Below are 57,404 nucleotides of genomic sequence, written 5' to 3' on the forward strand. Positions count from 1 at the left end.
GCAACCACGCGTCCACCTGCGACAGCAATCGGACGGAACATGCCGTTCTTCGCCGCGCAGATCAAAGCCTCGCCCGCCTCGTCCGTCAGACAGGAACGGTCCTTATAACCGCCATGCAGCTCATCAAATGAGGGCAGCGCGAGCATCGCCTCCGCCTCAGCACGGAAGTCTTCCACGAGATCTGTGAGATCCGCACGAGCCAGACCGCCTCCACATTCTGCAAGAGGAAGGCCCACGTTCTCCCCCGCCACGCGCGCTCCAGCCAACGCTCGACGCGCTTCGGTGAGAGTCAACCCGGTCCACCTAGCCAGGTCGGCCTCGTCGACGGGACCGTGCCCCCAGGCGTAACGCGCTGCCAGGACCGCGAGGGCTTCTTCGTGCCCGGGCTCTCCTTTCGCGACCCCGGGGGCGGCCGGAAGTGAGCGCGCGTCAACGATCAGGTGTTCACCCGCGCGCACGGGCCCCGCGGTGAGCACACCATCCACATGGAGGCGCATGATGAGGTGGCGGCGCCGTAGCCCGCCCTGTGAGGAAGAAGCCGTCACTGTATCGATCCCACTACTGCCCCACGCCTCGACAAGCTCGGCGCGGCTCACTCCCAGGGGTGAGGTCTCCAGCAGGTCACACGCAACCTGCGCCGCACGCTCGACGAGAGCAGCAGTGAGGCCCAGAGCAAGCGCCTGGCGTTCCCACGACGCACGGCGGTGACGCAGCAGTCGGCGCAGCCAATGGTGGTCGCGGGCGCTCGTCGCGTGAATGGTGCCGCGCATTGGCCAAGATCGAACCAGCTCACCGCGCGCGAACGACTCCTCGACGCGAGCGCGCGACACACCCGCGCAGCGCACGCCAATCGCCCAGGGGATCGCGCTCGCCTGCTGACCTTGCAGTGCCGCCAGATTCTCAACGGCGTCCAGCGGGGAACGCGCCGCGGTCGCAGGGACGAGTCCTTGGGCGATGATTCTCCCCAGGCTCACCCGACGGGATGCCTCCATCAGAAAAGTCGAGACTCGGGGTCATCCACCCCGCGCATCGCGTCGTAGTCCAGCACCACGCAGCGGATACCGCGATCCTCGGCGAGGGTGCGCGCCTGCTTGGTGATCTCCTGGGCCGCGAAAATACCGGTCACGTCGCCCAGAAGCGCATCGCGCCCCAGCAGCGACAGGTAGCGCGTCAGCTGCTCGACGCCGTCGATGCCGCCCCGGCGCTTCACCTCGATCGCCACGTGATTGCCGTCGGCGTCGCGCACCATGAGGTCCACCGGGCCCACGGGTGTGGGGAACTCGCGGCGCACCAGCTCCCAGCCCTCGCCAAGGATCTGGGGCACCTGCTCCGCGAGAAGCTCCTGCAGGTGCCCCTCGACGCCATCCTTCACGAGGCCGGGGTCGACACCCAGGTCCTCGGTGACATCGGCGATGATCTCGTGTATGCGGATGATCAGCTTGTCGTCAGTCTTGTCAGCCTGAACCGTCCAGACCTGCTCGACACCCTCCTCGTCCTCGCCGGGATCCCCCATGGAGACCGTGCAGGGAGCCGTCATCCAGTTGAGCGGCTTGTAGGAACCGCCCTCGGAATGGATGAGGACCGAGCCGTCACCTTTGAGCATGATGACGCGCTTAGCGGGATCCAGGTGAGCGCTCAGACGACCGGAATAATCAACGGTACAGGTAGCAATAACAATACGCACCCCGCGAGCTTACCAAGCCTGCTCACACGAGGCGCGGAGGACCGGACTCCACCCAGGAGACCAGTCCGTTATATGTCAAGCGTTCCACGGCCACCTCGTAACGATGGTCACCATACGCCAGGCGCACTTCGACGACGGAACCGTCCACAGAGTGCGCGATCGGGGCCGAAACCTCCATGCCCCGACGCGGGATCGAATACACCGGCTTGAAGGTCAGCCCCACCAGCCGATACCAGGACAGCTCCTCAACGCCATACACGCCGATGCCGGCCGTCCATCCCGAATGAACGTCCGGGCGCGACCAACAGCGGAACGCCCCCAAACGCGAAACGATCCTGCGGGCGCGCACATTCATGTACGCCCACAGGATCGCCCCCACGCACGCGAGGAGAACCGCACACCAGATCACAATCGTCATCAGGCTCATGAGGTCCTCCTCGCGTTGCGTCGAATTACTGTTCTGCCACTGTAGCGTGGTCGGCCACGACCGTAACGAAATCCGAGTCGACTGAGGCGAATCCCCCCGTGACCTGGAAGGACACGACCTCGTCCGCCCGCGACACCGTCACGGTTCCCTCGCTCAGCTGAGCGAGAAGGGGCTGACGACCCGGCAGCACGCCGAGACTTCCGTCGACCGTCGGAAACTGGACGGACGCAGCCGCGCCGTGCCACAGGCGTCCCTCGTGGGAGACGACCTCGACCTGCAAGGACTTGCCCGATGCCATCAGGCTTCCTTGGCCAGCTCGTGAGCGTTGCGCTCCAGGTCGTCGATACCACCGCAGTTGTAGAACGCCTGCTCCGGAACATCGTCGTAGTAGCCCTCGGCGATGCGCTTGAACGCCTCAATGGTCTCCGACAGCGGCACGGTCGAGCCGGGCACGCCCGTGAACTTCTCGGCCATGTACATGTTCTGCGACAGGAACTGCTCGATGCGACGAGCACGCGCGACGGTCACCTTGTCGTCCTCGCTCAGCTCGTCGACGCCGAGGATGGCGATGATGTCCTGCAGTTCCTTGTTCTTCTGCAGGATGGCCTTGACGTGCGTGGCGACGTCGTAGTGCTCGCGGCCGACGAGGGCCGGGTCGAGGATACGCGAGGTCGAAGCCAGCGGATCCACGGCGGGGTAAATACCCTTGGCCGCGATCTCACGGGAGAGCTCCGTCGTCGCATCCAGGTGGGCGAAGGTCGTCGCCGGAGCCGGGTCGGTGTAGTCGTCAGCGGGAACGTAGATCGCCTGCAGCGAGGTGATCGAGTGGCCGCCGGCCGACGTAATGCGCTCCTGGAGCAGACCCATCTCGTCAGCCAGGTTGGGCTGGTAGCCCACGGCCGAGGGCATGCGGCCGAGCAGCGTGGAGACCTCGGAGCCCGCCTGGGTGAAGCGGAAGATGTTGTCGATGAACAGGAGGACGTCCTGGTGCTGAACATCGCGGAAGTACTCCGCCATGGTCAGGCCCGTCAGGGCGATGCGCAGACGCGTGCCCGGCGGCTCGTCCATCTGCCCGAAGACGAGGGCGGTCTTGTCGAAGACGCCCGCCTCTTCCATTTCGCCAATGAGATCGTTGCCCTCACGGGTACGCTCGCCGACGCCGGCGAACACGGAGACGCCGCCGTGGTCCTGGGCCACGCGCTGGATCATCTCCTGGATGAGGACGGTCTTGCCGACGCCCGCACCGCCGAAGAGACCGATCTTGCCACCCTGCACGTAGGGGGTCAGCAGGTCGATGACCTTAATGCCGGTCTCGAACATCTTGGTGCGCGCCTCGAGCTGATCGAAGGCCGGGGGCTGCCGGTGGATCGGCCAGCGCTCGGTGACCTCGAGGGTCTCGCCCTCTTCGAGGTTCAGCACGTCACCGGTCACGTTGAAAACGTGGCCCTTGGTGACGTCGCCGACAGGCACGGTGATCGGGGCGCCGGTGTCGGTGACGGGGGCGCCACGCACGAGGCCGTCGGTCGGCTTCAGCGCGATGGTACGCACGAGGTTGTCACCGAGGTGCTGGGCGACCTCGAGGGTCATCGTGAAGGTCGACTCGCCCTCACCCTGGCCCGCGAGGTTCACCTCGACGGTCAGCGCGTTGTAGAGCGGCGGGATGCGGTCCGGGGGAAACTCGACATCGACGACAGGGCCGACGACGCGTGCGACGCGTCCCTCGGCAATTGCATGTGTATCAGTCATGGTGTTACTCCGTGTCTCGAAGGGCTTAGCTCGCGTTAAGAGCGTCGGCCCCGCCCACGATTTCGGTGATTTCCTGGGTAATTTCCGCCTGGCGGGCCGAGTTCGCCAGACGCGTGTACTTGGTGATGAGCTCGTTCGCGTTGTCCGTCGCGGTGTGCATGGCGCGCTGGCGCGATGCAAGCTCGGACGCTGCCGACTGAAGGAGCACGTTGTGGATACGCGCCTCCACGTACAGGGGAAGAAGCGTGTCCAGAACAGCTTCCGCAGACGGAATGAACTCGTACTCCGGCTGGGCCGAGGACAGATCGTCCGCGAAGCCGCGTTCGGTGGCACGCTCCTCGTCCGATTCGGGGGCATCCACAACCGTCAGCGGCAGCATCTGGCGCACCTCGGGAACCTGGCTCATGACGGTCTTGAAGCGCGTGTACACGAGGTGCAGGGCACCGACACCCGTATCGGGGTCCTTGTCCAAGAAACGTTCGAGCAAGACGTTCGCCATCTCGCGCGCGGTCCCGGGAGACGGAGAATCCGACTCCCCTTCCCACTCGCGTTCGATGTCAACGCCGCGGAAGCGGAAGTACGCCGAGGCCCTGCGACCGAAGGTGTAGAGAACGGGCTCGTAGCCGTCCTCCCGCAGGTCCGCGATGAGCTTCTCCGATTCGCGCAGGATGGTCGCCGAGTAGGCTCCGGCCATACCGCGATCCGATGCCACGACCAGGATGGCCACGCGATTGGTGTCTTCGCGTTCCTCGGTCAGCGGGTGGTCGAGGTCCGTGTGGACCGCGACCGCCGCGACCGCCTGGGTCAGGGCCTTTTCGTAAGGCCCCGCCTCGGTGGCAGCGCGCCGCGCCGCACCAATGCGAGACGCAGCGATCATCTCCATGGCGCGGAAGACCTTCGCGAGCGTCGTCGTCGAGGCGATACGCTGCTTGTAGATCCTCTGCTGTCCACCCATCGCTTAGGCCTTCTCGCTCGTGCGACCGCGCGAGATTTCCTCGCGGGTACGCTCAGCCACGACCTCGCCGTCCTCGAGTCCGGCGGCACCACGTCCGGCACTGATCCACTGGTGGTGGAACTCCTCGACGGCGTTCTTGAGCGCCTCCTCCGTCTCGGAGGTCAGGTCGCCGGTCGCCGCGATCGTGTCGAGCACGGTCGAGTTCGCGTGGAGGTAGTCGAGCAGGCCGCGCTCGAAGCGCAGAACGTCCTCGACCTCGATGTCATCGAGGTAGCCCTTGGTGCCCATCCAGATCGAGGCGACCTGGTCTTCCATCGCGTAAGGTGTGGACTGAGGCTGCTTGAGCAGCTCCATGAGGCGCTCACCGCGGGTCAGCTGACGACGAGTCGCCGCATCCAGGTCGGAAGCGAACATCGCGAAGGCAGCCATCGAGCGGTACTGCGCGAGCGTCAGCTTGAGCGTACCGGCGACCTTCTTCATGGCCTTGGGCTGGGCCGCGCCACCAACACGGGACACGGAGATACCCACGTCGACGGCGGGACGCTGGTTCGAGTTGAACAGATCGGACTGCAGGAAGATCTGGCCGTCGGTGATCGAAATGACGTTGGTCGGAATGTAGGCCGACACGTCGTTCGCCTTGGTCTCGATGATCGGCAGGCCGGTCATCGAACCGCCACCCAGCGCATCCGAGAGCTTCGCGCAACGCTCCAGCAGGCGGGAGTGCAAGTAGAAGACGTCGCCAGGGTAGGCTTCGCGGCCCGGCGGGCGACGCAGCAGCAGCGACACCGCACGGTAGGCCTCGGCCTGCTTGGAAAGGTCGTCGAAGACGATGAGGACGTGCTTGCCCTGGTACATCCAGTGCTGGCCGATGGCCGAACCCGTGTAGGGGGCCATGTACTTGTAGCCGGCGGGGTCCGAGGCCGGGGAAGCCACGATGGTCGTGTACTCCATGGCGCCAGCATCCTCGAGCGTGGAGCGCACCGATGCGATGGTCGAACCCTTCTGGCCGATCGCCACGTAGATGCAACGCACCTGCTTGTTCGGGTCGCCGCTCTTCCAGTTCTCACGCTGGTTGAGGATCGTGTCGAGGGCAATCGCGGTCTTACCGGTCTTGCGGTCGCCGATGATGAGCTGACGCTGGCCACGGCCAACCGGGATCATCGAGTCGATGGCCTTCAGGCCGGTCGCGAGGGGCTCGTGAACGCTCTTACGCGCCATAACGCCGGGGGCCTGCAGCTCGAGCGCGCGGCGCCCGTCCAGGTCCGTAATCTCGCCGAGGCCGTCGATCGGGCGGCCGAGCGGGTCGACCGTGCGACCCAGGTAGCCGTCACCAACGGGAACCGAGAGAACCTCGCCCGTGCGGTGCACGACCTGACCCTCTTCGATGCCGCCGAAGTCACCGAGGACAACGGCGCCGATCTCGCGCTGGTCGAGGTTCATGGCCAGGCCCAGCGTCCCGTCCTCGAAACGCAGCAGCTCGTTCGCCATGGTGCCGGGCAGGCCCTCGACGTGCGCGATACCATCGGCCGTTTCGATGACGTGACCCACCTCTTCGGTGGCCACGTCCGCCGGACGGTAGGACTCCATAAAGGAGTCCAGTGCTCCGCGGATTTCCTCCGGGGAGATGCTGAGGTCAGCCATGAGGATTCCTAACTAGGTAAAAGAAATTAATGTGTGTACGAAAAGTGCTAGCTGGCGATCGCGTCGCGCGCTGCACTGATGCGGCTGGCCAACGAGGCGTCGATCGCGGTCATGCCCGCGCGCAGGCGGAAGCCGCCCACGACCTCGGGATCAATCGAAATCGCCAGGTCAACGTCCGTACCGTAGCGCTTCGAGAGGATGGAGCGCAGACGCTCGACCTGTGCCTCGCTCATCGGGGTGGCCGTGGCCACCGTGACGAAGAGGCGGTCCTGCATGGTCGCTGCCCACTGGGCGTAGCGGCGCAGGTTGTGCAGCAGACGACCGTGGTTGGAGCGTCCGACCGCCCGACGCACGAGACGCATCGTCCAGGTGCTGACGCGCTCGGCGAAGAGCTTCGACGCGACATCGCCGCGCTCGTGTGCGTCACCCTTGGACTTATCCGACAGGCGCACGCGGACCTCGCGGTGGTGTGCCAGGAAGTAGCGCACCTGGAACAGCTCCTCACGGACCTGCTCGAGAGCTCCCTGGGCACCTGCAGCATTGAGCACGCCGAGGATGCCGAGCACCTCGAGCGTGTCTGCTACATCCGCCGGATGACGCCAGTGGTCGGCGACGACCGCTTTCACGACGGACAGCGTCGCAGCCGTCACGTGCGAAGCGAACGCGTTTGAGGCGAGCCCTTGCTTATCTGCGACCGACCGCGCCGGGTCGGTCGCTGCACGCGCGAGACGAGTGTTCTCCTTGAACAGGTCGGCCAGGCCGAAAAAATCCTCGGCAACCCGCATTGGGTCGGTGCCGGGCGTGGCCAGGGCCGCCGCCAGCTCCTTCGCAAAGGGGACGGACTCGATCGTGCGCATCTGTGTCATCGCTTCTCCTCGACCCGGGCGCTGTCGGCCTCGAGCTCGTCAAGGAAGCGATCGACCACGCGAGAAGTCAGCGCCGTATCGGTGAGGTGCTCACCGATGATCTTCTCTGCCAGCTCGGAGGCGAGAAGACCCACCTCGGAGCGCAGGGAAATCTGCGCAGCCTGTTTCTCGGCGAGGATCTGACGCTCGGAGGCCTCGAGAATACGGTTGGCCTCGCTGGTTGCCTCGTGACGGGCGGCGGCCACGATGGCCTTGGCTTCGTCGTTGGCGCGCTCACGGATGGTGTGCGCTTCAGCGTGCGCCTCGCGAATGATCTCCTCGCGCTTGAGCGCAGCGGCAGCCTGATCGGCCTTCGCTTGCTCGGCGGCGCCGAGGCCCTCCTCGATCTTCGCAGCGCGCTCGTCCATCGTCTTGTAGATGCGAGGCAGCGCGTAGCGTCCGACGAGGAGCAGGACGATAAGCAGAACGAGAGCCGACCAGAAAATCTCGTACAGCGGCGGCAGGATGACGGCGAGGCCGCCGACCTCCTGGTCCGACGCGGCGACAATCTGGTGCATGGCGATCACTTAACGATGAGTGGCAGAACGAAGCCGATGAGGCCGAGGGCCTCAACCATGCCGGCACCGATGATCATGTTGGTGAAGAGACGGCCGGCAACCTCGGGCTGACGGGCGGTCGCTTCCTGGGTCTTGCCGACCATGAGGCCGATGCCGAGGCCGGGGCCCAGGGTGGCGAGGCCGTAGCCGATGTAGGCGAATGCTGCGGTTCCCATAGTGGTTTCCTTCTGTTAGTAACGCCGGGTGGCGTTGGGGGTCAGTGATGTTCGACGGAAAGCTTGATGTAGACGGTCGACAGGATCGTGAAAATGTACGCCTGCAGGAAGGCAACGAAGACCTCGAAGCCCGTCATGACGAACATGGCGGCACCGGTCAGCGCGGACGCGGCAGACAGGACGGAGAGTTCGTGGAGCAGAATCGCCGTTCCAAAGTAGGTCATACCCAGCAGGAGGTGGCCCGAGATCATGTTGCACAGAAGACGCAGGGTCAGCGTGACGGGGCGAACGATAAAGTTCGAGAGGAACTCGATGGGCGTGATGAGCAGGTACATGGGGACGGGCAGTCCCGGCGGGAAAAGCTGCGAGGAAAAGAAACCGCCGACGCCCTGCTTGGAGATACCCGCGCCGATGAAGGTCACGTAGGTGATGAGAGCGAAGACCATCGGGACGGCGACGACCGACGAGGCTGCGATGTTGATGCCGGGAATGATGCCCGCAATGTTCATGGACAGGACGCCGAAGAACAGGAAGCCAATGAAGCCGGAGAACTTGCGGCCGGTCTTGGGGCCAAGCATGTCGAGAGCAACATTGTCGCGAATGTAGCCGGCGATTGCCTCAACGGCCATCTGGCCGCGGCTCGGCACCAGCTGAGGCTTGCGCGCGACTGCGACGAGGATCAGCGAGACGAGTACGCCCATGATGACGCGGGCGAGAGTCAGTCGGTTGAACTCAAAGAACGTTCCCTCACCGAAAAACACGGTCGGGAAAAAGTCCTCGAGGGCCGGCTGGTGGGGGTGCTGCGTGAACGCAGGGTAGGCAGTGAGTGCGATGACGATGAGAAGGATCGCGAGGCTCACCCAATACCAACGCGGCTTGGACGCGGTGCGGCGAGCAGGCGCGTGATCGGACACTGAATGTGCCTCCTTCATCTCAACTCCATTGGTTTGTGTCTGCTGCCGGGGCAACTCGACCATTCTATACAGAGAAGGGGCCGCCTAGCGCGCGCAAGAGTTACTGAGTGTCGCTCGGCGCATCCACATTCATCGTGCGCTTGCGCATCATGACCATCATCTCAACCGTCGAGGACACGATAATCACAATGATCGTGGCGATTGCGGCCACCCGGACGTCCATGCCCAGGGCGCGCGGAACGTACAGTCCAATGGCGAGCAGAGCGATCTTCGCCGCGTATCCGCCGGTCACCCATCCGATGAAGTGGGAGGGCGAGCGCAGGGCGCGCGACGTGAAAAACCACTGCGCCGCGACGATGACGACAACCATGGCGAGGGCGAGCACGTAGGTCATGCGGAAACCTCCTCGGGAGTGCTCTCTTCCTTGGGGAATTCTCGGGTCGTGACGGCCACGCCGATAGCCGCAGCGCTGACTGCGACGAGAGCGACGCTCCACCACTCGAAGACGAGGAGACCGACGGCGGGGACGCAGACAATGGCGGTCCACATCCACAGGATCGCGACGACCCCGCGGTGAGAGTGCCCGGCAACGAGGAGACGGTCGTGGAAGTGGGAGCGGTCGGCAACGAAGGGGCTCTTCCCTCGGCTCATGCGGCGAATCGAGGTGACAACCAGGTCAAGGACGGGCATGAAGATGACCGACAGCGGGAGGATGAGCGGCAGCGCGGACACGATCATCTGCTGGCGTCCGAGCAACGACGGATCGATCTTGCCGGTGACGATGATGCCGGCGGCGGCCAGGACGAGGCCCATGGTCTCCGCTCCCCCGCCCATCATGATCGAGGAGGGGTGGAAGTTGAACCAGAGGAAGCCAGCGCACACTCCGAGCAGCGCGATCACGATGAGGCTGGCAGTCGTCGCGTAGGAGGCCGCGCCCATGAGCCGGGTGATGATGTAGGAGTAGACGAAGAAGGATCCGGCGCCGATCGCAATCATTCCGGATGCCAAGCCGTCGAGCCCGTCGATGAAGTTAACGGCGTTCATGATGCCGACGATGAAGAAGACGGAGACGAAGAGCCACAGTCGGGAGGACCCGAGCGTCAGGCCGAAAATCGGGAAGGAGGCCAGCTGCACGCCGCCAAAAGCCATGCCACCCGCGATGAGGACCTGCCCACCGAGCTTGGCCATCCAGTCGAGTTCGATGATGTCATCGATGATGCCGAGGATGCACATGGCACCGGCGCCGGCCATGACGGCCCACGGGACCGTCGTCGTAAAGAGTGGCGCCATATAGGGGATCCGCGAGGCAAGCAGCATGGTAACGATCAATGCGATGGTCATCGCGACGCCGCCCAGGCGCGGGATGGGCTTCTTTTGCAGGTCGCGTCCGCGCAGGGGCGGCAAGATATTGAACTGCAGGCACGCCCAGCGCACGGCCGGCGTCAGCAGGATCGTCAGGGCCATCGCGATGGCGCCCAGCAGCAGGTAGACCTTCACGAAGCGGCCCCTTCGACGGGGGCGATGGGCACGCCAGCGGCTGCACTGAGGTCATCCAGGGAGATGGTCCCAAAGCGGAGCACGCGGGGCGTCTCGTGCGCGAAGTCAACGATCGACGAGGCCGTGGAACCCTGGGTGGGACCACCGTCGAGGTAGGCGGACACTCGGGTTCCGAAGTATCCGACGGCCTGCTCAACCGAGGTCGCAGGGGGCTGACCGGTCAGGTTCGCGGAGGTGACGGCCATCGGTCCGAAGTCGTGCAAGAGGCGCAGGAGAGCCGCCTGGTTCGGCATGCGCACGCCGATGGTGCCGCCGGTTTCACCCAGGTCCCACCCGAGGTCGGGGCGGGCACGCAGGATGAGGGTGAGTCCGCCGGGCCAGAAGGCGCGTGCAAGAGCACGGGCGGCCTCGGGGATATCGACGCACAGCAAGTCGATCGCGTCAACGGACGCGACGAGCACGGGCGGCGGCATCTGCCGTCCGCGGCCCTTGGCGGCCAGGACGGCGGCGACGGCCTCGGGGTTGGCCGCGTCCGCGCCGATGCCATAGACGGTGTCCGTGGGTACGACGAGGAGATGGCCGTCGCGCAGCTCCCGCTGGGCGCGCGCCAGGTCGGCCTCGCTCAGCGAAGGAACGGCGCTCAGGATCGTCTCTGTACTCATCGTGTTCATTGTGTCACGGATGCAGTGGGCTTCGTCGATTCGGGCGCGCGGGCGCTCAGGAAACGACGCCTGCCAGTCAGGTCGGGCAGGGTTGCGATGTCCGTCATTCCGAGCTGCGCGGCAATCGCGACCATGGCTTCTTCCTGCGAGGGCGAGTGCTCCATCAGCAGGACACCACCGGGACGCAGGAGGGTGAGCGCGCGACGCGCGACGCGCGCGGGGATCTCGGTCCCATCCGGGCTACCCCCGTACAGGGCGACGTGCGGATCAGCGCTGGCCTCGGGCTGCGTGGGCATCTCGTCGGCGGGCACGTAGGGCGGATTCGTCACGACGACGTCGACCATGCCGTCCAGGTGCGCGAGCGTTGCCGGATCCGTCGCGTCGCCTCGCTCCAAGTGCAGGCAGGGAACGCCCACAGCATCGCGGTTCTGGCAGGCCAGGGCGAAGGGCTCGGCTTCCTTCTCGACGGCCCACACCTCCGTGCAGGTGGTCTCGGTAGCCACCGCCAGCCCGATCGCGCCGGAGCCGGCGCACAGGTCGACGACGCGAGCCTCACCGTGGCGCGCGACGACCGCCATCGCCTCGTCAATCGCGAGGCCGGCAAGAACCTCGGTCTCCGGGCGCACGACGAACACACCGGGGCGGGCGGCCAGGGTCAAACCACGGAAGAACATGCGACCCGTGATGTGCTGAAGAGGAATGCGCAGGGCCCTCTCCCCCACCGCCGAACGCAGTTTCTCGGCCTGGTCCTCGTTCAGCTCCGCCGGCAGGTCCCACTGGGACGAGGCGTCACACGCCCACTCAAGCAGCTCACGTACGTCCGCATCAACGGAGTCGATCCCAGCCTCCGTCAGGCGTTCACGTGCCCACGCACGCGCGTCCGTGATGGACCACGTCCCCATATCTCCTCCAATCATGACTGAGCGGCGGCAGCCAGGCGCTCAGCCTCATCAGCTTCCTGCAGCGAAGCGATCACTGCATCGAGCGCGCCGGACAGGACCGCGTCCAGGTTGTGAGCCTTGAAGCCCGTGCGGTGATCCGCGATGCGGTTCTCCGGGAAGTTATAGGTGCGGATGCGCTCCGAGCGATCCACGGTGCGCACCTGGGACAAACGCTGGGCCGAGGCCTCGGCTTCCTTCCTTGCCCTCGCCTCGGCGGCCAGGCGCGAGGCCAGCACTCGCAGCGCGGCCTCCTTGTTCTGCAGCTGCGACTTCTCATTCTGCATCGACACGACGATGCCCGAGGGAATGTGCGTGATGCGCACGGCGGAGTCGGTCGTATTGACCGACTGGCCACCGGGACCGCTGGACCGGTAGACGTCGATACGCAGATCGTTCGGGTCGATGACGATCTCCTCGTCGTCCTCGATCTCCGGCATGACGAAGACACCGGCGGCGCTCGTGTGAATACGGCCCTGCGACTCGGTGACGGGCACGCGCTGCACGCGGTGCACGCCACCCTCGTACTTCAGGTGCGCCCACACGCCCTCGTCGGGAGCGGGCGTGCCCTTCGCGCGGATCGCGAGCGTGATGTCCTTGAAACCGCCGAGCTCCGTGTGGGTCGCGCTCATCTCGGTGACGCTCCAGCCGTGCGCCTCCGCGTAACGGGCGTACATGCGGGCCAGATCGGACGCGAACAGCGCGGATTCTTCGCCGCCCTCACCCGCCTTGATCTCAAGGATGACATCCATCGCATCCTCGGGGTCGCGGGGAGCCAGAATCTTCACGAGCGCCTCGTGGGCGGCCGCTTCCTCTTCCTCGAGGGCGGGAATCTCATCGGCGAAGGAGCGATCTTCGGCGGCCAGCTCTCGGGCGGCCTCAAGGTCTCCCGAGGCGGAGGCGAGCCTATCGGCGGCGGCCTTCACGCGGCCAAGCTCGGCGTAGCGTCGGCCGACTCGGCGCATCAGCTGCGGGTCCGCCAGCGTCTGGGGATCCGCCATCTGCGCCTCGACCTGCTCGTATTCCTGCAGCAGGGGGCCCAGGGCACCGAGTTCATCCGTCGCGGCCACGATTCACCACTTCCTTCGTTCCATACAGTTGACAAAGCGGCGGCGCCGTCGGCCGTAAGGCCAACGACACCGCCGTTGAGCTAGCCGCTCACCCTCACTTGGAGGGGCGCACGCGCTTGCCGTAGCGAGCCTCGAACTTGGCGACGCGGCCGCCGGTGTCGAGGATCTTCTGCTTGCCCGTGTAGAACGGGTGGCACGCCGAGCACACGTCCACGCGCATCTCACCGGAGGTGATGGTGGAACGGGTGTGGAACGAGTTGCCGCACGTGCAGGTCACGACGGTGTCCACGTATTCGGGGTGAATACCCTGCTTCATGGAGTTTCTCCTGGATCGTTTGGTGCCCCGGGTCCGGACATGCAGCGTCCCCCGCATCTGGCGGGGACTCACCTTCCAGCGCGCCAAAAGCGCCTGGGGCATGCCGGTGAACCGGTAAGCCGACACGACATTATCGCACACGCCCCCGCCCCCTTCAACGAGGGAAGGCCCCCACGGGCGTGACATCGGCTATGGGTGGACGCGAGGCTCGCGCCCGCGCGTCCACGGAGCTAGAGGCGGGCGCGGAGCGCGGCACTCAGCGTGTGCGCCCGCCCGGACCGACGTTCGCGGCCGACGTCAGGTAGTTCGCCCGCGAGGAGCCGTACCGCGAGGTTCCGTCCCACACGAGGTAGCGATGGAGGTACGCGGGAGGCACGTAGAGCTCCGCGCCAAACGCCGTGAAGCGCGCGGTGGAATGGGCCGCGCTACCCTTGAGGTCGATACCCGCGCTGTTTGCGGTCAGGCGGATCGCCTGGGCGGGGTTGTAGGTGTACGTCACGTCGGCAATCCGGTATGCGCCGAGGTAGCGGGTCTCGTTAGTGCGTAGCTTCTCCCCCGCACCCTTCCTCCAGCGCTTGTAGCGCCTCTGCCCAATCATGGACGTGTCAGCGCCAAGAGCTGCCTCGACGAGGTGCACGAGGTGCACTCTGGCCTCGTCAGCGATCCGATCGAGCTGCGTGAGTGCCTCGGCGGAATCAATCTGCGCGCGCTCAAGGCTCGTTCCCAGGTCGTTGAGGGCCAGGCGCTGTTCATCGAGCCACAGCACGAGGGAGGCAGCCATGCTCAGGACCATCGGGGCCATGCTTCGGCTCTGGACAGTTTCCGTGATCGTCTCGATGACGGTTAGATCCTCGTACACCGGACCCAGCTCGTTCTCCCATACGGTGCGCCAGGTGGGAGTCAGTGCGAAGAGATCGCACGCGGCCATCATTGCGACGTGCGCATCCATCAGGACATGGAAATCCTCGACGATCATCTCCACTTCCCAAGCCGTTGCGCCGCTCAGCGACGCGACGAACGGAATCGAAGCCGCAGCGGCAATACGAGCACGCAGGTTCTCGCGCTCGGCCCGAGCGGCCTCGAGGCGCGCGGCCAGACCGCGGTCGTAGCGCCCGGCCACGAGGAGTGGAAGAAAGGCACGCTCGACCTCCAGGTGGCGTTTCTCGAGCGCATCCCATTCCTGGATGGCCTTGCCAACACTCTCACGGGCGAGGCCGCGCAGCATCCACCCGCGCATCCAGAGGCCAACGCCCGCGAGCGTCGCTACCCACACGTACCAGGTGGGCCACAGGACAGTATGAGTCGCATCGACGGACACGGCGATGCCGAGCCACACGGGGGCCACCAAAATGAGGGCCAGACCCACCAGGAGTCGCGCACAGCCACGCGCACTGCGCATAACCGAACGAGGATGCTGGGGTGCATGACTCATCGTTTCCGTTGCCTGAGACGTCATGCCTCCACCCTGGCACGAATAGCCCTCGGTCGCCCGGTATCCGGACGAGGGTCAGAAGGACGAGGAGGTGTCGGCGACGAGTACCTGTCCGATGAGTGTGGTGAGGCGCGCCCGGGACTCGTCCGCGATTCGATCCAGCTCATTGAGAGCCTGAACCGGAGTGATGTCCGCGTACTCCAGGCTGACTCCAAGTCCGACGATGATGTCCCGCTGCTCGTTCGTCCAGCGGTTAAAGGCCTCCACCGCGTTCTTCACTTGATGTTTCTTGACGCGGTTGCGCACCTTGACCGAGATGGAATCAGCCGCCGACAGGTCTTCGAAGACCGGTCCCACCTCGTTATCCCACAGGTCACGCCACCGTGGTGCCAGCGCATTAAAGTCGCGCGCGGCAAAGATCGCGTCATCGGCGGCCGACAGCAGCTCGATATCTTCGAGCAGTTCCTCTCGCTCGCTCGCCGCACCGGCGCTGAGAGATCCGAAGAACCCCGGGGACTTCAAAACGGCGACGCGCTCGCGCACCTTCTTGCGCTCCTGGTGAGCGCACCCGTAGCGCGCGGTCAGCCCCTTGCTGTAGTGCCCCGCATCGACGATAGAGTGGAAAGCACGTTCCACCTCCGAGCGACGCTCCTCCGTCTCTCCCCACGCCTCGGCAATACATTCGGAACTTTCTCGCACCGTCCGGCGCAGGCTATGCCCGCGCAGGAGGACGCCGATGCCCGTAAGCGAGACCAGCCATCCCGTCCAGTGGGGCCAGACGACTCTGTTCTTAATGCTGTAGCCTGCCTCGTTCGGAATATATGCGGCTGCCTTGGTGGCGGCCGCGACCATCCCCTGGCTCCAGCGGCCAGCGCGGAAGTCATCCTTCGCAGCGTCCTGGATCTCCTCTTGAACGAACAGCAACGGGGCAATGTCCTCGCCGAAGTACGTCCCCACCTTGCGGTGGGTGGGCGACAGCGACAGGATCAGGTAGCCGTCGGCCCACTTGTACCCATTGGGTGAGATCCACTCCTGGTGCCGCGCCCGCGCGTACTTTAGACCCAGCCCGAACCTGGCTGTGAAATCGCCCTGCCTGGTGCCGCGCCCGCGCGTACTTTAGCGTGGCCTCGTCAAGGTTGTCGTCCACAAGGTCATCCGTCGACAAGATGACGAGGTGGATGGGGCGGGTGAACTTGACGTCACCGAGCGCGTCTGTCAACGGACGACCATCGATCGGCTCGAAGCTTCCCGTCTCGTCGTGTACCTCGACGGAAGGGGCGACAAGGTTGTTTGTCGGCACCGTGGGCCGGGTGTAGTCAACGAGCGCGGATACCAGCCACATGGGACCAACGAGTGCCATGATGACGCCCAGCAGGATCCGTCCCATCCCCAGGGCGGAGCGCTTCACGTCTCGTGCCGTCATGTGGCCACGTCCCTCGTTAGCCGATTCGGTGCCCGCGGAAGTCATGCATCCACTGTGTGACGGTCAGTCCTCATGCGCGCGCAGGCTCAGCACTCTGACGTCCGCGGAGACGAGAATGAGATGTCACCTGATCCCTCAGGTCGACACGAAGCCGCCGCCTTCCTCGTCCACGTCGTCGCTCAGATATTGATCGAGATACATCGGCAGCAGATAGACGGACGAGCCGGTGGCCGTCAGGACACCGGTAGCTGGCGCCGGCAGTCCTTCCAGGTCGACGCCCGCGGAGTTTGCGGTCAGTCGAATCGTAGCCGCCGGGTTGTACTCGATGTCAGTGTCCGCGTCCTGGCTCCAATAGGCCGCGTCGTACTCCGCGTTCGCCGCGGTGAGCCTGATGCCCGCGCTCTTCCATCGCGCGTAGCGGTGCCGTCCCTGCGCCGAGGCATCGGTTGCGAGGGTTGCCTCGATGAGCTCCGCGGTGCGCACTCGCGCCTCGTTGGTGATCCGGTCAAGTTCTTCGAGGGCCTGAGCCGGGGCGATCTGCCCGCCCTCAAGGCGTGTCCCAAGTTCGTTCACCGAGTCCTTGTCATCCCCCACGCGCTCCCTGAAAGCCTCAATTTCCATCAGGATTCGCTGGTCCGTGTTGACACTTTCGAGGGTGTCTGCGACGTCGTCGAGTATGTCCAGATCTTCGATAATCGGGCCGACCTCCGTCTTCCACACGTCACGCCAGCCGGGCGCGAAGGCGAAGAAGTCGCGCGCAGCCATGATCGCGGCATCCGCGTCTGCCAGGCGTTCCATCCGCGCAAGGATCTCATCCCCCGCGCCCGCCGATGCCTCGCTGAGCGACGCAAAGAACCCCGGAGGCCTGTGCTCAACGATCCGAGCGCCAACCTTGACGCGTTCGGCTCGGGCACACTCGTGGCGCGCCGTCAGTCCGATCACGTAGTGACCTACGCCGACGAGCGTGGAAAACACGCGCTCAACCTCTGCCTGCTGGCTCTCCAAGGCCGCCCACTTCTCGGCGATCTCCGCCATCTTCTGACGCCCCGAGCGCCGCAGACCGGCGCCGCGCCACAGCACTCCGATTCCGCACAGCGCCATGACCCAGCTGGTCCAATTCGGCCAGCCCACAGCCTCCCCCATCCCGTGATGGGCCTGGTCATAGATGGCGATGGCCAACTGAAGGGGAGCCACCAGCAAGAGAAAGAGACCAAGAACGAGGCGCAGAAATCCGCGCACAGCACTCCAGGACCGACCCGATAACTCCCGTGTCGCCTGCGCATTGATCGAACTCGGCGCCATGTTCACCATGCCCCAAGTCTGACACAGTCCATCATCAGTTGTCCGGTACGAGGCGCGTACCGACAAGAAGCGGGGCGAGCGGCTCTCGCCACTCGCCCCGCTCTCACCCGCCAATCACTCGGAGGGCGTCGTCTTCTGGATGAGCATGAGGAACTCAGCGTTGGACTGGGTTTCCTTGAGCTTGTCGAGGACCAGCTCAAGGCCCTGCTGCTGGTCGAGGGTACCCAGGACGCGGCGGAGCCTCCACATGATGCGCAGCTCCTCGGGCTTGAAGAGCAGCTCCTCGCGACGGGTGCCCGACGCGTTGAGATCGATTGCGGGGAAGATGCGGCGCTCGGCGAGCTGACGCGACAGACGCAGCTCCATGTTGCCGGTGCCCTTGAACTCCTCGAAGATGACCTCGTCCATCTTCGAACCCGTCTCCACCAGCGCGGAGGCGATGATCGTCAGCGAGCCACCCTCGGAGATGTTGCGGGCGGCGCCGAAGAACTTCTTGGGCGGGTACAGCGCGGACGCGTCGACGCCACCGGAGAGGATACGGCCCGAGGCGGGCGCAGCCAGGTTGTAGGCGCGCGACAGACGCGTGAGCGAGTCGAGGAGGACGACGACATCCTGGCCCAGCTCGACGAGGCGCTTGGCGCGCTCGATCGCGAGCTCGGCGACGGTCGTGTGGTCCGATGCGGGACGGTCGAAGGTGGAGGCGATGACCTCACCCTTGACGATCGAGCGCATGTCGGTGACCTCTTCGGGGCGCTCGTCCACCAGGACGACCATGAGGTGCACCTCGGGGTTGTTCAGCTCAATGGCCTTGGCCATCTGCTGGATAACCATCGTCTTACCGGCCTTGGGCGGGGAGACGATGAGGCCACGCTGGCCCTTGCCGACGGGGGCGACCAGGTCGATGACGCGCGGCGTGTAGGCCTTGGGAGAGGTCTCCATGCGCAGCTGCTCGGAGGGGTAGACCGGGGTCAGCTTGCCGAACTCGCGGCGCGCCTGTGCCTGCTCGATGGTCATGCCGTTGACGGAGTCAACGCGCACGAGGGCGTTGTACTTCTGGCGCTGACGCTCGCCCTCGCGGGGCAGGCGCACGGCACCGGCGACCGCGTCACCGGCGCGCAGGCCCCAGCGGCGCACGTTGCCGAGCGTCACGTAGACGTCGTTCGGGCCGGGCAGGTAGCCGGAGGTACGCACGAATGCGTGGTTTTCCTGGATGTCGAGGATGCCGGCGATCGGCGCGAGGTTGTCCTCGCCGCCGCGCGCGGGGCGGGCTTCACGGTTCTCACGACCCTCGCCACGGTTCTCACGATTCTCACGGCCCTCGCCACGGTTCTCACGGTTCTCGCGGTCACGACGACCACGGCGGCCGCGCTCACGGCGGGGGCGACGCGCCTCGGTGTCATCGCCGTCGGGCAGCTCGATGTTCAGGACGGTCTCGACGACGGTCGTGTCGGGCTCCGGACTGGGCTCGGTGCGCTCGGCGGCCGGCAGGGGCAGGTCGAGGGTGACGTGCGCGGGCTCGACGGCGCCCTGGCTCACCGCGCGGCGGCGGCGAGAGCGCCGCGGAGCCTCGGCCGGCGTGTCGGAGGCAGAAGCCTGCTCAACCGACTTTTCGGCGGCCGGCTTCTCAGCCTTGTCAGCCTTCTTCTCAGACGAGGCAGCGGCTTCCTTGCGGGGAGCCTTTTCCTGCGGGGTCGAGGCGCCGGCGCCGTTGCTCAGCAGCTCGATCAGCTGGGACTTACGAAGCTGGGAGATGCCCTTGAGGCCGCGGGAGGCGGCCAGAGCCTTCAGCTCAGGCAGCTTCATCGCCGACAGCGACGCGGTCGTCTCGGCGGAGGTTTCGTTGCTCACGAAGTGATCCTTACTGGAATGCGCCCACAGCGGGCGAGGTGATTGCTCAAGCACATGAAAAAGCTTGATCAGGAAGATGCGCAAAAGAGGCACATCGCGAAGGCCGAAGTCGAACATTCGTCTCGACCTGAAAAAAATATAGCAAGACCGCGAGCCCGCTGTCGATCAGACAGCAGGGCTGGCGGTGCTTGCGCAGAACCTCACAGCGCGTAAACGCTCAGAATTCCACCTTCGAGAGGCTTCCGCGGGTGATCTGCGCACCCTGGGGGGCCACCCCCATCGGGACGACTCGCCACCCGGCAGCCGCGGCATCCCGGCAGATGTCGGCGCCGACGGACTCCAGGGAGAGGACCGTCGGGCCCGCGCCGGAGACGACGGCGGCAAAGCCAGCGCCGCGCAGCCAATCGACGAGGGCGAGGGAGGGCTCCATCGCGGCCCGACGCTGCTCCTGATGCAGGCGATCGCGCGTGGCCTCCATGAGGAGTGCGTGCAGGTCCGCTCCTCCGCCCGCCTGTGCGTTGCCCGAGAGCACGGCGGCCAGCAGAGCGCCGCGAGCAACGTTGAAGCTCGCGTCGCCGTGGGGCACGGTCGCGGGCAGCGCGGCACGCGCGGCGGCGGTACGCAGCTCGAAGTCGGGGATGAAGGCGACCGGGCTAATGCCCTCGGGTGGAGTCAGGCGAACGCTGCCAACCTCGGACCTCTCGTCATTCATCCACGACACGGTCGCGCCGCCGAAGACGGCGGGAGCCACGTTGTCAGGGTGCCCCTCCATCTGCGAGCCAATCTCGAGGATCTCCCGGCGGCCGAGCACGTCGGCGTCACCGATGAGGGCACGCGCCAGCGTCACGCCGGCGACGATCGCGCTCGCAGAGGAACCCAGGCCTCGGGAATGGGGGATGCGATTCGTGCAGTGCATACGCACGCCAACCTGGGGCGCGCCGACGCGGTCGAGCGCGAGGCGCAGGGCGCGCACGACGAGGTTGTCCTCGCCCTGCTCAACGTTTCCGGCTCCCTCGCCCTCAACGACGACCGAGGTCGCCCCCGTCGTCGCGTGGACCGACACCTCGTCCCACAGGTCGAGAGCCAGACCCATGGAGTCGAATCCGGGGCCGAGGTTCGCGCTGGTCGCGGGAACCTTCACCGCGACGAAGTCATCACGCAGGCGCACGTCACTCACCCTCAACGCGGATCGTGGAGGTCACTTCACGCACGGCGTCAGACACGGACAGCGCACGGGCGACGGCGCGCAGGTCGGCCTCGCGGGCGCGGTGGCTGGTCACGACGATGACGCAGGCGCCGGGCACCTCGTCGTTGCGCTGGTGCACGGACTGGATCGAGACGCCGTGGCGGGCGAAGATTCCGGCAACGTCGGACAGGACGCCGAGGCGGTCCTCGACCTGGAGGCGGATCTGGTAGCGCGTGTACGTCGAGCCGGGATCGAGGATCGGCAGGTGGGCGTAGACCGACTCACGCGGGGCATGCCCGCCGAAGGCGCGGTGGTGCGCCGCAGCGACGAGGTCCGACAGAACAGCCGAGGCCGTGGGAGCGCCGCCCGCACCCTGGCCGTAGAACATGAGACGACCCGCGGCCTCGCCCTCAACGAGGATCGCGTTGAAAGCGCCGTCGACAGAAGCGAGAGGATGATCGGAGGGGACCTGGACGGGGTGGACGCGCATGGCGACGCCCTCGCGACCATCCTCGCCGATGCGACGCTCGGCAATAGCCAGGAGCTTGATGGTGTGGCCGACACGAGCGGCCTCCTCCATGTCTTCCTTGGTGATGCTGGAGATACCCTCGACGGCGACGTCGTCAATGCCGACGCGCGTGTGGAAGGCCAGGGAGGCCAGGATGGAGCACTTGGCGGCGGCGTCGAAACCCTCGACGTCCGCGGTGGGGTCGGCTTCGGCAAAACCAAGGTCCTGCGCCTGCTTGAGAGCATCCTCGTAGCTCAGCCCCTTGGTGCTCATCGCGTCCAGGATGAAGTTCGTCGTGCCGTTGACGATGCCCATGACGGTCGTAATGCGGTCGCCGGCGAGGGACTCGCGCAGGCCGTACACGACGGGGACGGCACCCGCGACGGCCGCCTCGTAGTAGAGGTCGGCACCGTTGGACGCGGCGGCCTCGTACAGCTCGGGACCGTGCGCAGCCAGGAGCGCCTTGTTGCCGGTGACGACCGAGATGCCCTGGTTGAGGGCGCGCAGCACGAGGGTGCGCGCAGGTTCGATGCCGCCGATCAGCTCGACGACGAGATCCATGTTGTCGATCGCCTCAGCCGGGTCGTTCGTCAGCAGCTCGCGGTCGATCGGAGCGTCACGCGGGGCATCCACATTGCGGACGAGGACGCGGCGCACCTCCATCTCCGCGCCCGAGCGAGCGGCGAAATCCTCGCGACTTGACTGAAGAATGCGAACGACCTGGCTACCGACAGTTCCGGCTCCAAGAACGCCAACTCCAAGGACAGGACGGGGTGCAGACATAGGACTTTATCTCCTTTGTGGGACGGGCACTGATACCAGTGTAGGCGGTCAAAGCCCCTCCCCTCTCTTAAGGACCTTGGTCCCACAATTTGACCGACAAAAACTTTGGGCCCATATCCTGAGACACAGAACATAGACTGTCGGTCGATATGGGTTGTCGAGACCCCCCAAACCGTAGGACAATGGGCCTAAGCGTTGGAATCCGACGCACATGGAGCTTCGCTCCGAACATACCGTCCCCACAACGGGATACGGACATCCGAGAAGAGGAAGAATGACGACAGCAGACCAGAAGGCCTGGGAAGGTTTCGCAAAGGGTAACTGGTGCGATGAAATCGACGTTCGTGATTTCATCCAGCTGAACTACACCCCGTACGAGGGCGACGCCTCGTTCCTGGCAGGGCCGACCGAGAAGACCCTGCGCGTGTGGAACACTCTCGAAGAGAAGTACCTCTCCGAAGAGCGCAAGGTGCGCATCCTCGACATCGACACGGACACCCCCGCCGACATCGATGCTTTCAAGCCCGGCTACATCTGCGAGGACGACAACGTGATCGTCGGCCTGCAGACCGATGCCCCCCTGAAGCGCGCGATGATGCCGAACGGCGGCTGGCGCATGGTCGAGACGGCCATTCACGAGGCCGGCATGGAGTACAACCCCGAGGTGAAGAAGATCTTCACCAAGTACCGCAAGACCCACAACGATGCGGTCTTCGATATCTACACGCCGCGTATTCGTGCTGCTCGTTCCTCCCACATCATCACCGGTCTGCCGGACGCCTACGGCCGCGGTCGCATCATCGGCGACTACCGCCGCGTGGCCCTCTACGGCGTTGACCACCTCATCGCCGAGAAGGAAAAGGACAAGGATCGTTACGCGAACGAGCCCTTCTCCGAGCACTGGGCGCGCTACCGCGAGGAGCACTCCGAGCAGATCAAGGCCCTCAAGAAGCTGAAGAACCTGGCACAGTCCTACGGCTACGACATCTCCGGCCCGGCCACCAACGCGCACGAGGCCGTGCAGTGGACCTACTTCGGCTACCTGGCCTCCGTGAAGTCCCAGGACGGCGCCGCCATGTCGATCGGCCGCCTGTCCGGCTTCTTCGATGTCTACTTCGAGCGCGATCTGAAGAACGGCACGCTGGATGAGTCCGGCGCCCAGGAGATCATCGACGCCCTCGTCATCAAGCTGCGCATCACCCGCTTCCTGCGCACCATCGCCTACGACCAGATCTTCTCGGGCGACCCCTACTGGGCCACCTGGTCGGACGCCGGCTTCGGCGACGACGGCCGTACGCTGGTCACCAAGACCTCGTTCCGTCTGCTCCAGACGCTGGTCAACCTCGGCCCGGCCCCCGAGCCGAACATCACCATCTTCTGGGACGAGAACCTGCCCCGCGGCTACAAGGAGTTCTGCGCCCTCATCTCGATCGACACCTCGTCGATCCAGTACGAGTCCGATCCGCAGATCCGCGCCCACTGGGGCGACGACGCCGCCATCGCATGCTGCGTCTCCCCCATGAAGGTCGGCAAGCAGATGCAGTTCTTCGGCGCGCGTGTGAACGCCGCCAAGGCGCTGCTCTACTCCATCAACGGTGGCCGCGACGAGATGAGCGGCAAGCAGGTCATGGAAGGCTACGAGCCCGTCCAGGGTGACGGCCCGCTCGACTTCGATGATGTGTGGAAGCGCTACGAGGAGATGCTGGACTGGGTCGTTGGCACCTACGTCGAGGCCCTCAACATCATCCACTACTGCCACGATCGCTACGCCTACGAGTCCATCGAGATGGCGCTGCACGACTCCGAGATCATTCGCACCATGGGCTGCGGCATCGCCGGTCTGTCCATCGTTGCCGACTCGCTGGCGGCCATCAAGTACGCGAAGGTCTACCCGATCCGCGACGAGACCGGCCTGGTCGTCGACTACCGCACCGAGGGCGACTTCCCGACCTACGGCAACGACGATGACCGCGCCGACGACATCGCCGCAACCGTCGTCCACACCATCATGGATAAGATCCGCGCCATCCCCATGTACCGCGACGCGATCCCGACCCAGTCGGTCCTGACGATCACCTCGAACGTCGTCTACGGCAAGGCCACCGGCTCCTTCCCGTCGGGCCACCAGAAGGGCACCCCCTTCGCCCCCGGCGCGAACCCGGAGAACGGCATCGACACGCACGGCATGGTCGCCTCCATGCTGTCGGTCGGCAAGCTGGACTACAACGACGCGCTCGACGGCATCTCGCTGACGAACACGATCACCCCGCAGGGCCTGGGTCGCTCCAAGGAAGAGCAGATCCAGAACCTGGTCGGCATCCTCGACGCGGGCTTCGTTCCGGACGATTCCTGCGCCTACGACGGCACCAAGGGCTACTGATCCACCATCGGCGGGGATCGATGCGCCACGCGTGTTGATCCCCGCCACCCACCACTCGTGGGTGAGCCGCACCGCGACCCACCCAAGCCGGCACCGCCGGAATCTCACAAAAGGAGAAATGTTATGGCAACCAAGACCTACGAAGAGCGCCTCGCCGACATGAAGGCCGCCCGCGAAGAGCGCGGCGACAAGGAAGGCCTCTACCACGCGAACATCAACGTTCTCGAGGAGTCCACGCTGAAGGACGCCATGGAGCACCCCGAGAAGTACCCGAACCTCACCGTTCGCGTTTCCGGCTACGCCGTTAACTTCGTCAAGCTCACCCGTGAGCAGCAGCTGGACGTTCTGTCCCGCACCTTCCACCACTCGGCCTGATAGCAGATTGGAGTGGGGCGTCGGGCAACGCTCGGCGCCCCACTACTATGTCTGCCCACGTCGGCGCGCACCGCTGACGCCGCCCGGCCTCGTTCCCATCACGGCCACCGCACCCACCCAACCGCGAAGAAGGAATCATGTCGCAGCCCCTCGCTCTCCCCACGTTCCGTGAGCAGGACTTCCAAGCTCCCCAATCCCGTACCGTCGGCGCTGGCGTCGAAGGTCTGGAGGAGATCACGGACCTGGAGCGCTCCGAGCGCCTGCGTCGCATGCGTGAGGGCACGCTGGGTTCCATTCACTCGTGGGAGCTCGTCACCGCTGTTGACGGCCCCGGCACGCGCATGACAGTCTTCCTTAACGGCTGCCCGCTGCGCTGTCTGTACTGCCACAACCCCGACACCTTCCTCATGAAGGACGGCGCTCCCGTGTCCGACACGGAGCTGCTCTCCCGCATCGCGCGTTACCGCCGTATTTTCCGCACGACACAGGGCGGCATCACCCTGTCCGGCGGCGAGGTTCTCATGCAGCCTCAGTTCGCCAAGCGCATTCTCATGGGCGCCAAGGAGATGGGCGTGCACACCTGCATCGACACTTCCGGGTTCCTGGGCGCGAACTGCGACGACGAGATGCTCGACGCGATCGACCTGGTGCTCCTGGACGTCAAGAGCGGCAACGAGGAGACCTACAAGAAGGCGACGGGGCGTTCCCTGGCACCCACGATCGAGTTCGGCGACCGCATCGCGGCTCGCGGTGGCGCCACCCGTATCTGGATCCGCTTCGTGCTGGTTCCGGGCCTGACCGACGACCCCGAGAACGTGCGCCAGGTCGGCGAGATTGTCTCGCGCTGGAAGGACGTCATCGATCGTATTGAGGTCCTCCCCTTCCATCAGCTGGGCAAGGATAAGTGGCACTCCCTCGGCCTGGAGTACCAGCTGGAGGACACGAAGGCCCCCACGCCCGAGGCCACCGAGGAGGTCCGCAACTACTTCCGTTCGTTGGGCTTCCTGGTCCACTGATACGAACCTACCGGGACCCCGGGAGGAAGCGGCTTAGGCCCGCTCCCCCGGGGTCCACGTGTGTCCGCTGGCGCCCCACCCGCGCTCGGCGATGACCTGTTGGGCCTGCGCTGCGTAGGGCTGCGCGAGACGGTCAACGTAGAGGGTGCCCTGCAGGTGGTCGTATTCGTGCTGGAAGATGCGCGCGAGCCATCCGCGCGCGCTGACCTCGATGGCGTTGCCGTCCACGTCGTAGCCGCGCAGGACCGCACCGAGCACGCGCCTTAGGGGGTATCCGTAGCCGGGCACGGACAGGCAGCCCTCGGATTCGAGCGCTATGTCGGGTTCCTCGGGCAGGATGGCTCCCGCCCCTTCGGTATCCCACACGAGGTCGAGGGTGGGGTTGACGACGACGCCGTGCAGCACCGTGTTGAAGCCGCGCGCAGGGCCCTCGTCGAGCTGGAGAACCTCGCGGTACTGGGCGTCGAAGGAGCCTGCGCCACCGTACCTCCACACGAAGACCTGGGCGCCGACGCCCACCTGGGGTGCAGCGAGGCCAACACCGGGCGCGGCGTGCATCGTTTCGATCATGTCGGCGACGAGGTCACGCAGCTCCGAATCAATGGAATCGACGGGGTCCGCAACCCGGTGCAGGACAGGCTCCCCCGTGATGCAGATCGGCAGGATGCTCATGCGTGGTCGGACGCCTGTGCGATGACTCCGACGCCCGCCGCTTCGATCGCGCGCGGGGTGGTGGGGTCCAGGTTTTTGATGACGCGGGCGGGGTTGCCGACGGCGATGCAGTTGGCGGGGATGTCTCGGGTAACGACGGCGCCCGCACCGATGATTGAGTTCTCCCCGATGGTGACGCCCGGGCACACGACGACGGAGCCGCCCAGCCACACGTTGTCCTCGAGGGTGATCGGCGCTGAGGACTCCCATTTCGCGCGACGAGGCCCGGGCTCGGTCGGGTGGATCGCAGTGTAGAGCGAGCAGTTGGGGCCGATGAGGACGTCGGCGCCGATGACGACCGGGGCGACGTCGAGCACGGTCAGGCCGTAGTTGGCCCAGGAACCGTCACCAATGGAGATGTTGTACCCGTAGTCGACGCGCAGGGGCGGTCGAATGTCGACGCACTCCCCCACCTGGCCGAGGACCTGGGCGAGCAGGTAGCGCGCGATGTCCGGGTCGGTGGGATGCGCCTGCTCGTAGAGGCTCAGGAGGCGAACGGCGCGTTTCGTGAGCGCCGCGAGTTCGTCGTCCGCAATGTAGTAGTCACCGTCGCGCATACGCTGCACGGGTGTGCGCTCGTCGTCGCAGAATCGGGGGTCGTCGAAGTTCGTTCCCGGGGAGATGGTCATGCGACCAGGGTAGTCGAAGCCTTCTCGAGGCGGGGGGCGCGGCGCGCGTCCAGATGGCCGAGGAGGGCGCGCAGCTGGGAGATGTCGGCGGCGGGATCCTCGGGGTGCCACTGCACGCCGATGACGGGGGCATCGATCGACTCGATGGCCTCGATCGTACCGTCGGGGGCGTAGGCGCTGACCTGGAGGCCCTGCGCGAGGCGATCCACGCGCTGGTGGTGCGCCGACGAGATGAACAGCTCGGAGTCGGTGAGGACGGGGGCCAGGGCGCGCTCGAGGGTCGTTCCCTTGCCGACGCGCACGCTGTGGCGGATGAAGCGGTGATCGGACAGGATCCGGTTGTTCGTATGCGTGCCGTGCGCGCCCTCGATGTGCTGCTCGAGCGTGCCGCCCAGCGCCGTGTTGATGATCTGCATGCCGCGGCAAATCCCCAGGAGCGGGGTGCCCGTGCGCACGGCGTAGTTGACGAGGGCGATCTGTCCGCGGTCGGCGCGGTACCAGTGGCGGCCCTCGGCCTCGTAGCCCTGGGAGGCGCCGTACAGGCTGGGGTGGACGTCCTCGCCGCCCATGATGATGATCGCGTCGGCGTGCTGAGCGCGCAGGGCGGCGCCCTCGGCACCGTCTTCCTGCGCGTACTCGCGGATGACGTTCCAGTTCGGCAGCGTGGCCTCAAGGAGACGATCCCACAGGCGCATGCAGATGTTGTTGTATGCCTCGTCCCCCGGGCGTGCCGGCAGGACGTTGGAAATCAACAACGTCGGCTTAGTGTGGTTCGTCATGGTTACTATCTTTGCAGTCTCGCAGCCACCGTGCCGGGCGCGTTCACGGGGTGGCCAATTGTGACAGCTCGTGTCCACCCCGCGTGCAACGTGAGAATAGCGCTCCCCCACGCACGACGAGGCCGGGGCTGATCCGCGCGTTCACGGTCCCTGAGCCCCGGCCTCGTTCGTCGGTGGTCAGTTCTCGGACACGAAGCGGTCCACGCGGGCGAGCAGCTCGTCCTTCTCGTCATCTGAGATCCACGCGATCTCGATGGAGTTGCGGGCGATGCGCTCCAGGTCCGCGCGGCCGAGGTCGAAACGCTCAGCAAGCGCCAGGTAGTTGTCGCCGACGTATCCGCCGAAGTAGGCGGGGTCGTCGGAGTTGACGCTGACCTTCACCCCCGCGGCAGTCAGTTCGACGATCTCCTTGCCCTTCATCTCCTCGGTGACGAAGGAGTTGGACAGGGGGCACGAGGTCAGGCCGATGCCGTGGTCGCGGGCGTAGGCGACCAGCTCGGGATCCTCGACGATGTTCGTGCCGTGGTCGAGGCGCTCGGTGCCCAGCTCGGTGAGGGCCGCGCGGATGTTATCAATCGAGCCAACCTGGTCGATGTCGCAGTGCATCGTCACATGCAGGCCGGTCTGGCGGGCCAGGGCGAAGACATCGGCAAACTTCGTGGGCGGGTTATCACGCTCGTCAGAGTCCAGGCCCACGCCGATGAACATGTCCTTGTAAGGCAGGGCTGCCTGGAGGGTCTCGAGTGCGGACTGCGCGCTCATATCGCGCAGGAAGCACAGGATGAGGTCGGCAGACAGGCCGGCCTCGCGGGCCTCGACGACAGCGCGGTGATAGCCGCGGATGACCGTCTCGATCGCAATACCGCGCGAGGTGTGAGCCTGCGGATCGAAGAAGCACTCAGCACGCACGACACCGTTGGCTCGGGCGCGCTCGAAGTAGGCGGCGGCCAGGTCGTGGAAGTCGTCCTCATCCTGGAGGACGTCCATCGCCGGGTAGTAGACGGCCAGGAAGGACGTCAGGTCGTTGAACTGGTAGGTCGCCTGGACTTCCTCGACCGTGGACTGGCCGATGTCGACGCCATTCTTGCGGGCGAGGGCCAGCTTCAGGTCCGGCTCGAGGGTGCCTTCCAGGTGCAGGTGCAGCTCGGCCTTGGGCAGTCCGAAGGCGAAGTCGCGGGTCACGTCGGTGCTCATATGTCCTCCACAGATAACGGGGCGGGTGTCGCGGAACAATTGTCCCACTCCACCCGCCCCGTGCTGAGGGAGGTCACATAGCGAACGGTCCGACGCGGTGGTCGCCGTTCACCGGGTCAGACCGGCCGTCTCAGGCCAGCGCGCCCATCGGGTCCCATGCAGGCAGGTGCAGCGGTTCCTCGGTGATGACCGCGCGCAGGTCCTCAGGCAAGTCGTCCACGTGCACGGCCACCTCAAACACGTTGGCGTCGAACCAGGCGGCGTCCATCGTGAAGAAGCCCTTCTCACCGGGTTCCTCGCCCCAGGAGTTCTCCACGCGGAAGCGGCGGGCATTGCCCTCCTCGTCGATGTCGACGCCGGTGAAGAGCATCGCGTGGTTCATCGCGGACTCGCCCGTGTTGACGCGCTGCTCCTTCGAGGTGGAGAAGTCCACGCCGAAGAGGTTATCGAAGTCGTAGAGGCCGTCGACGAACAGGCCGGAGGCGCGGTCAGACTGCTGGCCGCAGTCGGCTCCGAACCAGACGGCGCGGCCCGAGGTCAGGATGGAGGCCGTGATCTCGCGGATCTGCTCGACGGGGGTGTTCACGTAGAGGATCGGGCGCCCGCCGACGACGTTGCCCATGTGGTCGACCGTGAGGGTGTGCCCCTTGGGGTGCTCGGTGCGCGGGTCATCAACGAGGCACACGTACTGCGTGAGGTCCACGTCCACGTAGCGCTGGTAGAACTCGCGCGGGGTGAGGACGCCGTCGCGGTGGAACTCGTCCTTGTCGTCGCGCCACTCCCACTCGAAAGAGGCCGGGGGCTCGCCCAGGCAGATGACGAGGATGCGCCACACGTCGGCCAGCGCGGCCTCCTTGACCTCGAGAATCTCCTCCTCGGAGGCGCCGGCCTCGACGAGGGAGCGCAGCTCGAGGGCCGTGCGGCGCAGGACGACCTTCAGGCGGGCGTTCATGGGGGCGGTGTGGCCGGAGGACTCGGTCTCGGGCATCGCGACCTTGGGGACGAGGCCGTGCTTGAGGTAGAGGGAGACCGCCATGTCCCACTGGCCGCCGTCGGAGAGGACGTCGCCGAGCAGGAACTGCAGGAGGCGGCCGTCAAGTTCCTCGGTCTTCGCGGTCGCGATAATGTCGGTGAGGAAGAAGTTGGCGCGCTCGAACTTGTCCCAGAACAGCACGTAGTTCTGCGAGAACTCGAAGTCCTTGAGCCCCAGGCGGGTGCGCGCGGTCGAGCGCAGCAGGTTCAGGGAGGAGAAGAGCCAGCAGCGGCCGGACTTCTTCTGCGACGTCACCTTCCAGTCGTCCACCTTGTGGGACACAACCGTGGGGGTAGCGACCACCTTGGCGCGGTCGAAGGCGACCGGCTCGACGCCGGCGTGGGAGACCGCGTTGCGTGCAACCGCGCGGGCGGAGTCTGAGGATGCGTGCAGGGAGGCGACGAATTCGTCGGTGATTTCGTGTGCCATGGGACGAGGCGTTCCTTTCAATCGAGATTCATTCTCTATAAGGATACGCTTTTCGTAGTGACGCAGACGACTCAACTCCGTTTAGAATGAGTGTTATTCATGTTCAGTGCATGCGAAGGAGCATCAATGTTGGACCGGAGTGCATCGGGCCGCGAGATCGTTTTACAGGCCGGGGACTACGAGGCGCGGATCGTCACCGTCGGCGCCGGTCTGGCTGGCCTTCGCTACCGCGGGCACGAGCTCATTGTCTCCCACGCCGTGAACGAGTGCCCCCCGGGATACCTGGGCAAAGTGCTCATGCCGTGGCCGAACCGCGTCGCAGGCGGCTCCTACTCGTGGGAGGGAAGCTCCTACGACCTTCCCGTCGACGAGCCCGCTTTCGGGACTGCGCTCCACGGTTTCGTGGCCTTCCAGGAGTGGGAGATCGCCGAGGCCGACTCTTCCTCTGTCCTCCTGCGCACCCTCATTGCAGCGCGCTATTCCTACCCGTGGACGCTTCTCGCGCACGCACGCTACAGCCTGGACGCGGACGCGGGTCTCACCGTCGAGCTGTCGGCGACGAACATCGGAGAGGGCACAGCCCCCTACGGCGTCGGCTTCCACCCATACCTGGCCGTCGACGGGCTACCAGCAGACGAGCTGGAGTTCGAGAATCCCGCGTCGATCATCTACGAGGCCGACGCGTCCATGATCCCGGTGGCCGCCCACGACGTGGCCTCCTTCGGGCTGGACTTCCGCTCCCCTACCATCATCGGCGCCTCCCGCCTGGACCACGCCTTCGCAGGCCTACCCGAGGGAACCTGGGCCGTGACACTGCGCGACCCGTCTTCTGGCGTGGGCGTGTCACTGTCCTCGGATGCGCGCTGGCTGCAGGTTTACTCGGCCGACTACATCGGCCGCGTGGGCGTGGCCGTCGAGCCGATGAGCTGCCCGCCCAACGCCTTCAACTCCGGCACGGACGTGATCGCCCTGAACGCGGGCGAGACCCACACGCTGAGCGCGCGGATCTCCGGGTTTGAGAGCTGACGAATCCTAGTATTTCCCAGCGGCGGCGCGGATCAGCGTGAGTGCGACCGCGCCGGCCGTGGAGGAGCGCAGAACGTTGTCTCCCAGCCCAATCGCGCGGGCACCGGCGTCCACCAGCTGCGCAGTCTCCTCGGCTCCGATGCCACCCTCGGGGCCCACGATGAGCGCAATGCGTGCGGGCAGAGTCCCGTCCGCGCGAGACTCCTGAACGCGGGCGAGAGCGGCACCGAGCGAATCCATCGCCTCCTCGTGACAGACGAAGGCCACCCCGGCCTCGACAATCAGGGAGGCAACCCAGGAGGCGAGCTCGCGGCTGTCCTTAACGTCCTCGACGACCGGAACAAAGGCGCGGCGTGACTGCTTGGCGGCCGCGCGGGCCACGCCCTCCCACTTCGCGCGCCCCTTCTCAGCCTTCGGGCCCTTCCACAGGACGATCGCACGCTGGGAGGCCCACGGGATCACCCGGTCGATGCCGATCTCCGTGCAGATTTCGACGGCGGCCTCGTCGCGCCCACCCTTGGCGAGCGCCTGGACGAGGATGACCTCGGGACTCGAGGCGTCCTCCCGGACGAGCTCGCGCACGACAAGGGACAGCGAGGCCTTATCGCTCCCACTTACCTCGCACGTCGCGCGCGCACCGGCGCCGTCGACGACGTCGACCCACTCCCCCGCGCCGATGCGGCGCACGGAGGCTGCGTGACGCCCCTCGGCTCCTCCAAGCGTCGCGCTGTCCCCCACGGACAGGGACGCAAGGGGCGGGGTCAGGTCCTCAGCGAGGAAAACGGGCAGCGTCACGGTGCATCACCCCATGAAGGTGTCGCGGAGCCTATCAAAGAACGAGGCCTGCTGACGATGGGGCTCCACACGGACCTCGCCGCGCACCTTTGCCAGCTCCTCGAGCAGCTCACGCGACTTGTCGTCGAGCTTCTTGGGAATCTGAACGTCCACGTGCACGTGCATCGAACCACGCCCCGAGCGCTGCAGGTGACCGACGCCCAGGCCCTCCAGAACGATGTCGTCGTTGGGCTGCGTGCCCGGATTAATCGTCACGGTCTTCTTACCGTCGAGGGTCTCCAGCTCAAACTCGGTGCCCAGCGCCGCCGTGGTCATCGGGATCGTGATCCACGTGTGCAGGTCGTCGCCTCGGCGATCGAACACGGGGTGCTTCTTCTCGCGGATCAGCAGGTACAGGTCGCCGTTCGGGCCACCGCCGGGGCCAACCTCGGCCTCACCGCTGACACGAATCTGTGTCCCCTCGCTGGCACCGGCCGGGATGTTGATGTTAAGGGTGCGACGAGTGCGCACGCGACCCGCTCCCGAGCACTCGGCACACGGGGTGGCAATCGTGTTGCCGTATCCCTGACACGACGGGCAGGGCGCCTGCGTCTGCATACGGCCGAAGAGCGAGTTCTGAATCTGGGTGATAAAGCCCGAGCCGTGACAGGTGGTGCACTGCGTGGGCGAGGTGCCCGGCTGGCACATCGAGCCGTTGCAGGCGTCGCACAGGACGTGAGTGTCGAAAGAGACCTCCTTGGCGGCACCGAAGGCGGCGTCCTCCAGGGTGATGTCGACGGTCACCTGCTTGTCCTTGCCGCGACGCACGCGGGAAGCCGGGCCCGCAGCGGAGGCGCCGAAGCCACCGCTGAACATGGCTTCGAAGATGTCGGAGAATCCACCGAAGCCGGCGCCCGCACCCGCGCCACCGCCGCGCAGAGCATCAGGACCACCGATGTCGTACATCTGGCGCTTCTCGGGATCCGAGAGCGTCTCGTAGGCGACGGACAGCTCCTTGAAGGCTTCCTCGGAGTCGGCTCCCGCGTAGTCGGGGTGAAGCTTACGCGCGAGCTTGCGGTAGGCCTTCTTAATCTCGTCCTGGCTGGCGTCACGGGTGACACCGAGAACCTCGTAGTAGTCTCTCACGGCTGTTCTTTCTTCTCGTGGGGGATGTTCATCAACGTCTGTGGGGCGACATTAGTCGCCGTGCTGGGAGGCGAGATAGCGTGACAGGTAGGCGGCGACTGCTCGCACAGAGCTCATGGTGCGTGCGTAGTCCATGCGCATGGGGCCAACGATGCCCAGGTGCGCGGATCCGACGGAGTCTCCGGCGCCGGCACGGTACGTGCCCGTGACGACGGCGGCTTCCGCCAGGCCGTCGTGGGGATTCTCGGCGCCGATACTCACGTGCACGTCAGCGCCCGGGTCGGCCTCGGCGAAGAGACGCATGAGGACAACCTGCTCCTCGAGAGCGTCAAGGACGGGGGCAATGTCGTGAAAGTCGAGGGCTCCACGGGCCAGGTTCGCAGCGCCCGCGACAACGATCTTCGACTCGCTCTGACCGCTCAGGACGTCCGTGAGAGCTGAACCGATCGCGGCGACGGTTCCGACCAGCTCAGGCCGGGCCGAGGCCGTGGCCTCGTCAACGCAGGCCTGCGCGGTCGCAGAGGTCGCGCCGTCGCAGTGGTGGCGCAGGTGTTCGCGTACCTCGCGCAGCTGCCCATCGTCGAGGGGCGCGTGAAGAGTGAGGCTGCGCTCCCCGACCTCGCCGTCCGCGGTGATGACGACGACAAGGACGCGACCGGGAGCCAGAGTGATGACCTCGAGGTGCTTGAGGACGCGCACGCGCGCCCCCGGATACTGCACGAGGGCCACCTGATGCGTCACCTGGGCGAGGAGACGAACGGAGCGCTCCACGACGTCGTCGATATCGATGGACTCAGCCAGGAAGGTCTCGAGGGCGTGGCGTTCCGGCCCGCTCATCGGCTTGAGCTCCGCGAGTCGATCAACGAACACGCGGTAGCCGCGGTCGGTCGGCACACGCCCCGCAGAGGTGTGGGGCTGATAGATGAGGCCGGCTTCCTCCAGCACCGCCATGTCGTTGCGGATGGTCGCGGATGAGACGCCGAGGCCTCCGGCGGCGATCGCCTTGGAGCCGACGGGTTCGCGGGTGGCCACGTACTGGGTGACGATGGCGCGCAGGACGTCGAGCCTGCGGTTTTGTGCACTGTTGCGTGTCATGCCACCTCCTCCCGTTCTGGCACTCCTGCTTCCTGAGTGCCAATGCTACTCCTCGCAGCCAATCGGGGGCGACATGAGGGCCGCGCCAGGTGTGCGCCCAGCGCGAACCTCACACTGGGCGACGCAAGTCATCGCGCCCAGGGCACGGTCACGAAGTCGATGAGCTCCTCAACCCGCCCCAGCAGCGCCGGCTCAAGGTCGCGGTAGGTGCGCACGGTCGACAGGATCCGCTTCCACCCCACGGCGATGTCACGCTGGTCAGCGTGCGGCCAGCCGAGAGCCTCGAGGGTTCCATGCTTGATATCGGTGCCAGGCGGAATGTCGGGCCAGCGCTCAAGGCCAACACGGGCGGGCTTGACAGCCTGCCAGATGTCGACGAACGGATGGCCGAGCACGAGGACCGCGCCCGGCCAACGCGCGGACACTGCCTCGGCAATGCGCGACTCCTTCGAACCGGGAACCATGTGGTCGACGAGAACGCCCGCACGCGCGGTGTCCGTCGGGCCGAAAACCTCCAAGATCGCCTCAAGGTTGTCAACACCTTCGAGAAGCTGCACGGCGATCCCGGCCTCGGCCAGGTCCTCGCCCCACACGTGCTGGACAAGCTCCGCGTCGTGGCGCCCCTCGACCCAGATGCGCGAGCGCTTGGCGACCTTAGGTCCGCTCGACGCGGGAGCGAAAGATCCGGAGTTGGTGATGCGCCGCCCCGACGCACTCACCTGGGTTCCCGGCGAGGCCTGGGCGGGGGCAGGGCGCGGAGGCAGCGCCTCGATGGGGCGCCCCTCAAGCCAGAAGCCGGGGCCAAGGGGGAAGGACCGACGTACGCCTCGACGATCTTCGAGTTCAACGAGGTGAACACCACCAGACTTCTCCACGCGCGTCACTGCGCCAACCCAGCCCGAGGCCACGTCTTCGAGGACCATGCCGATCTCAACGTGGACGGCCTGCGAACGCGGACGCCGCGCTCCCGGCCCGTCGCGGTGCGGGTCATGGGCGAAAATGTTGCAGCCGTAGGGATCTGAGCTATTCACCCGGCATACTCTAGCGGCACGGGAATCAGTGTAGGCTCACGACACGAATGAGCATCGACACGAGAGCGGCCAGAATCCACGAGGAGACCGAGCCGATCAGGAACTCTTCGGCCTTCTCGCCCGTCGAATCCTGCGAGATCTCGGGGAATCGAATAACCCCCTTGGCAGCAACGACAGCCGCGATCGCAACCTCTGCGCCAGCACCGGCCAGAACGATGATGAGCAGACGCTCGAGCGGCCCGATCCAGCGCCCGCCACGCAGAGCCGTCACTTCCTCGTCCTCCGCCTGCGCGCCCAAGATGGGTAGCGCACCGGAGATGACTTCGGGTTCCGCGGACTCCTCCGCGTCATCTTCGCCGCCTTCCGCATCCACCACCGGCATCGCCGGAAGAACGGGAGCGTTGATCCACCCGGGCACGGGAGCGGAGGCACGGCCGCGCGCGCACTGCAGAATCGCCGTGATCAGGTGATTCACAGGACCCGTCACCAGGAAGAGAACCGCAATAGTCAGGTCGATGGGGTGCCCTGAGCGCAGCGACAGCAGAGGGAAGTTCAACGGATCCAGGCTCAGCAGCGCGACGAAGCCGACGGACGCCAACGCCCAGCGAGCGAGAACGCCGCGCGCCGACGGATCGACAAGGTCCCAAGCGAACCACACGAGCGCGAGAGTCGCACCGATTGCATTCGCAACGGCGCTCACACCCAGAATAAACCAGGAGTAGCAGATCACTGCGAGGAGCAGCGTCAGAAAGAGCGACAGGCGTCGCGACCAGCGGCGCGGGTCAGAGGTGAGAAGTACGGTCAGCTCCGAGGCGGCGATGCCCAGGAGAAGAACTTCATGCACGAGCGGCCTCCGCGATGATGAGTGAAGACTGAATGAGCCCCGCCCCCGTGCCCCGAGCAAAGTCCGAAATGGCCTGCTGCGACAGCTTCTCGACGCGGGCGATCTCCACCTGCGTCTTACCCAGCAGCAGCGAGGCCGTGATGCGACGATGACGCGCCGACAGCTTGAGAATCGAATGATCGCGCAGGCTCAGCATGGCGTTGATGCAGGTCTGGCAGTGCGAGGAGAACTCGGATTCGACGGACGCGTGCGCCATGAACCACGTGCGAATGAAGGGGTTCGAGGCATCTTGCACATCGTGCGCACGATTGATCGCTGCTCGGGCAGCCCACCACGCGGATCCATCCTGAAGAGCCGCCGACTCTGCGCCACGGCCGCGGGCCGGAGCCTGGCGATGCACGCCCGATGCGAACTCCTCGATCCGACCGGCACCGATGCCGAAGCGCAGCTGAAGCTGCGGGGGAAGGAGAAGCTGCGCACGCAGCGTCAGGAGGAGAGCATCCTCGAGCGTGTAGGCGACCGCCTGAAACTCGTCACCCACCGTCGGGTACGGAGCCTGCAGGAGAGCCAGCCCCTCACTGGCCCGTTCCAAGACTGCTTCAAAGATCCTCTGAGCGTCTGCACGATTGGTCAACGTACGAGAGCCCACGATGTCAGCAATGACTGAGTATCGCAGAGTCACAATACCACACTTTTCCTTGTATCTGACCCTCCACAAGCCCTCTCAAGGAGACGACAAGTAGACAGCACGGCTTCACATGACATACCTAGGCAAACACATTTCAACAATGATGTCAACAGTATTGCCACGTAATCCAAGCTTGTCATGTTCACACTACCTAATCACTTATGAATACCTCATAAAAGTATCCACGCTTTTACTTGTATCTAGATGAATACAGGCGCAACTGCGGCAATCAATGAAGAAAACGATTGTTTACCACCTCATGCAGATTACGGAGTGGTGCCATGAAAAAGGACTCAATACCCCATCAATTCGCGGGTCACATAGTCGGCGAGCAGCCTGCCACGCAGCGTGAGAATCACCCGTCCCCCGAGGGCGGCGGCACCATCAATGAGGCCGTCCGCGATCAGCGCGGCAACACGCCCACCCGAGACCGCACCAGCCCCCAGAGCCGCCCCGGCCTCGTCCGCCTGCCGAGTCCCTGGCAGGCCGGCCAACTCGATCCCCTCGGACGTGCGCACGCCCAACATGACGCGTTCAAGCTCGCGCGTATCCTCGTCCAAGATCTCCCCCGCGTAGGCAGGGGAACGCCCATCGCGCAGCCGTGCGGCGTACGCGGCGGGGTTCTTGACGTTCCACCAGCGCATACACCCCACGTGGGAATGCGCCCCGGGGCCCAGGCCCCACCAATCCCAATCGCGCCAGTAGGCAAGGTTGTGCGCCGACGCGTGCGCGTAGAACGTGGACGGGCGCCCCGAGGTCAGGTCCGCGTCGGTCGTGCGCGCAAAATTGGAGATCTCGTACCACGCGTACCCGGCCTCACTGAGGAGGACATCGGCAAGCTCGTACTTGGCGGCCTCGTCGTCCGGATCCGGGGTCGGGAGTTCTCCCCTGGCGACCTGCCCGCCCATCTTGGTTCCCCCCTCGACGACGAGGGCGTACGCGCTGATGTGGTCGGTCTCGTAGGACAGGGCGGCGCGCAGAGACGTCTCCCAGTCGGCGAAGCTCTCCCCTGGCGTGCCATAGATAAGATCGACGGACGTCGACAGGCCCGCTTCCTTCGCCCATTGGACGACGAGGGGCACCCGCTCGGGCGTGTGGGTGCGGTCCAGAGTTTTGAGGATCGCGGGGACCGCAGACTGCATGCCGAAAGAGACACGCGTAAAACCCGCGTCGGCCAGCTGCACCAGCCCCTGGCGCGTCACCGTGTCGGGATTGGCCTCGAGGGTCACCTCTGCGCCGGGCGCGATACCGATGCGCTCACGCAGGCCCGTCAGGATCTCGGCGAGCTCGGCAGTATCGAGCATCGTCGGAGTGCCTCCACCAAAAAAGACGGTCTCAGCCTCGCGCACGGGCAGCCCGGACTCAGCCATGACGCGAGCTGCCAGCGAGGCCTCGGCCAAGACCGACGGAGCGTAGTCCCCCACCTGGGCACCCGGGCCGAAACCCACCGTGTAGGTATTGAAGTCACAATACCCACAGCGCACGCGACAAAACGGCACGTGCACGTACAGGGAGAGCGGACGCCGGGCCTCCACCTCGACGAGGCCGGGGTCCAGAGCACCGTCATCCGGCCAGCGCTGACCGTCTGGCTGCGCGGGGCTCACGAGCACCCTCCCACCAGCGAACAGGCGGCGCCGGACGTCATGCCAGCCTCAGCCACGCGGACGGCGAATACCGACAATGTCGTGGGCATGGCGGCCCGCATCGATACCTCGGGTCTCAAAGTGCGTGACGACGCGCCCCTCAAAGCGGGGGGCGAATCCGCCACGCTGCGGCTGCGGATCCTCCGGGTCCAGACGCTCTCCCGCATACGGGTTCTCGAAGAATTCGCACGCTTCGATGACGTCGCGCATCTGCCAGGCGTAGTCGTCCCAGTCGGTGGCCAGGCGCCACATTCCCCCGTCGCGCAGCAGGCGCGCGACCTCGCGCGCGAAGGAATCGGAGACGAGGCGACGCTTGCGATGTCGAGCCTTACGCCACGGGTCGGGGAAGAAGGTCCAGACCTCGTCCAGGCACGCGTCCTCCAGCATGATCGGCAGCGCCTGGGCAGCGTCGGCCTCGATGACGCGGATATTGTCCACGCCAGCCTCGACCGCCTTGGAGACAAGCTTGGCGATACCCGGAACCCAGACCTCAAGGGCCAGGAAGTTGCGCTCAGGATGAGCGTCCGCCGCGGCGACGATCTGTTCGCCCGTGCCCGAGCCAATCTCGAGCGTCACGGGCGCGCTGCGCCCAAAGAGCTCGGCCAGATCGAGCGTAAAATCCTCCGCGACCGTCGTGTAGCCGACGCCGCGACGCGGCTCCACCACGTAGCGATGCGCGTGGGCCTCCCACGTGCGGACGAGGTTCGCAGGCAGCTCGCGCGTACGCCTCGTGAAAGACTTCGTGCGGCTCATGAAGACCGTACCCTCGGGGGCCTCGCCCGGACGGCGATCCGCTCGCTGGCCGACGGGAGCGTGACCCTCCACGGCCTCGTTCATCTGATCCCCGCTCACTTCTTGCCCGTCGGAACATCAGAGGTCAGAGCCGCGATGAAGGCTTCCTGCGGCACGTCGACACGACCGATGGACTTCATGCGCTTCTTGCCTTCCTTCTGCTTCTCGAGCAGCTTGCGCTTGCGGCTGATGTCGCCGCCGTAGCACTTGGCGAGCATGTCCTTACGCAGGGCCTTAATGGTCTCACGAGCGATGACGCGCGCACCGACAGCGGCCTGGACCGGAATCTCGAACTGCTGACGGGGAATGAGCTCCTTCAGGCGCTTCGTCATGCGCTGACCGTAGTTGTAGGCGCCGTCGCGATGAACGATCGCGCTGAAGGCGTCGACGCGGTCACCGTTGAGCAGGATATCGACCTTGACGAGGTCGGCGCTCTGCTCACCGCTCTCCTGGTAGTCCAGCGAGGCGTAGCCGCGCGTGCGGGACTTGAGCTGATCGAAGAAGTCGAAGACGATCTCAGCAAGGGGCAGCTGGTAGTGCAGCTCTACGCGGTCCTCGCTCAGGTAGTCCATGCCCTGCATCGAGCCGCGGCGTTCCTGGCACAGCTCCATGATGGTGCCCGTGAACTCGGTGGGCGTCAGGATCGTCGCGTTGACGACAGGCTCGCGCACCTCGGAAATCTTTCCTTCGGGGAACTCGCTCGGGTTATCAACGCGCACCTCGGTGCCATCCTCCATCACAACGCGGTAGACGACGTTCGGGGCAGTCGCGATGAGGTCAAGGTTGAACTCTCGCTCCAGACGCTCGCGAATGATCTCCAGGTGGAGCAGTCCGAGGAAGCCGCAGCGAAAGCCGAAGCCGAGGGCTGCGGAGGATTCGGGCTCGAAGGTCAGCGCCGCGTCGTTGAGCTGGAGGCGCTCGAGGGCGTCGCGCAGGTCCGGGAAGTCCGATCCGTCGACTGGGTAGATGCCGGAGAAGACCATCGGGTTAGGGTCGCGGTAGCCCTCAAGGGGCTCGGTTGCGCCGCGCACCTGGCTGGTGACGGTGTCGCCGACGCGGGACTGACGAACGTCCTTCACGCCCGTGATCAGGTAGCCGACCTCTCCGGCGCCGATGCCCTCGTCAGGCTTCGGCTCGGGCGAAATGACGCCCAGCTCCAGGAGTTCGTGGGTGGCGCCCGTCGACATCATGCGCACGCGCTGACGGGTCGACAGAACGCCGTCGACGACACGCACGTAGGTGACGACGCCGCGGTACGTGTCGTACACGGAGTCAAAAATCATCGCGCGCGTCGGGGCGTCGGGGGCTCCCTCGGGGGCCGGGACGACTTCGACGATGCGGTCGAGGAGCTCCTCGACGCCCTCGCCGGTCTTGCCGGAGACCTTCAGGACCTCGCTCTCGTCGCAGCCGATCAGCTGAGCGACCTCGTGCGCATACTTCTCGGGCTGGGCACCCGGCAGGTCGATCTTGTTGAGGACCGGGATGATCGCAAGGTCATTCTCGAGGGCCAGGTACAGGTTCGCGAGCGTCTGGGCCTCGATGCCCTGCGCAGCGTCGATAAGGAGGACCGCACCCTCGCACGCCGCCAGGGAGCGGGAGACCTCGTATGTGAAGTCCACGTGACCGGGCGTGTCAATCATGTTGAGCGCGTAGGGGGTGCCCTCGTGTGCCCACGGCATGCGCACCGCCTGGCTTTTGATCGTGATTCCGCGTTCGCGCTCGATGTCCATGCGATCGAGGTACTGGTCGCGCATCTCGCGCGCCTCGACGACGCCGGTCAGCTGGAGCATACGGTCCGCGAGCGTCGACTTCCCATGATCGATATGGGCGATGATGCAGAAATTACGGATCTGCCCCTGCGGGGTATGGGCCGGGCGAATCTGCGCCTGCTGCTCGGGCGTGGGGATGGGCACGTGAACCTCCGTGAAGTCGTTAACCTCCTTATCGTCCCATTGTCGTAGGCGTTTGTGCCAGTTCAGGCGCGGGAAGTCGCGCACAGTGGCCACGCCTCACACCTTTTATTTCTCTCCTCATTCCCCTCCTCCGCTCTCTCCACGCTCCGACTCGGCAAGGAGCGCCGCAGCTTCGCTGAAGTCGCATTCTTCCCAGTCATCGGGGTGGTCGTCTCGGAGCTTGCGGGCGATCGACATGGCCCGCCCCTCATCTCCGCGCAGCGTCGCGAGAGTCAGTAGGATCGTGCGAATACGGGCGGTCATCGGATCTCGATCCCCCAGGTACCTACGGCAGTCCTCGGCCAGAACCGTCCAGAGGTCCTCACCCGCGTCCCGATCCCCGCCCATCCAGGTGTTGCGCGCAATCTCGTTGCGCAGCCGCAGGACGCGCCAGTCACCGTGGTCCGCAACGGTCAGCAGAGCGTCCATGTTGCGCTCGTAGAGGGCAATGGCCTCGTCGTAGCAGCGATCAGCAGAGAGGACCTCGGCGAGGTTGTCGCGCACCGTCAGCAGCGTCATGTCGGACTCCTCGCGCTGCTCCTCCAACTCCGACAGGAGCTCGCGGTACACGCGCGCAGCCTTCTTCCATTTGCCCGTATACTTCCACGGCATCGCGGAGTTATTGCGGATGGCGATGGAGATATCAGGGTCGAGGCCTGGGCAGTGCTTCATATCGGCTAGGAGAGCCGAGAACTTGCGGATTGCCATATCGTGCTGACCGAGGATGGCAAGCCAGTAGGCTTCTGAATTTCGCATCATCAGGATCAGCGGATGACAGCGCTCCAGGTATCTCTCCCCCAGCCGCGCAGCCTCGGCGGCCAGCTTCCGACACTGTCCATAGGATCCGAGAGCCGCGTACCAGTCAATGCAGAGCTTGGCGGCCTCCAGACGCAGTTCGACAGGAGCTCCCTCTTCTCGATAAGCCTCGAGGCCGCAGTCAAGCGCCTTGTCCACATTGCCCGCGGCCCCGCAGCGCACCGACTCATGAATCGAGGACCGCGCCCTCGTCGCGCTCGTATTGCTCCCCTCGGACGTACCACCCCCTGCCAGTGCATCCAGAGAAACAATCGGTCCGTGCATCGTTGCAGTCAACATCGTCGTCGCCTTTCTATTGTTGCGTGTGCACCTGCGAACAACGACAGAGTGACACCTCCTGTTATGCACTGTCACGCGCTATCACGAAGCCTGTGGATAACTCACGATCGGCGTAGGGTCCTGTGGATAAAACACGCTCATCAACGCCTGCCGTATGCTGGTCCCATGAACTCAATCGTCAGGGGCATCATCAACTTCCTCATCGGCGTCATCTCCGGCACCACAGAGGAGGCGCAGAAGAACACCACGACCACCAAGACGGGGCAGCGTCAGTCGACCAAGAAGTCGACTCCCAAGCCGCGTTCGTCCTCGTCTTCTTCCGCGCGTTCCGACTCCCAGCACCGCTACGAGGATCCGGCGACCTCGAATCGCCCCCAGACCTCGATCCGAGAAGCGAGCATCGCCGAGGCGCTCGCCCACGCCTCGTACACGCCCGTCATGGACGGCGACGCGGATCCCGGCGAGGTCGTGTGGACCTGGGTGCCCTACCAGGAAGACTCCTCGGTCGGCAAGGACCGCCCGGCCGTCGTCATCGGCGCGCAGGGCGAAGGTGTCTACCTCCTACAGCTGACCAGCAAGGACCACACGCGCGACGCCGCCCAGGAGGCCGCCGCCGGACGCTACTGGCTCGACATCGGTGCGGGCGACTGGGACTCAAAGGGCCGTCCCTCCGAGGTGCGCCTCGACCGGGCTCTGTGGGTCAAGGCCACCGACGTGCGCCGCGAAGGCTCAATCCTGCCCAAGGCAACCTGGCAGCTCATCGTCGACGCCCTCAAGGAGCACTACCGCACGCACGGCGACTGACACCTCCGACACGTGACCGACCTTACGAGGCGCGAGAACGCCTCGGGGTATGACGAAAAGGCCCCGCCCTGGTATGATCGGTCGTTGGACTCCCGGCCTGGTCGGGCAGGGGGTCTGGTTAGGACCGTTTGCGGGTGTCCCCACGCCTAAGTCCCGGTCTTGACACAGCCCTCACCGACCCTGTCAGACATACATCAAGGAGAAATCCGACTGTGGCAAACATTAAGTCCCAGAAGAAGCGCATTCTGACCAACGAGAAGCGCCGCGTTCGTAACCAGTCCGTGAAGTCCGAGCTGAAGACCCTGGTCCGTCGGACCCGCGAGGCCGTTGAGGCCGGCGACAAGGAGAAGGCTCTCGCTGCACTGCGCGTTGCTTCGCGCAAGCTGGACGTCGCCGTTTCCAAGGGCGTCATCCACAAGAACCAGGCTGCGAACCGCAAGTCCAAGCTTGCTCGTCGCGTCGCCTCGCTCGGTGACTGAGCGCGAACGATAGTTTGACGTGAAGCGGGCCGCCCACTGGACGGCCCGCTTTCGTATACCCGCTCCCCCGCACGCTTGTAGGAGCGGTCAACACACCCACCCCGATCACTCCCCCACGCTCCGGTGCCAGGCGCGCATAACGAAGCCCCGACCTCGTCGAAACGAGGCCGGGGCAAACGCAATCGTTGAGCGCTTACTCGAGCTCGAAGGCGCCCGTGTAGAGCTGGTAGTACACGCCCTTCTGGGCGATCAGATCGTCGTGGCTACCGCGCTCGATGATGCGGCCGTGGTCCAGGACCATGATCGCGTCCGAATTGCGCACCGTCGAGAGGCGGTGGGCAATCACGAAGACCGTACGCCCCTCCATGAGGTTGTCCATGCCCTGCTGCACGAGGGCCTCGGTACGCGTGTCGATCGAGGAGGTCGCCTCATCGAGGATCATCGCCGGCGGATCGGCCACGGCGGCGCGCGCAATCGACAGGAGCTGAGCCTGGCCCTGCGAGAGGTTCGAGCCGTTGCCGGTCAGCATCGTGTCGTAGCCCTCGGGCAGTCGCCGGATGAAGGAGTCCGCGTTGGCCAGCTTCGCAGCGGCGATGCACTCCTCGTCCGTGGCGTCCAGACGGCCGTAGCGGATGTTCTCCATGACCGTGCCCGTGAACAGCTTGACGTCCTGCAGGACGACGCCGAGGGAGCGACGCAGATCCGGCTTGTGGATCTTGTTGATGTTGATGCCGTCGTAGCGGATCTTGCCGTCGGCAATGTCGTAGAAGCGGTTGATCAGGTTCGTGATCGTCGTCTTGCCGGCACCCGTGGCACCGACGAAGGCGATCTTCTGGCCGGGCTTGGCCCACAGGGAGATGTCGTGCAGGATCTGCTTCTTACCGTCGTAGGAGAAGTCGACGTCCTCCATGACGAGTTCGCCGCGCAGGCGCGTGTAGGTGACGGTGCCGTCGGCCTGGTGGGGGTGACGCCACGCCCAGATTCCCGTGCGTTCCTCGGTCGGCTCGATCGTCCCATCGGGCAGCTCGCGGGCACGCACGAGCGTCACGTAGCCCTCGTCCTCCTCGGGCTTCTGGTCGATGAGCGCGAACACGCGGCCCGCACCCGCCATCCCCAGGGCGATCATGGGGACCTGCATGGACATCTGGCCGATGGTCTGCGAGAAGTTACGGACCATGCCCAGGAAGGACACGACCACGCCGACCGTGATGACATCAACGCCAAAAAGGTGGATGTTCGGTGTCTGTTCCAGGATCATGACGCCGCCGACGATCGCGACCACGACGTACATGATGTTGCCGATGTTGCCCAGGGCAGGCATCAGCACGTTGCCGTAGATGTTCGCCTTCTGCGAGGAGTCGAAGAGCTTCTGGTTGTACTCGACGAACTCGTCCTTGGCGTCCTGCTCGTGGTTGAAGACCTGAACGACCTTCTGACCGTCCATCATTTCTTCGATGAAGCCTTCTTCGTCGGCGAGAGCGGCCTGCTGAGCCTTCATGAAGCGACCCGAGAGACCTCCGAGCTTTCCGGTCAGGACAGCCATGAGAGCACCCACGATGAGGACAACGAGGAAGAGCCACACGGAGTAATACAGCATCGTTCCGATTAGGACGATGATCGTCAGGCCCGACTGGATGAGCGTCGGGATAGACTGGCCGATCAGCTGGCGGATCGCGTCCGTGTCGTTGGTGAAGGTCGACATGATCGCGCCGTGCGGGTGCGTGTCGAAGAATCGCAGGGGCAGGCGCTCCATGGAGTCGAACATGTCGTCTCGCATGTGCTTGAGCGTCCCCTGCGTCACGATCGCCATGGCGCGGGTGTAGATGAAGCTGCCGATGACGCCAGCGCCAAAAATGATGCCCATCGTGACGACGAGGCGCACCAGGGTGGCGCGCACCGCGTCAAAGCCACTCTCCAGGCCCGGGGTCACGACGTTGTCGACGATCTGCTGCATGAAGATCGAGCCGACGGCCGAGGCCACGGCTGCCGTAATGATGCACACGACCGTCAGGCTGATGCGCACCGGGTAGTGGCGGAACACGTAGGCCATGAGGCGGCCGAAGGGACGCTCGATGCCCTCGAGCTTCTCGCCGTCGCTGTCAACGGGACGACCATGCATGCGTGCCATGTCAGGCCACCTCGCTTTCGCTCGCTGCATTCTGGGAGTCGTAGATCTCGCGGTACTCCCCGCCCGCTGCCATCAGCTCCTCATGGGTGCCGCGCTCCTTGATACGACCGTCGTCGAGGACGATGATCTGGTCGGCATGGCTGACCGACGAGAGACGCTGGGCGATGATGATGGTCGTCGTGCCGGGGATTTCGCTCTCGAAGGCGTGACGAATCAGTGAATCGGTCTTCGTGTCCACGGCGGAGGTCGAGTCGTCCAGGATGAGGATCTTCGGGTTCTTCAGCAGCGCTCGGGCGATGCACAGGCGCTGCTTCTGGCCGCCCGACACGTTGGTGCCGCCGCGGGAGATGACGTAGTCGTAGCCGCCGGGCAGCCGCTGGATGAACTCGTCGGCCTGCGCGAGCTTGCAGGCGTGCTCGATCTGCTCGTCGGTGGCCTCGGGGTTACCCCAGCGCATGTTTTCTTTGATAGTTCCGGAGAACAGGACGTTCTTTTGAAGGACGACTGAGACTGCGTCACGCAGGGCGACCAGGTCGTAGTCGCGCACGTCGCATCCACCGACCTTCACGGATCCCTCGGACACGTCGTAGAGGCGGCAGATCAGCTGGATGAGCGAGGTCTTGGAGGAGCCGGTGCCGCCCACGATGCCGAGCGTCGATCCGGACTCGATGCTCAGGTTGATGTCGGACAGGGCGTTCTCTTCAGCACTCTCGGAGTACTTGAAGGACACGTCCTCGAAGACGACGGACCCGTCCGCAACCTCGGTCGCGCCATTGGCCGGGGAGGTCAGCGACGGCTCGTGGTTGAGGACCTCTGCGATACGATGCGCGGACTCTGCAGCCATCGTCGTCATGACGAAGATGAAGGCGAGCATGAGCATCTGCGACAGGATCTGGATGCCGTAGGTGATGAGGGCGGTGAGTCCACCCTTCGTCAGCTCTGTCGCCCCGGAGTTAACGATAATTGAAGCGCCCACGTAGTCGACGGCCACAATCGCGACGAAGATGAAGAACATCATCACGGGGCTGTTGAGCGCGATGAGCTTTTCGGCGTTCGTGAAGTCCTTGCGCACGTCCTGCGAGGCGGCGCGGAACTTCGTGGTCTCGTGCTCTTCGGTGACGAAGGACTTGACCACGCGGATCGCGGCGACGTTCTCTTGCACCGAGTTGTTCAGTGCATCGTACTTCTTGAAAATACGACGGAAGATCGGGAAGGCGACCAGCACGATGACCGCGAGGATGATGGCGAGAACCGGCACCATCCCGAGGAAGATAAGGGCCATCTGGACGTTGATGCGCCACGCCATCACGATGGAGAAGACGATCATGAGGGGCACGCGCACAGCAATGCGAATCAACATGCCGAAGGCGTTTTGCACGTTGGTGACGTCCGTCGTCATGCGGGTGACCAGCGAGGACGTGGAGAAGCGGTCGATGTCGGCGAAGGAGAAGTCCTGCACCTGAAAGAAGAGATCCTGACGCAGGTTTTTCGCCAGGCCCACCGAGGCGGTGGCGGCGAAACGCGCGGACAGGATGCCGCAGGCGAGGGACGCGAAAGCCAGTCCAGCGAGGATCAGTCCCAGGCGCATGACGGGGCTCAGGGACACGCCGTCAAGCGCATCCACGAGCGACACCATGATCAGCGGGATCAGACACTCGAAGACCACCTCCCCGATGATGAACAGCGGGGTGAGGATCGCGGGAGTCTTAAACTCGCGAAGCCTCCCCACCAGCGTGCGGATGGTTTTCATGAATCTCCTCTTCGGTTCATACGAACGTCATATGGACGAGGCCGGGGCACTCTCAACGCCCACGCAGCCTGCAGATGGTGATAATTGCTTTTTCGATGGCGCGTTGCGGGTCACGCGACGCGCCCTTTGTTTCGGCGTCTGCCGTGGCGATGGCTCCGAAGGCTCCCGCCAGCGAGGCGTCGGACCAGCCACGCAGCTCCCATCGGGCGCGGTCCACCTGCCAGGGTGCCATCTTCAGGCTCGATGCCGACCCACCGATCGAGACCTTCGCCATGGCGCGGAACTTCATGGCCAGGGCGCTGACGAGCAGCTGCGGGGCGATGCCGGTCGCAAACGCGTGCCGGGCGAGCATGAGCGCCTTCGCGGAGTTGCCCGCGACGGCGGCGTCGGCGACGTCGTATCCCGTGGCCTCGACGCGCCCGGCCTGGTAGCGGCGCACGTCCTCCAGGGTGATGCGTCCGCTCACGTCCGAGAGCAGCTGCGCCAGCGCGCCCGCCATCGCACGCGGGTCGTTACCGAGCGCGTCCACGAGGGCCTGTTGCGCCTCGGTGTCCATCTGGCGGCGCGCGGCGCGCACGTCGGAGGCGATGAGGGCGAGCTTGTCGCGGTCGTTTTTGAGCGGTTCGGCGGGGATCACGGGCCATTTGGCTTTGGTGATCGTGTCGATGACCTTCTTGCCGCGGGCGTTACCCCCGGGGTGTGCCAGGAACATCCAGACGTCGGGCGCGGGCGCGCCGGCGTAGGCGATCAGATCGTTGGCGAGAGCGTCGCTCATCGTTTCCAGGTCCCGGATGATGACCATGCGGGATTCGCCGAAGAGTGAGGGCGAGGCGATGACGTCGAGCTGTCCGGCCTGGTAGGTGGCCGCGTTGATGTCGGTGCGCTCGAGGTTGGGGTCGGCCTCGTGGGCGAGGGCGCGCAGCTGGTCGAGGGCACGATCGACGAGGAGGCCCTCGGGGCCTTTGATCAACACGATGGGTGCCAGCGTGATCTGGGCTGGCGGCGCCGGGCGCGAACCGCGTGCTGCCACGTCTTCCTGCCTTTCCGCTGAAACGGTAACTGTCTAAGTCTGCCACCGAGCGAGCTCATTTGCGTCGGTCTTTGCCCTTGGCAGACACTACTCGTGGCAGGTGTCACGAGAGCTTGACGACGCGCCCTCAGTAGGTAGCTGTCCCACTCATGTCCCCTGCTCATCGACAATCGGGGCTCCCCACCGCTTCCACACGTGCCACGCAACCCATCCACCTCCGCAGCAGGCATACACGCCCAAGATTGTCGAGGACCCTCCTGGCACGCGCACCCCGTTTCCGGGTAGGGAGGCGCACACGCGCGCTGCTCCCGCGATCCATGCGGTCGCCCACGAAGCAACGACTGCACACGCCGAGGCGGCGCGAATACTCAGCGGGGAGATGAGCGCGCCCAAGAGCCCGGCGACGGTCGCGACCGGCACGGCAGGCTCGGCGAAGACGTTGGCGGCGATTCCCCACACGGGCACGTTCCCGGACAGTGACACGATGATCGGCGCGGTCGCAAGCTCCGCGAAGGCAGGCACGCACACCATCTCTACGAGGCGGCGAAGCGTCTTCCCCGCGCGTGTGTCCCCACGTATTCGCCGGCGACAGCTCCGCACCAGCGCCGCGGAGGGACCGACGACCGCGAGCGCGGCGAGCGCCGACAGGGCGAATCCGTAGGAGCGGGCTGCCCAGGGGTCGATGAGGAGGGTGGCGATGACGACGGCGCAGAGGGCGGCGATGGATTCTCCTTCGCGTCCGAGGATGAGTCCGAGGGAAGCGACGGCCGCAACGCACACGGAGCGCACGACGGAGGGGTCTGGTCCGACGAGTGTGAGGATTGTAGTCAGGACGAGGATGGTGGCCCCGAGGCGTAGGGGTTTTCGCGCGGGGACGACGAGGGTGACGGTGGCGAGGACGATGACGATGTGGGATCCGGAGACGGCGGTGAGGTGGGTGAGGGAGGTTTTCTTCATTGCGTCAGACAGATCTGCGGGCATTCCGCGGTCGTCTCCGATCGCCATGCCGGGGACGAGGGAGCGTGCGTCCCTGTGCAGAGGCGCGCAGGCGTGGGCGAAGGCCCGGTGGGTGGAGCGCATCCAGGCGGATAGGCCACCGGGCCTGGCGATGAGCTGGGCACGCCTGACTCTTATCGTGCCCACCGATGGCGCCTCGGCGGCAAAGGTCGCGTCGAGGCTTCCCCATACCTCGTAGACGTCTCCTCGCGCGGTGTCTTGCCACCCGGGCGCGCGCACGAGTGCGGTGGCGTTCGAGGGGATCCACTCCTCCCCCACGGAGACGGCCTCGATGCGCGCGCGGGCACTGCGTGTCGCGGAGAATCCGGACGAGGGCGGGGCCGGGTCAGCTTGGAGGACGATGCGCGCGCGGATGGGGCCGGAGTCCCTGCGGGCGGGGTCGGCGTCGTATTGTCGGCGGGCGGCGGATCCGACCGCGAGCGCGCAAGCCACGCACGCGAGGAGGAGTGCGAGGCCTAGGCGAGCGGACCGGGGTGGGGTGAGGGCGTGTCTGGGTGTCTTCCGGCCTCGTTGTGAGCGCGCGTAGGAGGCGGCGCATCCGAGCGCGACGAGGGTGCACGCTCCGATCCATGCCCATTGAGCTGGGTGGCCCGTCGCCCACCAGGTGGAGGCCCAGGTGGCGGTGGCTGCGGGCGCGAGTCGCAGGTCGATCATGCGGGGAGCGCATTGGGTGTCACTCATCAGCAGACACCCGTCCGGATCTTTTCGATGAGGGATGGGCCGATTCCGGGGACGTCGTCGAGTTCTTCGACGGTGGACAGGCGAGGGTGGGTGGCCCGGTAGGAGATGATGCGCTGCGCGAGAGATGGTCCGATGCCGGGCAGGGTCTGGAGCTCGGCCTCGGTGGCGGTGGCCAGTCGGACGCACGCCCCCGCTGTGGTGCCCGCCTCAGAGGATGCTGGTGGCGAATCCCCAACGACGGCGACTCGAATCTGTTCCCCATCGACGAGGATGCGGGCGAGGTTGATTGATTCCAGGTCGGCCTCAGGTGTTGCGCCTCCGGCTGCCGTGATGGCGTCGATGACTCGGGAAGAGGCTGGCAGGGTGAGCACTCCCGGGGAAGCGACAGCACCGGAGACGTAGACGACGACATCATCAGTGCGCTCCCCTACTGATGCGGGTGCGGATGGGGATGGGCCTGTCGCTACGGGTGCAGCCTCGCTCTCTTCTCGCTCGGAGGACGATTGGGCGAGGCCTTGGGCGTGCTCGCGTGCCGCTGCGTGCCTCCACACTCCCACGGCCGCGATGAGGACAACCACGACAATGAGAGCGGCCACGCTCGCTCCTCCGGGTAGGAGGCGGGCGACGCTCGGCTCGGCGGGTTCGTCGTCCTCAGTGAGGGCGCTGTCGTACACGGCTTTCGTCAGCGCCGCCATGCGCCGACGAGCCAACCATCGTGACACGTTCATGCCCGCACGCTAACCCCGGCGAACGCCAGGAGCACACATGAAAACGAACCCCTGTGGATAACTGTAATGGGCGCGTGGGGGTTGTGGACGAATCCCACACCCAACCCACCCCGCATAACTCGCATGGGACCGCGGTCCCAGAGGATACTGTTCCGGTATCGTCGAAGTACAGTGGCGCACCGCGCCCAGAGCCGAAAGGCCACACCATGAGCGAGAACATCGAGGACCTCAAGGCGCAGCTCGCCGCGGCGGAAGCAGCCGCGAAGGCCGCCGAGGCAGAGGCCGCCCGCGCGAAGGCCGAAGCCCTGCGTCTCCAGCTTGAAGCAAAGGGCGGCTCGGCCGCAGACGCGCCTACCGCCGCAGCCGAGGCCGAGACCCAGCAGGCGGAAGCCGCCCGCGCGACGGCCGACGCGCCGCGCACCCAGGTAGAGGCCGTCGAGGCCCCCGCGGCCGAAGCGCCTGCTCCCGAGGCTGCCCCGGCCTCGTCCCCCGCCCCCAGCACCGAACTGTCGGCTTTCGCCACCCAGATCCAGGGCGCCTACTCCTGGGACGTCCCCGCGGTCACGATCGGCACGCTCATTGACAACGGTGCGCGCGTGCCCGGCGTGAGCGCCAAGATGCCGCTGCCCATGTTCAACCGCCACCTCCTGGTCGCCGGAGCGACGGGCACGGGCAAGACCCGTACCCTCCAGCTCCTCGCCGAGGGCCTGTCCGCGAACGGCTCCTCCGTCCTCCTGTGCGACGTGAAGGGCGACCTGACGGGCCTGGCCGAGGCCGGCACCAGCTCCGAGAAGCTCCTGAGCCGCACCGCCGCCAACGGTCAGGAGTGGGCCTCGTCATCATTCCCGATCGAGCTGCTGAGCCTGGGCGGCGCCGATTCGCAGTTCCCAGGCGTGCCCGTGCGCGCTCAGGTCTCCGACTTCGGCCCGATCCTGCTCGCCCGCGCCCTCTCGCTCAACACCACGCAGGAGCAGGCCCTCCAGCTGATTTTCGCGTGGGCGGACAGCCAAGGCCTCGAGCTCATCGACCTGCCCGACCTGCGCGCCGTCATCTCCTTCCTGACCTCCGATGAGGGCAAGGACGAGCTGGCCACGATCGGCGGCGTCTCCAAGGCCACCGCCGGCGTCATCCTGCGCGCCCTGACCGCGCTCGAGTCCCAGGGCGGCGGCCAGTTCTTCGGCGCCCCCGGCTTCGACACGGCCGACCTCATGCGCATGGATTCGACCGGCCGCGGCATCATCTCCCTGCTCGGCGTCGGCGACATCTCGACGCGCCCTGCACTGGTCAGCGCCGTCATCATGTTCCTGCTCGCCAACCTCTTCTCCACCCTGCCCGAGGTCGGCGACGTCGAGCGCCCCAAGCTCGTGTTCTTCTTCGACGAGGCGCACCTGCTGTTTGCGGACGCCACCAAGGAGTTCGAGCGTCAGGTCGTCCAGACCGTGCGCCTCATCCGTTCCAAGGGCGTGGGCGTCGTCTTCGTGACGCAGACCCCCAAGGACATCCCCTCCGACGTCCTGGCCCAGCTCGGTTCGCGCATCCAGCACGGCCTGCGCGCCTCCACCCCCGACGACTTCAAGAAGCTCAAGGCCACGGTCCAGACCTTCCCGAAGACCTCCCTGGAGCTCGACGAGGTCCTCACGACCCTGGGCACCGGCGAGGCCGTCGTGACCGTCCTGGATCCGAAGGGTAACCCCACCCCGGTCACCCCCGTCAGCATCTGGGCACCCGCCTCCGTGATGGGCCCCGCGTCCGCCGACACGGTCGCGCGCATCAACCAGTCGAGCGTCATCATGGGCCGCTACCGCGACGCCGTGAACCCGGACTCGGCCGAGGAGAAGCTCGAGCGCCGCGCAGCCGAGGCACAGGCAGCCCGCGAGGAAGCCCTCGCGCAGGAGGAGGCCGCCAAGGAGGCCGAGCGCGCCGCCAAGGAGGCCGAGAAGGCCGCCGCCAAGGAAGAGGCCGCACGCCAAAAGGAAATGGAGCGCCTGCGTCGCCAGGTCGAGAAGCAGCAGGAGAAGGAGGAGGCCGCCCGCCAGAAGGAAATGGAGAAGCTGCGCCGCCAGGTCGAGAAGCAGCAGGAGAAGGAGGAGGCCGCCCGCCAGCGCGCCGCCGAACGCCGCACCCGCCAGGTCGAAAACGTCCTCGGGTCGGTCCTGCGTACAGCCGGCCGCGAGATCACGCGTTCCATCTTCGGCACGCGCAAGCGCTGACCCTTCTGATTTTTCGGCACGAGGCCGGGGCTAGGGACTCACACTGAGGATCCCGAGCCCCGGCCTCGTCTCACACTTCGGCCACTGTGCCAAGAAATTGCAAAACGGGGTAGGCTGCATCTCAATCGACCAACTTTCACGGGAGACCCTGATGCGTATCGGATTCATCGGAACGGGAGCCATGGCCCAGGCCATCGCTCGCGGTGCCGTCGCGTCCGGCGTCGATCCCGCAACCTTGGTCTTCTCCAACCGCACGGCCACCAAGGCCTGCGACCTCGCCGACGAACTCGGAGCGACCGCCGCGTCCTCGAACGCGTCCCTGGCTCGCCAGGCCGACATCGTCATCCTGGCCGTCAAGCCCAAGGACCAGCGCGCGGTCATCAAGGAGATCTCCCCCATCGTGGTCGGCCACCCCGACGTCTGCGTCGTCTCCCTGGCGGCGGGACGCACCCTCGACCAGATCACCACAGACTTCGGCGCGGGCATCCCGCTCGTGCGCGTCATGCCGAACGTCGCGGCCACCGTCGGGCAGTCCATGACCGCCCTGACGGCCGCGCGCGCCACCGACGCACAGGTCGCAGCCGTCCGATTCCTCATGGATTCGATCGGCCGCACCATCCTCATCGACGAGGACTATTTCCCCGTGTTCCAGGCCCTGGCCTCGTGCTCTCCGGCCTGGTATTTCCAGATTGTTGATTCTTTCGCCCGCGCTGGTCTCAAGCACGGCCTGTCCAAGGACAGCGCCGTCGAGATCGCCGCACAGGCGATGGCGGGGGCCGCTGCTCTGCTCCTCGCCGAGCGCGAGAATGGAACCATCCCCGCGCAACTCATTGATCGCGTGACAAGCCCCGGCGGCACCACAATCGCGGGATTGCTGGCCGCCGAGGAAGGCGGTTTGTCGACCGCACTGGTTAGTGCCGTCGACGCCTCCATCCACGCCGACTCCCATCTCGGCTGATTCCACCTGCCGCGACGCGGCTTACCTTCCTATTTTTGCGCTGTCGCGCACCCTCAACACAGGAACACTCATGTTGCTTTTCAACGCAGTCGTGCTTTCCGTGATCGTCATGCTGGTCCTCAGCATCGCTCGCGTGCACGTCGTCATCTCACTCTTCGTCGCCTCCCTCGTGGGCGGCCTGGTCGCCGGCATGGGCATGTCCGGCACCATGGTCGCATTTCAGGACGGCCTGGCCGGAGGCGCGAAGATCGCACTGTCCTACGCCCTGCTCGGCGCGTTCGCCATGTCGGTCGCCCACTCGGGCTTGCCTCGCCTCCTGGCGAACTGGATCATCAACAAGCTACGCAACGCCGACGATTCGAATTCGGCGCGCGTCGCCCGTTCCGCCAAGTGGGGCATCCTCGGCGGTGTCCTCGTCATGGGCGTGATGAGCCAGAACCTCATTCCGATTCACATCGCCTTCATCCCGCTGCTGGTTCCCCCGCTCATCGGCGTCATGAACGAGCTGAAGATGGACCGACGCATGGTCGCCTGTGCGATCACCTTCGGCATCGTCACGACCTACATGTTCGTGCCGATCGGTTTCGGTCGTATCTTCCTGAACGACATTCTCTACAAGAACATCGAGGATGCGGGTCTGCCCGTTGAGGGCGTCGTCAATCCGATGGCCGCCATGGCGATCCCCGCTCTATCGATGGCGGTGGGCTGCTTCATCGCCCTGTTCGTCTCCTACCGCAAGCCGCGCGAGTACGAGCAGCGGGAGACCGAGTTCAGCACGGGCGACGATAAGCCGGTTAACATGGTGAAGGTGTGGGCGGCCGTCGTCGCTCTCGTGGCCTGCTTCGTGATCCAGGCGGTCCTGACCAAGATGGATTCCGAGGCCGACCCGCTGCTCGTGGGTGCTCTCGTGGGTCTGTGTCTCATGCTCGCGATGCGCGTCGTCCCGTGGCAGCAGGCCGACGACGTGTTTAGCGGAGGCATGAAGATGATGAGCCTCATCGGCCTCATCATGATCACCGCACAGGGCTACGCGTCCGTCCTGAAGGCGTCCGGCCAGATTGAGCCCCTCGTCCAGCAGACCTCCGCGATGTTCAACGGCTCGAAGGCACTGGCTGCCATGATCATGCTCGTGGTCGGCCTGATCATCACGATGGGCATCGGCTCGTCCTTCTCGACCCTGCCGATCATTTCGGCGATCTACGTGCCCCTGTGCGTGGCGCTCGGCTTCTCCCCCATCGCGACCGTGTCGATCATCGGCACCGCTGGCGCGCTGGGCGACGCTGGTTCTCCCGCGTCCGACTCGACGCTTGGCCCGACAGCCGGTCTGAACATCGACGGTCAGCACGACCACATGCGAGACACGGTCATCCCCGAGTTCATCCACTACAACATTCCGCTGTTGGTCGGTGGCTGGATCGCGGCGATGGTCCTCTGAGAGCTCGCCTCGCACCAACGAGGCCGGGGCTGGGTTGCACGAACACGTGACCCGGCCCCGGCCTCGTTATGCGCCCGCGAGCGCGCGACTCAGCGATGAACAATGATGAACGCCCTGGCACGTTCTTCTTCCTCCCATTGGGCCGACTCCCAGAGCTGTTCGAGCGTGATTACCTCCAGCCAGGTTTCGACCCAGGTTTCGCCGAATTGCTCGTCGTTCCAGGGGTCGTGAATCAGCGCATGATCGCCCGAAAGTCCCCACACGTAGATCCAGTGGGGTGTTTGTTCACCGTTGAGGTCCTCCAGGTCGACGAGCACGATGACACCGTTTCCCTGCTGCACAGCGGCTCGTAGATCCGAGAGGTCCCAGGTTCCGATACGGTCCCGAACCCCCAGCGCTCGGGCCTCGTCCACGTGCTGGCGGTGGATGGCGCGCCGGGCTGCGGGGGACGCCGCGTGCGCGCGCGTCAGCCCGACGACCGGCCCCTCGTGGCTGACGATCACCTCGACGCTTTGTCCGCGCCTTGCGAGCGCGGCCGCCAACCCGTAGGGCCCCACCCCAAGGGAGTACGTCGATTCACGCCACAGCTCCATCTCGTCTCGCAGCCCGTGGCTCACCTCGTCAGGGGCGCATCCGCTCGCGTGCGCAAGGGCCATGAGCGCGCTCGCCGGGCCGCACGTAAAGTCGGTTTTCTGCCGAACATACGCGGGAATCGCCTGGGGGCGAACGTTCCACCGCACCCATCCGCGCACGCTGGCGTGCCCGTGGTCAGTGTCGTCGTCGATGGACAGAGGCGAGCCGACCGATCCCGCTGCAAGAAAACCTCGGCATCGAAGCACCTCCTCAAAGAGGGGACCCTCATCGCGCGTCACGGCCTTCACGAGCGGGGCGTGTGGAACAGCATCGAGAACGGCCTGGATGAGAACCTCCCACGCTCGAGAGGACTCGACGGCGGCTGCCCCAGCGTCGCCACCGTCCAGCAGACACGCATCGACGATCATCCGGTGAGCAGAGGTCGTCCGGTGGGCCTCCAGGAGCGCGTGCCCGGAGTATGTCCACAGGGTCGCGGACACCGCCGGCCCCATCGCTGCCCACCGCGCGGCGTGCGCAGCGGGGATGCCGAGAGCCCTCAGCTGCTCGCGCGCGTTGTCGCCGGGACGGATAGGGGTTGTCGCCAGGGTGGTACTCATGCGGACTCCGTTTCTCGCCCGGGCACTGCGCTCAGGAGCTCAGCCGTGTACTCCTCGGAAGGATTGTGCAGGATCTCTTCAGTCGATCCTTCTTCCACAACGACGCCGCCTTTCATGATGACGAGGCGGTCGCACATCGCGCGCGCCACCGCGAGGTCGTGGGTGATGAACACGAGAGCAAAACCCTGCTCCGCCTGCAGGCGCGTCAGCAGGTCCAGGATGGAGGCCTGGACGGACACGTCGAGGGCGGACACCGCCTCGTCGGCGATGAGGACGCGCGGACGCGTCGCCAGCGCACGCGCGATCGCCACACGCTGGCGTTCACCGCCCGAGAGGCGGGAGGGTCGCCGCTTCGCGTACTCGGCCGGAAGTTCTACTGCGGCGAGCAGCTC

54 protein-coding genes (2 of these 54 running past the window's edge) are annotated in these 57,404 nt (G+C 65.7%); 9 read left to right on the forward strand and 45 right to left on the reverse strand.

Features of this window, described 5'->3' with window-relative positions:
- The 23 genes from ACTODO_RS08245 to ACTODO_RS08355 all read right to left on the reverse strand — a co-directional run.
- Positions 1–992 carry the 5' portion of a DNA glycosylase AlkZ-like family protein gene (locus ACTODO_RS08245; protein ID WP_003792922.1) on the reverse strand. Its footprint begins 115 nt before the window's first position, so the window shows 992 of its 1,107 coding nt (coding positions 1–992); the start codon lies at positions 990–992; its stop codon lies off the left edge, out of view.
- Complete coding sequence (gene nucS / locus ACTODO_RS08250) at positions 992–1,684, reverse strand: endonuclease NucS (RefSeq protein WP_034512357.1); 693 nt, start codon at positions 1,682–1,684, stop codon at positions 992–994. The genes ACTODO_RS08245 and nucS overlap by 1 nt, the downstream gene beginning before the upstream one ends.
- 22 nt (positions 1,685–1,706) lie before the next feature.
- Positions 1,707–2,111, reverse strand: coding sequence for a DUF2550 family protein (locus ACTODO_RS08255; RefSeq protein WP_003792924.1), 405 nt, complete (start codon positions 2,109–2,111; stop codon positions 1,707–1,709).
- A gap of 25 nt (positions 2,112–2,136) precedes the next feature.
- Positions 2,137–2,409 carry a F0F1 ATP synthase subunit epsilon gene (locus ACTODO_RS08260; RefSeq protein ID WP_003792926.1) on the reverse strand — a complete coding sequence of 91 codons (273 nt, stop codon included), beginning with the start codon at positions 2,407–2,409 and terminating at the stop codon, positions 2,137–2,139.
- Positions 2,409–3,857: a F0F1 ATP synthase subunit beta gene (atpD, locus tag ACTODO_RS08265; RefSeq protein ID WP_003792927.1), complete on the reverse strand. Its 1,449-nt coding sequence runs from the start codon at positions 3,855–3,857 to the stop codon at positions 2,409–2,411. The genes ACTODO_RS08260 and atpD overlap by 1 nt, the downstream gene beginning before the upstream one ends.
- Positions 3,858–3,882: 25 nt before the next feature.
- Complete coding sequence (locus ACTODO_RS08270) at positions 3,883–4,812, reverse strand: F0F1 ATP synthase subunit gamma (RefSeq protein WP_003792928.1); 930 nt, start codon at positions 4,810–4,812, stop codon at positions 3,883–3,885.
- A 3-nt stretch (positions 4,813–4,815) separates the two neighbouring features.
- Positions 4,816–6,453, reverse strand: coding sequence for a F0F1 ATP synthase subunit alpha (gene atpA, locus ACTODO_RS08275; protein ID WP_003792929.1), 1,638 nt, complete (start codon positions 6,451–6,453; stop codon positions 4,816–4,818).
- Positions 6,454–6,500: 47 nt separating this feature from the next.
- Positions 6,501–7,319: a F0F1 ATP synthase subunit delta gene (locus tag ACTODO_RS08280; RefSeq protein ID WP_003792930.1), complete on the reverse strand. Its 819-nt coding sequence runs from the start codon at positions 7,317–7,319 to the stop codon at positions 6,501–6,503.
- Entirely contained in the window at positions 7,316–7,876 is a 561-nt protein-coding gene (atpF, locus tag ACTODO_RS08285) for a F0F1 ATP synthase subunit B (RefSeq protein WP_007589435.1), read from the reverse strand. The genes ACTODO_RS08280 and atpF overlap by 4 nt, the downstream gene beginning before the upstream one ends.
- A 5-nt stretch (positions 7,877–7,881) precedes the next feature.
- Positions 7,882–8,091, reverse strand: a complete 210-nt coding sequence (gene atpE, locus ACTODO_RS08290) for an ATP synthase F0 subunit C (protein WP_003792932.1) — start codon at positions 8,089–8,091, stop codon at positions 7,882–7,884.
- Between the two features lie 41 nt (positions 8,092–8,132).
- Positions 8,133–9,023 (reverse strand): F0F1 ATP synthase subunit A, encoded by an 891-nt coding sequence (gene atpB, locus ACTODO_RS08295; protein ID WP_208853699.1) that lies wholly within the window; start codon positions 9,021–9,023, stop codon positions 8,133–8,135.
- 82 nt (positions 9,024–9,105) lie between these two features.
- Positions 9,106–9,399, reverse strand: coding sequence for a hypothetical protein (locus tag ACTODO_RS08300; RefSeq protein WP_003792934.1), 294 nt, complete (start codon positions 9,397–9,399; stop codon positions 9,106–9,108).
- A complete protein-coding gene (locus ACTODO_RS08305) occupies positions 9,396–10,502 on the reverse strand; it encodes an MraY family glycosyltransferase (RefSeq protein WP_003792935.1) in 1,107 nt (368 codons plus the stop codon). Before ACTODO_RS08305 ends, ACTODO_RS08300 begins: the two co-directional genes overlap by 4 nt.
- Complete coding sequence (locus ACTODO_RS08310) at positions 10,499–11,173, reverse strand: L-threonylcarbamoyladenylate synthase (RefSeq protein ID WP_003792936.1); 675 nt, start codon at positions 11,171–11,173, stop codon at positions 10,499–10,501. The genes ACTODO_RS08305 and ACTODO_RS08310 overlap by 4 nt, the downstream gene beginning before the upstream one ends.
- On the reverse strand, positions 11,170–12,081 hold the full coding sequence (locus ACTODO_RS08315) for a N5-glutamine methyltransferase family protein (protein WP_003792937.1): 912 nt from the start codon (positions 12,079–12,081) through the stop codon (positions 11,170–11,172). The genes ACTODO_RS08310 and ACTODO_RS08315 overlap by 4 nt, the downstream gene beginning before the upstream one ends.
- Positions 12,078–13,172, reverse strand: a complete 1,095-nt coding sequence (gene prfA, locus ACTODO_RS08320; RefSeq protein ID WP_003792938.1) for a peptide chain release factor 1 — start codon at positions 13,170–13,172, stop codon at positions 12,078–12,080. Before prfA ends, ACTODO_RS08315 begins: the two co-directional genes overlap by 4 nt.
- Before the next feature lie 94 nt (positions 13,173–13,266).
- Positions 13,267–13,488, reverse strand: coding sequence for a 50S ribosomal protein L31 (rpmE, locus tag ACTODO_RS08325; protein WP_007589405.1), 222 nt, complete (start codon positions 13,486–13,488; stop codon positions 13,267–13,269).
- Positions 13,489–13,744: 256 nt separating this feature from the next.
- Complete coding sequence (locus tag ACTODO_RS08330) at positions 13,745–14,944, reverse strand: DUF5129 domain-containing protein (protein WP_165478148.1); 1,200 nt, start codon at positions 14,942–14,944, stop codon at positions 13,745–13,747.
- A gap of 51 nt (positions 14,945–14,995) precedes the next feature.
- Positions 14,996–15,985 carry a DUF5129 domain-containing protein gene (locus ACTODO_RS08335; protein WP_081445784.1) on the reverse strand — a complete coding sequence of 330 codons (990 nt, stop codon included), beginning with the start codon at positions 15,983–15,985 and terminating at the stop codon, positions 14,996–14,998.
- A gap of 493 nt (positions 15,986–16,478) precedes the next feature.
- Positions 16,479–17,582, reverse strand: a complete 1,104-nt coding sequence (locus ACTODO_RS08340) for a DUF5129 domain-containing protein (RefSeq protein ID WP_244262545.1) — start codon at positions 17,580–17,582, stop codon at positions 16,479–16,481.
- 177 nt (positions 17,583–17,759) lie between these two features.
- Positions 17,760–19,610, reverse strand: a complete 1,851-nt coding sequence (gene rho / locus ACTODO_RS08345; RefSeq protein WP_003792944.1) for a transcription termination factor Rho — start codon at positions 19,608–19,610, stop codon at positions 17,760–17,762.
- 100 nt (positions 19,611–19,710) lie between these two features.
- Positions 19,711–20,661: a homoserine kinase gene (gene thrB / locus ACTODO_RS08350; protein ID WP_034512361.1), complete on the reverse strand. Its 951-nt coding sequence runs from the start codon at positions 20,659–20,661 to the stop codon at positions 19,711–19,713.
- Between the two features lies 1 nt (position 20,662).
- On the reverse strand, positions 20,663–21,970 hold the full coding sequence (locus ACTODO_RS08355) for a homoserine dehydrogenase (protein ID WP_034512364.1): 1,308 nt from the start codon (positions 21,968–21,970) through the stop codon (positions 20,663–20,665).
- A gap of 274 nt (positions 21,971–22,244) precedes the next feature.
- Between ACTODO_RS08355 and pflB the strand changes: the two genes are divergently transcribed.
- From pflB to pflA, 3 genes are all read left to right on the forward strand, one after another.
- The gene (gene pflB / locus ACTODO_RS08360; RefSeq protein WP_003792949.1) at positions 22,245–24,350 is read left to right on the forward strand and encodes a formate C-acetyltransferase; all 2,106 of its coding nucleotides are present in this window, start codon (positions 22,245–22,247) and stop codon (positions 24,348–24,350) included.
- A 123-nt stretch (positions 24,351–24,473) separates the two neighbouring features.
- Positions 24,474–24,725 carry an autonomous glycyl radical cofactor GrcA2 gene (gene grcA2, locus ACTODO_RS08365; protein ID WP_003792950.1) on the forward strand — a complete coding sequence of 84 codons (252 nt, stop codon included), beginning with the start codon at positions 24,474–24,476 and terminating at the stop codon, positions 24,723–24,725.
- Positions 24,726–24,862: 137 nt separating this feature from the next.
- Positions 24,863–25,741 carry a pyruvate formate-lyase-activating protein gene (pflA, locus tag ACTODO_RS08370; protein ID WP_003792951.1) on the forward strand — a complete coding sequence of 293 codons (879 nt, stop codon included), beginning with the start codon at positions 24,863–24,865 and terminating at the stop codon, positions 25,739–25,741.
- 33 nt (positions 25,742–25,774) lie between these two features.
- On the opposite strand, the gene ACTODO_RS08375 is transcribed toward pflA, so the two are convergent.
- The 5 genes from ACTODO_RS08375 to ACTODO_RS08395 form a co-directional block, all read right to left on the reverse strand.
- Positions 25,775–26,413, reverse strand: a complete 639-nt coding sequence (locus ACTODO_RS08375) for a peptide deformylase (RefSeq protein WP_003792952.1) — start codon at positions 26,411–26,413, stop codon at positions 25,775–25,777.
- Positions 26,410–27,081: a sugar O-acetyltransferase gene (locus ACTODO_RS08380; protein WP_003792953.1), complete on the reverse strand. Its 672-nt coding sequence runs from the start codon at positions 27,079–27,081 to the stop codon at positions 26,410–26,412. The genes ACTODO_RS08375 and ACTODO_RS08380 overlap by 4 nt, the downstream gene beginning before the upstream one ends.
- Positions 27,078–27,860 (reverse strand): gamma-glutamyl-gamma-aminobutyrate hydrolase family protein, encoded by a 783-nt coding sequence (locus ACTODO_RS08385; protein ID WP_003792954.1) that lies wholly within the window; start codon positions 27,858–27,860, stop codon positions 27,078–27,080. The genes ACTODO_RS08380 and ACTODO_RS08385 overlap by 4 nt, the downstream gene beginning before the upstream one ends.
- A gap of 177 nt (positions 27,861–28,037) precedes the next feature.
- A complete protein-coding gene (gene add / locus ACTODO_RS08390; RefSeq protein ID WP_003792955.1) occupies positions 28,038–29,054 on the reverse strand; it encodes an adenosine deaminase in 1,017 nt (338 codons plus the stop codon).
- A 130-nt stretch (positions 29,055–29,184) separates the two neighbouring features.
- Positions 29,185–30,516, reverse strand: coding sequence for a C1 family peptidase (locus tag ACTODO_RS08395; RefSeq protein ID WP_003792956.1), 1,332 nt, complete (start codon positions 30,514–30,516; stop codon positions 29,185–29,187).
- 126 nt (positions 30,517–30,642) lie between these two features.
- Between ACTODO_RS08395 and ACTODO_RS08400 the strand changes: the two genes are divergently transcribed.
- Complete coding sequence (locus ACTODO_RS08400) at positions 30,643–31,542, forward strand: aldose-1-epimerase (RefSeq protein ID WP_003792957.1); 900 nt, start codon at positions 30,643–30,645, stop codon at positions 31,540–31,542.
- Between the two features lie 6 nt (positions 31,543–31,548).
- Here ACTODO_RS08400 and ACTODO_RS08405 read toward each other — a convergent pair whose 3' ends face one another.
- The 10 genes from ACTODO_RS08405 to ACTODO_RS08450 form a co-directional block, all read right to left on the reverse strand.
- Positions 31,549–32,337 (reverse strand): 16S rRNA (uracil(1498)-N(3))-methyltransferase, encoded by a 789-nt coding sequence (locus ACTODO_RS08405; protein WP_003792958.1) that lies wholly within the window; start codon positions 32,335–32,337, stop codon positions 31,549–31,551.
- A 6-nt stretch (positions 32,338–32,343) separates the two neighbouring features.
- On the reverse strand, positions 32,344–33,462 hold the full coding sequence (gene dnaJ, locus ACTODO_RS08410) for a molecular chaperone DnaJ (RefSeq protein ID WP_003792959.1): 1,119 nt from the start codon (positions 33,460–33,462) through the stop codon (positions 32,344–32,346).
- A 51-nt stretch (positions 33,463–33,513) separates the two neighbouring features.
- Positions 33,514–34,557 carry a heat-inducible transcriptional repressor HrcA gene (gene hrcA, locus ACTODO_RS08415; protein ID WP_003792960.1) on the reverse strand — a complete coding sequence of 348 codons (1,044 nt, stop codon included), beginning with the start codon at positions 34,555–34,557 and terminating at the stop codon, positions 33,514–33,516.
- Between the two features lie 128 nt (positions 34,558–34,685).
- On the reverse strand, positions 34,686–35,480 hold the full coding sequence (locus tag ACTODO_RS08420) for a DUF3097 family protein (RefSeq protein WP_003792961.1): 795 nt from the start codon (positions 35,478–35,480) through the stop codon (positions 34,686–34,688).
- Positions 35,481–35,613: 133 nt separating this feature from the next.
- Positions 35,614–36,432 (reverse strand): hypothetical protein, encoded by an 819-nt coding sequence (locus ACTODO_RS08425; RefSeq protein ID WP_003792962.1) that lies wholly within the window; start codon positions 36,430–36,432, stop codon positions 35,614–35,616.
- Positions 36,425–37,114: a SatD family protein gene (locus tag ACTODO_RS08430; protein WP_003792963.1), complete on the reverse strand. Its 690-nt coding sequence runs from the start codon at positions 37,112–37,114 to the stop codon at positions 36,425–36,427. The genes ACTODO_RS08425 and ACTODO_RS08430 overlap by 8 nt, the downstream gene beginning before the upstream one ends.
- A gap of 299 nt (positions 37,115–37,413) precedes the next feature.
- The gene (hemW, locus tag ACTODO_RS08435; RefSeq protein WP_208853700.1) at positions 37,414–38,724 is read right to left on the reverse strand and encodes a radical SAM family heme chaperone HemW; all 1,311 of its coding nucleotides are present in this window, start codon (positions 38,722–38,724) and stop codon (positions 37,414–37,416) included.
- A gap of 48 nt (positions 38,725–38,772) precedes the next feature.
- Positions 38,773–39,600 carry a tRNA (guanosine(46)-N7)-methyltransferase TrmB gene (gene trmB, locus ACTODO_RS08440; RefSeq protein WP_034512368.1) on the reverse strand — a complete coding sequence of 276 codons (828 nt, stop codon included), beginning with the start codon at positions 39,598–39,600 and terminating at the stop codon, positions 38,773–38,775.
- Positions 39,601–39,611: 11 nt separating this feature from the next.
- Positions 39,612–41,468: a translation elongation factor 4 gene (gene lepA, locus ACTODO_RS08445; RefSeq protein ID WP_034512671.1), complete on the reverse strand. Its 1,857-nt coding sequence runs from the start codon at positions 41,466–41,468 to the stop codon at positions 39,612–39,614.
- Positions 41,469–41,585: 117 nt separating this feature from the next.
- Entirely contained in the window at positions 41,586–42,602 is a 1,017-nt protein-coding gene (locus tag ACTODO_RS08450) for a hypothetical protein (protein WP_003792967.1), read from the reverse strand.
- A 165-nt stretch (positions 42,603–42,767) separates the two neighbouring features.
- On the opposite strand from ACTODO_RS08450, the gene ACTODO_RS08455 reads away from it, so the two are divergent.
- A complete protein-coding gene (locus ACTODO_RS08455) occupies positions 42,768–43,406 on the forward strand; it encodes a type II toxin-antitoxin system PemK/MazF family toxin (RefSeq protein WP_003792969.1) in 639 nt (212 codons plus the stop codon).
- A gap of 212 nt (positions 43,407–43,618) precedes the next feature.
- Positions 43,619–43,885 (forward strand): 30S ribosomal protein S20, encoded by a 267-nt coding sequence (gene rpsT / locus ACTODO_RS08460; RefSeq protein WP_003792970.1) that lies wholly within the window; start codon positions 43,619–43,621, stop codon positions 43,883–43,885.
- Positions 43,886–44,078: 193 nt separating this feature from the next.
- On the opposite strand, the gene ACTODO_RS08465 is transcribed toward rpsT, so the two are convergent.
- From ACTODO_RS08465 to ACTODO_RS08485, 5 genes are all read right to left on the reverse strand, one after another.
- Entirely contained in the window at positions 44,079–46,004 is a 1,926-nt protein-coding gene (locus tag ACTODO_RS08465) for an ABC transporter ATP-binding protein (RefSeq protein ID WP_431312116.1), read from the reverse strand.
- Between the two features lie 10 nt (positions 46,005–46,014).
- Positions 46,015–47,763 (reverse strand): ABC transporter ATP-binding protein, encoded by a 1,749-nt coding sequence (locus ACTODO_RS08470; protein WP_003792972.1) that lies wholly within the window; start codon positions 47,761–47,763, stop codon positions 46,015–46,017.
- 52 nt (positions 47,764–47,815) lie between these two features.
- On the reverse strand, positions 47,816–48,793 hold the full coding sequence (holA, locus tag ACTODO_RS08475; protein ID WP_034512372.1) for a DNA polymerase III subunit delta: 978 nt from the start codon (positions 48,791–48,793) through the stop codon (positions 47,816–47,818).
- Between the two features lie 147 nt (positions 48,794–48,940).
- Positions 48,941–50,491, reverse strand: a complete 1,551-nt coding sequence (locus ACTODO_RS08480; RefSeq protein ID WP_003792974.1) for a ComEC/Rec2 family competence protein — start codon at positions 50,489–50,491, stop codon at positions 48,941–48,943.
- A complete protein-coding gene (locus ACTODO_RS08485) occupies positions 50,491–51,219 on the reverse strand; it encodes a ComEA family DNA-binding protein (protein ID WP_131332798.1) in 729 nt (242 codons plus the stop codon). The genes ACTODO_RS08480 and ACTODO_RS08485 overlap by 1 nt, the downstream gene beginning before the upstream one ends.
- 206 nt (positions 51,220–51,425) lie before the next feature.
- Here ACTODO_RS08485 and ACTODO_RS08490 point away from each other — a divergent pair, with 206 nt between their 5' ends.
- From ACTODO_RS08490 to ACTODO_RS08500, 3 genes are all read left to right on the forward strand, one after another.
- Positions 51,426–53,429, forward strand: coding sequence for a helicase HerA-like domain-containing protein (locus ACTODO_RS08490; protein ID WP_003792976.1), 2,004 nt, complete (start codon positions 51,426–51,428; stop codon positions 53,427–53,429).
- A 151-nt stretch (positions 53,430–53,580) separates the two neighbouring features.
- Positions 53,581–54,387: a pyrroline-5-carboxylate reductase gene (gene proC, locus ACTODO_RS08495; RefSeq protein WP_003792977.1), complete on the forward strand. Its 807-nt coding sequence runs from the start codon at positions 53,581–53,583 to the stop codon at positions 54,385–54,387.
- 70 nt (positions 54,388–54,457) lie between these two features.
- Positions 54,458–55,822, forward strand: a complete 1,365-nt coding sequence (locus ACTODO_RS08500) for a Na+/H+ antiporter family protein (RefSeq protein ID WP_003792978.1) — start codon at positions 54,458–54,460, stop codon at positions 55,820–55,822.
- Between the two features lie 89 nt (positions 55,823–55,911).
- Here the strand turns inward: ACTODO_RS08500 and ACTODO_RS08505 are convergent, their stop codons facing one another.
- Both ACTODO_RS08505 and ACTODO_RS08510 read right to left on the reverse strand, forming a co-directional pair.
- Positions 55,912–57,012: a peptidase C39 family protein gene (locus tag ACTODO_RS08505; protein WP_003792979.1), complete on the reverse strand. Its 1,101-nt coding sequence runs from the start codon at positions 57,010–57,012 to the stop codon at positions 55,912–55,914.
- Positions 57,009–57,404: the end of an ABC transporter ATP-binding protein gene (locus ACTODO_RS08510; RefSeq protein WP_003792980.1), read on the reverse strand. 1,161 nt of this gene lie beyond the right edge of the window; only the last 396 of its 1,557 coding nucleotides appear in the window; the start codon falls outside the window, past its right edge — the gene reads right to left on this strand; the stop codon is at positions 57,009–57,011. Before ACTODO_RS08510 ends, ACTODO_RS08505 begins: the two co-directional genes overlap by 4 nt.

The sequence above is a fragment of the Schaalia dentiphila ATCC 17982 genome, from assembly GCF_000154225.1.
Classification (GTDB): domain Bacteria; phylum Actinomycetota; class Actinomycetes; order Actinomycetales; family Actinomycetaceae; genus Pauljensenia; species Pauljensenia dentiphila.

Coding starts and splice junctions, on each gene's coding strand:
- ACTODO_RS08255 (WP_003792924.1), bottom strand. CDS start 2,111: ATGAGCCTGATGACGATTGTGATCTGGTGTGCGGTTCTCCTCGCGTGC.
- ACTODO_RS08260 (WP_003792926.1), bottom strand. CDS start 2,409: ATGGCATCGGGCAAGTCCTTGCAGGTCGAGGTCGTCTCCCACGAGGGA.
- atpD (WP_003792927.1), bottom strand. CDS start 3,857: ATGACTGATACACATGCAATTGCCGAGGGACGCGTCGCACGCGTCGTC.
- ACTODO_RS08270 (WP_003792928.1), bottom strand. CDS start 4,812: ATGGGTGGACAGCAGAGGATCTACAAGCAGCGTATCGCCTCGACGACG.
- atpA (WP_003792929.1), bottom strand. CDS start 6,453: ATGGCTGACCTCAGCATCTCCCCGGAGGAAATCCGCGGAGCACTGGAC.
- ACTODO_RS08280 (WP_003792930.1), bottom strand. CDS start 7,319: ATGACACAGATGCGCACGATCGAGTCCGTCCCCTTTGCGAAGGAGCTG.
- atpF (WP_007589435.1), bottom strand. CDS start 7,876: ATGCACCAGATTGTCGCCGCGTCGGACCAGGAGGTCGGCGGCCTCGCC.
- atpE (WP_003792932.1), bottom strand. CDS start 8,091: ATGGGAACCGCAGCATTCGCCTACATCGGCTACGGCCTCGCCACCCTG.
- atpB (WP_208853699.1), bottom strand. CDS start 9,023: ATGAAGGAGGCACATTCAGTGTCCGATCACGCGCCTGCTCGCCGCACC.
- ACTODO_RS08300 (WP_003792934.1), bottom strand. CDS start 9,399: ATGACCTACGTGCTCGCCCTCGCCATGGTTGTCGTCATCGTCGCGGCG.
- ACTODO_RS08310 (WP_003792936.1), bottom strand. CDS start 11,173: ATGAACACGATGAGTACAGAGACGATCCTGAGCGCCGTTCCTTCGCTG.
- ACTODO_RS08315 (WP_003792937.1), bottom strand. CDS start 12,081: ATGATTGGAGGAGATATGGGGACGTGGTCCATCACGGACGCGCGTGCG.
- rpmE (WP_007589405.1), bottom strand. CDS start 13,488: ATGAAGCAGGGTATTCACCCCGAATACGTGGACACCGTCGTGACCTGC.
- ACTODO_RS08330 (WP_165478148.1), bottom strand. CDS start 14,944: ATGACGTCTCAGGCAACGGAAACGATGAGTCATGCACCCCAGCATCCT.
- rho (WP_003792944.1), bottom strand. CDS start 19,610: ATGTTCGACTTCGGCCTTCGCGATGTGCCTCTTTTGCGCATCTTCCTG.
- ACTODO_RS08355 (WP_034512364.1), bottom strand. CDS start 21,970: ATGTCTGCACCCCGTCCTGTCCTTGGAGTTGGCGTTCTTGGAGCCGGA.
- pflB (WP_003792949.1), top strand. CDS start 22,245: ATGACGACAGCAGACCAGAAGGCCTGGGAAGGTTTCGCAAAGGGTAAC.
- grcA2 (WP_003792950.1), top strand. CDS start 24,474: ATGGCAACCAAGACCTACGAAGAGCGCCTCGCCGACATGAAGGCCGCC.
- pflA (WP_003792951.1), top strand. CDS start 24,863: ATGTCGCAGCCCCTCGCTCTCCCCACGTTCCGTGAGCAGGACTTCCAA.
- ACTODO_RS08375 (WP_003792952.1), bottom strand. CDS start 26,413: ATGAGCATCCTGCCGATCTGCATCACGGGGGAGCCTGTCCTGCACCGG.
- ACTODO_RS08380 (WP_003792953.1), bottom strand. CDS start 27,081: ATGACCATCTCCCCGGGAACGAACTTCGACGACCCCCGATTCTGCGAC.
- ACTODO_RS08385 (WP_003792954.1), bottom strand. CDS start 27,860: ATGACGAACCACACTAAGCCGACGTTGTTGATTTCCAACGTCCTGCCG.
- add (WP_003792955.1), bottom strand. CDS start 29,054: ATGAGCACCGACGTGACCCGCGACTTCGCCTTCGGACTGCCCAAGGCC.
- ACTODO_RS08395 (WP_003792956.1), bottom strand. CDS start 30,516: ATGGCACACGAAATCACCGACGAATTCGTCGCCTCCCTGCACGCATCC.
- ACTODO_RS08400 (WP_003792957.1), top strand. CDS start 30,643: ATGTTGGACCGGAGTGCATCGGGCCGCGAGATCGTTTTACAGGCCGGG.
- hrcA (WP_003792960.1), bottom strand. CDS start 34,557: ATGACACGCAACAGTGCACAAAACCGCAGGCTCGACGTCCTGCGCGCC.
- ACTODO_RS08420 (WP_003792961.1), bottom strand. CDS start 35,480: ATGGTCCTCGAAGACGTGGCCTCGGGCTGGGTTGGCGCAGTGACGCGC.
- trmB (WP_034512368.1), bottom strand. CDS start 39,600: ATGAACGAGGCCGTGGAGGGTCACGCTCCCGTCGGCCAGCGAGCGGAT.
- ACTODO_RS08450 (WP_003792967.1), bottom strand. CDS start 42,602: ATGTTGACTGCAACGATGCACGGACCGATTGTTTCTCTGGATGCACTG.
- ACTODO_RS08455 (WP_003792969.1), top strand. CDS start 42,768: ATGAACTCAATCGTCAGGGGCATCATCAACTTCCTCATCGGCGTCATC.
- ACTODO_RS08465 (WP_431312116.1), bottom strand. CDS start 46,004: ATGCATGGTCGTCCCGTTGACAGCGACGGCGAGAAGCTCGAGGGCATC.
- ACTODO_RS08470 (WP_003792972.1), bottom strand. CDS start 47,763: ATGAAAACCATCCGCACGCTGGTGGGGAGGCTTCGCGAGTTTAAGACT.
- ACTODO_RS08480 (WP_003792974.1), bottom strand. CDS start 50,491: ATGAGTGACACCCAATGCGCTCCCCGCATGATCGACCTGCGACTCGCG.
- ACTODO_RS08485 (WP_131332798.1), bottom strand. CDS start 51,219: ATGAACGTGTCACGATGGTTGGCTCGTCGGCGCATGGCGGCGCTGACG.
- ACTODO_RS08490 (WP_003792976.1), top strand. CDS start 51,426: ATGAGCGAGAACATCGAGGACCTCAAGGCGCAGCTCGCCGCGGCGGAA.
- proC (WP_003792977.1), top strand. CDS start 53,581: ATGCGTATCGGATTCATCGGAACGGGAGCCATGGCCCAGGCCATCGCT.
- ACTODO_RS08500 (WP_003792978.1), top strand. CDS start 54,458: ATGTTGCTTTTCAACGCAGTCGTGCTTTCCGTGATCGTCATGCTGGTC.
- ACTODO_RS08505 (WP_003792979.1), bottom strand. CDS start 57,012: ATGAGTACCACCCTGGCGACAACCCCTATCCGTCCCGGCGACAACGCG.